Origin of the sequence: Snodgrassella sp. ESL0253, assembly GCF_013344965.1 — a bacterium.
Lineage (GTDB): Bacteria > Pseudomonadota > Gammaproteobacteria > Burkholderiales > Neisseriaceae > Snodgrassella > Snodgrassella alvi_B.
Map to the genome: position 1 here is coordinate 230,686 of NZ_JAAEDQ010000001.1, position 57,671 is coordinate 288,356.

Consider the following 57,671-nt stretch of genomic DNA (forward strand, 5'->3'; position numbering starts at 1 on the left):
CCTGAATAGCTGATGATTCAGCTATATAAATAATTACAGCAGAATTAAATATCAATTTTTTCGGATTTACTCAGGAACAATCATAATGTATCTACAAAGCTTCACGATTAAAAATTTCCGCAAGTTCGGGGAACATGACAATGAAGTCATGTTTGCTGATTCTGTGTAAATCAAATTGTACCTACACTCTAAAATAGCATTGCCTCAAAGTAAAAAATTATTTTAATTATTTAGCATAAAATTGTGTATATTTTAGGTGGTAACTACACATATTATAGCTGACATAAATAAGTAAAAAATGTTCTAAAAATTATAAAATATAATTGCAAATAATTTATATTGTTTGATTATTAAGGAGGAGCTATTTTTAAGAATAATTGCTGAAACTTTCTCCATCGAACGATGTCTACATCTTTAACAAAAGCCAATAATCCTGAAAGATGATTATATAATCCATAAGGTGTATCAAATTTTTCATGTTTTGCTACCTCCAACAGAGTATACTTGTTAATAGCGTATAAAAGACGTTCAATTCTCTTATATGTTTCTTTCGGAATCCGTGGGACAGCTCCATCAACGAGTAATCCTAATACAAGCTTTCTTGCTCCGGGACCGGCGATCCTAGTTTTCTTAGCATTCTCATAAAAATCGTTTTTTCGGATAGCTTTAATTATCGCTTTGTGTATATCTGTAATAATTTTTCCTCTAGGAAGACTAGAAAGTGAGGAAAATGTAATATCATCAGCATACCTTGTATAAATCAGTCCATATTTATCGGCTAACTCAGTGAGAGAATTATCTAATTTAAATGCAGCCAAATTACTTAACATTGGGCTACTCGGTGCACCTTGTGGTAATACCCCGATTAGCCCACTGTGATCAGTGTAAAATTTATAATTTGACATGTAGCATAAATTTCTACTTTTATAATTTAGTAGTTTGAAAAAATCTTTAGGTAATGCAGTTGTTGTACATATTCTAGCTAATTCAAAAGCTAAAAGTGGACGATACCCATTATCTTTGAAAATATTATATATATCAATTTCATCTATAGAGTAAAAAAAATCTTTTAAATCATATTGAAATAACCAACGAGCTCCACAATGAGATAAAGCACAAGCATGTATTCCACCTTTAGAATGAAACGCAAAAGATGCATGATGAGGAGTAATTTTTTGCAAAATTTCAGTATTAATAAATTGTTGAACTTTAAATAATTCTTTAGAAACCCGATGAATATGTCGTCGTCCGCCAGATCTCTTTTTTATAGTAAATATTCGATAGTTAGCCATCTCACGATAACGCATTACTGTTTTTCTTAATAACAAATAATTAACATTAGTGATTTTTGACAAATGGCGTAAGGTAAAAATTACCGGAAGCTGCCTACGTTGCAAAGATATTGCGTAGTTTGTAAGTTCTTGAGAGGATCTGTTACCTAATATAGGTATTGATTCCTGAAGAAGATGGTGTGCTGACCAAGTTTCCATTCACTTTCCCTTTTGAGGTCCCTATAGGGAACCATTAGTATCAAGTTCCACCTAAGGCTGCGAGGTAAGCGTTGGGACTTGATAGTAAAGGGCAGCATAACTGCCCTAACGTCAGATCTTTCCAGAGATGCCTATCCGGTATCCCCATCTATATCACTTAAAGCTTCAATAGATTCTGTTGATATCTGTGATATCAACGGCTGAACAGTTTATTGCTCAACACACCATGAACTAGGAATATACATACTATAGTCCCATAATTGCAAGCTAATATTTTTTGATGATTGATGAAAAATATCTAAACCTCTTGGAGTCAACCGACGAGAACCTGATGTTACTAAATTTGTATCAATTGCATGTTGAAGTAATTTTTTAGCATACCTTGAATCAACACCAAGTCTTTGAGCAATACTATCAACATTTCGAACTCCCTTTTTAATTAATAATAAAAGATCTAAAATTTCGTTACTAATCTTAGTATTTTTTTTAACTTGATCCTTGGGTATTTCTAATAAATCCATGAGCCAAGAAGGTATAGCCCGACCAGGCATAAGAGCTTTCCATTTCTTTTTCTTATCAACAAACCATATTAATCCGGGAATATTATTTGGTACACTATGGTAAAAAATAATATTTGAAAAGATTTTTCCATATCCTAAACGAGCCCAAGCTGGAATTTTAGTTTGATTTTTACATAATTCTATTAGTTGATAGTAATTTTCCCCCCAACGTTTTTGATATAAGGTTTGTTGGTAAACTGTATTGCTTATAAATTCAATTTTTGAAGATTTTCTAAATTTACGCTTGCCATGATCCGACCCCCTAATTTTTGTAATAATATTTTTTTCAGATTCTTGCGGACGAGCAAAACTAATCACATAAATTTTAATCCAACCTAAACTCCACCAACTCAAAAATGTTGGATGATTTAACATTGCATTAATAAAATCAGAGACTCGATCTCCACTTCCTATTGCATCATCAATTAAAATATAATTACGAACACGATTTTTCTTTAATTTTAATAGTGAAGGATGATCTAGCAATTTATTTTCATTAGCACGAGTTAAATTCGAAATTAGAGAATATACAAGATCTTCACTACCTAAAGATTTACCAGGGCGAATAATAGGTTCTCCATCTTGACCCCACCAATAAACAGGTGGTGATTCCTCAGCCTTATCGTTATTCTTATCCTGTTTTAATTTCCTCACTGAATATAAAGCGAAAGCACTTGCGCTATCTATTATTTCTGAAATAGCTTGCTCAAGCCATGTCGCATAAACATCACGTGAAACAAATTGTAAACGACTTAACAAAAGTTTGGCTAGGTGTCTTTGGTCCTCTGAAAATTGAGATAACCATTCTTCTATTTCAGCTGAATTATCTATCTTTTCTGGAGATAAGCTTTGTAAAAATAATGTTTTTTTGGTCATAGTAAATCATGCTTAGTTTTCATAAGTATTATCTATGATTTGAAGATTGAATTTTCAATAAAGATTTTATAACTTTACCATACCAATTCATATATCTATTTGTATGCTTGAAAGGTTTATTCTCAATTTAATATCTACTTAGTTTTTCTGTAAACACCCCATTAGTACACAACATTCGTAAAGAATTTCGCAGCATATTTTAGTATTCTATATTTGATAAGCTTACGGTTTCAGCTTTCTGTTCCTTTAGGAATTGAATATCGGATATTTACATATTACAGTATTTATTTCGCCACCTAATAAAGCTGAATCGTTTATACCATATTATCGGAAATGCTTCTTAACTGGAATATCGGCATCTGTTTCCTTAAAAATAGATATGATTTAATGCTCCGTTATTTTTCATATTTAAACCCTCTTTCAGTTAATAAAAGAATTTTCTACGTGGTAATTACAGTAATGGTTAACTCAATAAAATAAATTATTGGTACCAAATACCAGTTGCTAAAAAAATTCTGGATATTGTGCTTAATTGAAAAGCTGATATCCAGAATCATTCTTTAAACTAATCAAATACTTTACGACAGGCGTTGCTGACATTGCTGGCAGATACCGGTAAGTACGATATGTTCATCATTGAGCATAAAGCCGTTATCGGCCGCGCGCTGGCGCAATGCTGCCCATTCGGAACTCAGGCTTTGTTCATCTACGGCGCCACACTGGTTGCACACCAGTACAAAATCGCTGTGATGTATGTTGTCTTGCTGACAATGGCTGTCACATTCATGCTGAACATGACGGCAAAGAATATAGCCGTTAACCGCCGGTATTTTATGCAATACGCCCTGCTCTGCCCAGAAATCCAGTGCCCGATAGGCGGTGGGCGGGGCAACGGTATTGCTGCTGTGCTGTTGCATATGTGCCAGTACCTGATAGGCTTTAATCACGCCGTCCATGTTTAATACAATATCCAGTACCTGAGCACGTAGCTGGGTAACGGTAACGCCCTGCTCTGCGCACTGTGCCATGATACGTGCTTTATCTTCGGCTTTGGATTGCCATGCTGTATTGCTAGTCATGCCTGCCAGCCTTATGCCAGATCGCGGGTAACGCTCAGGCCGGCAAAGGTTTGTGATACTGGCATGATTTCGATGTGGTTGACATTCATATGGGCAGGAGTTTGATAGAGCCATAACACGGTGTTGGCGATATCTGCCGGTTGCAGATAGCTGATATTTTCATACACGGCCGCGGCCTGTTTGTCGTCGCCGCGAAAGCGTACATTGGAAAATTCGGTATCACCACACAGGCCGGGAGCAATATTGGTAACGCGAATACGAGTGCCGGCCAGATCAGTACGCAAATTCAGGCTAAACTGGCGTACAAAGGCTTTGGTTGCACCATAAACATTGCCTCCTTTATACGGCCATGCGCCGGCAGTGGAGCCCAGATTGATGATATAACCGGCATTTTTGGCTATCATGCGCGGCAGTATCTGCCGTGTTACATAGGTTAAGCCAAGGATATTGGTGTGTATCATGGTTTCCCAGTCGGCATAGTTTGCTTCCTGAGCTGGCTCCATGCCCAGCGCCAGCCCGGCATTATTCACCAGTAAATCAATATCAGCCCAGGTGCCTTGCAGGGAAGCCAATGCGCTATCGACGCTGCTTTTATCGGCCACATCCATTTGTAACGGTAAAAAGGCTGTGCCCAGCTCGGCCTGTAAATGGTGCAGCTTATCCAGCCGCCGTGCTGCGCCGATAACTTTATAGCCGGCATGAACCAGTACCCGACACATTTCTGCACCAAAACCGGCAGAAGCGCCTGTAATCAATATTGCCATATCAGCATCCTTCCCTGTTATTCGTTCCAGACTGTATTTGTCTTTCAAGTGCTAATGTTAGCACGTTCCGGTATATTTCAAAGTAAATAGCTGGCTCAATCAGCCAGATAATAAAAACCCCGTTAACGCTAACGGGGTGGTTAATTACAGGCCTGTGCTTACAGAGACTGCTGCATGGCCCATGAGCGCAGTGCGCGGGCATCACTAACCCGGGTGGTGGAGCTGGGGGAATTCAGCAGGACAATGGTTACCGGCTGATTCTGTACGCTGGTCAGCAAAACCATGGAGCGGCCTGCTTCGCGGATATAACCGGTTTTTTGCAGGGCAATTGGCCATGCGCCTTCGCGTATCAGCGCATTGGAATTGTGGTACTGCTCTATGCGGCCATTGCTGGTGTATACCGCCCCAGAATTATCGGTTGAGAACTGTCGGATAAGCGGATACTGGCTGGCGCCGCGTACCAGTAAAGCCAGATCGCGTGCTGTGGCCTGATTGCGCGGATCCAGCCCGGTTGGCTCGTAAAAGCGTGCATTGGTCATACCCAGCTCGGCCACCTTGTGGTTCATGGCTTCTACAAATGCCGGCATACCCCCCGGATACGTACGTGCCAATGCATGGATTGCCCGGTTTTCACTACTCATTAAGCCGATATGCAACAGTTCACGCCGGGTCATTACGGTGCCAACCGACAGGCGGCTGGTTGAGTTTTTCAGCCGGTCAATTTCCGCATCGGTGATGGTAATGAGCTCATTCATATTCTGGTTGGCATCCAGCACTACCATTGCTGAAACCAGCTTGGAAATGGATGCAATAGAACGTACCTGATTGATGTTTTTCTGGTACAGGATTTCGCCGGTTTGATTGTTCATAATCAGTGCGGATTGCGAGCTTAATAAAGGGCCGGCAATCTGGGCACGGGTTTCCAGATTGGCATCTGGGTGATTGGTGATAAATGAGCTGAGGGTATCAGGCTGACTATCCACCTGCTTTTGTTCGATAAATTTACCGAGGACGTCCAAATCGTTAGCAAAAGTGGGTACTGCAAAAAACAGGGTACTACTTAACAGGCTTACCCACTGCCAGCGACGCAGACAAGATAAACGTGACATGATAACTTCCTTTTTGCCCTTGATTCAGGGTAATTTAATTCTCAATTAAGATGCTCATACTGAACGTGAGAGAGGAACAGATTGTTCTGTTACCTGTGATTAATAGAAGTTTCAGCGTCCAAATATTCAATACAAAAATCTGATTATATTGCCAATTATAAGACAATTTTAATCGCAGCCGAAACTTTCGTCAGTTGTTTAGGTAGATAAAAGCTGTTTATAAACGATATTTTAACTAGATTTTCATTGCTACACCGATTGCTGCAACGGCTAAAACTACATTAGCATTCAGTTTGATATCGGACTAATAACACTATATACTTATTTTTTGGCTGATTTCGGCTATGGTGGTTAACTCTGTATCCGGTCAGGCTCTCTCTATATAAGCTCTATTTTCTTGATGAAATCCTGTTTATGAGTAAAGAAATTCGTTATTGTTCGTTTTGCGGGAAACCTGAAAACGATGTTAAAAATTTGATTGAGGGTGAAAACGCATTAATCTGTAATGAGTGCGTGGATACATGCAATGACATGCTACATAATCCGGGTAGTTCTTCTGAAGAAAAAGCCGCGTCGGCAGCTACTGCTTCTGCCGGCTCAGATGCTGGTACCAGTCAGGATAAACTGCCTACGCCGGCAGAAATTGTTGCCAATCTTGATCAATATGTGATCGGACAGGAAACGGCAAAAAAATCGCTGGCTGTGGCGGTATACAATCATTACAAGCGCTTGCGTCTGGGCAAGGAAGAAGGTCAGGTAGAGCTGTCCAAATCCAATATTCTGCTGATTGGGCCTACTGGCTCAGGCAAAACGCTGCTGGCTCAGACTCTGGCACGCAAACTGGATGTGCCGTTTGTAATGGCTGATGCCACTACTCTCACTGAAGCAGGTTATGTAGGTGAGGATGTGGAACAGATTATCACTAAATTATTGGGCAAATGTGATTTTGATGTACAGAAAGCGCAAAGAGGCATTGTGTACATTGATGAAATCGATAAGATTTCCCGCAAGAGCGATAATCCTTCGATTACGCGCGATGTTTCGGGTGAAGGTGTGCAACAGGCTTTGCTGAAACTAGTAGAAGGTACTGTTGCTTCTGTACCGCCTCAGGGTGGTCGTAAGCATCCTAATCAGGAATTTATTAATGTAGATACCACTAATATTCTGTTTATCTGTGGTGGCGCCTTTGCCGGCCTGGAAAAAGTTATCCGCCAGCGTACTGAAAAGGGTGGTATTGGTTTTGGTGCAGCGGTACACAGTAAAGATGAAAATACCAATATAAGCGAGCTGTTTCAAACGGTAGAACCGGAAGACCTGATTAAATTCGGTTTGATTCCTGAGCTGATTGGCCGTCTGCCGGTAATTGCCACGCTGACGGAGCTGGATGAAGATGCTTTGATTAATATTCTTACTGAACCTAAAAATGCATTAATCAAGCAGTTTCAGGCGCTGTTTGCAATGGAAGGTGTGGAGCTACAGGTGCAGCCCTCGGCATTACGCGCTATTGCCAAGCTGGCTATGGCACGCAAAACCGGAGCGCGTGGCTTGCGCTCAATTGTGGAAAAAGCCTTGCTGAATACTATGTATGCCTTGCCTGATTTAACTGATGTGAAAAAAGTTGTGGTTAATCAGGATGTGATTGAAAAAGGTGCAGAACCGGAATGGTTACTGGCTGATGGCAGTGCCTATAAAGGTTAAAGCGATAAGCTGAAATTTTGTGTAGGTATGAATAAAAAACCGCCTGAAATTTTAAAATTCGGGCGGTTTTTTTATTTGTTTGGGTAAATCAGGCTTGCAGCAGACGCATGCAGCATAAAGTGCCAGCCTCTAAGCTAATCATGCTGGATTGGTGTATTTCTTTATCTAATAGCTTTTTCAGGCCAGAACAGAGAGCTATGGATATTACAGGTATCGGCCAAACCACAAGACCTTGCCGATAATCTGCACATCATCGCTTTCGCTATCCAGCCGAATTTCAAAACTCGGGTAGGCATCGTTGGCAGAAATCACATTGACTACATTACCCGGCATAAGCTGTAGACGTTTTACCAGTAAATTGTCGTTGATGCGTAATACATATAAACCATCACGACGGATGTAATTCATTTGCTGTACCAGAATGGTATCCCCATCATTGAGCACACCTTCCATTGAATCGCCTTTAACCGAAATAACAGACAAGCCGCTAACTTCCGGGCTAATCATTGAATTAATCCAGTCTTTACGAAATGCCATGGTGAACATAGGCGTCTCATTGGTAACCAGACTACCATGTCCGGCCGCAGCCTCAATCGCGTACCGCGGTACATAAACAAAATCATCGGCATTAACCGGATTGCCCAGCGTATCATGTGCGGCCTGAGCAGGCTGTTCAGGAAAAGGCTCTCCTTCTCCGGTTAGCAGCCAGTCGATACTGCATCCTTTTAGTTCTTTGATACGCTTTAAGGTTTCCGCCTTAGGCAAACCGCCTTCATGCCAGATACGGCTGAATCCGGCCATAGTCATATCAATATCTGTGGCAATTTTGGATTGGCGCTCACCCGGCCATAGTGATGCTAGACGGTCTTTGAATGTTTGCATACACAAACTCCAGCAATTTATTAGAAATATCGTCAGTAAATTTATTTTATTATACTTCATTTTTGAAAAAATGAATAGTAATTAAATGTTTAAGAAATTTACCTCTTGAATATTTATTTTTTTCTAATTATTATAGTAAAAATTAAACAATTAATTAGATTTATCTAAATATAGAGTGGATTATGAAATTATTGAAGATATCTGGGTTGATGGTTTTACTATCGCTGCTGGGAAATTTTCATGCTGCACCAGCCAGTGCCACTACACCCTCAACTTTGATTGCTGAGGCTCTGGATTGTCATCATCTGGCACAATTAACCTATACTGAGATGAACTCAGCCCAGATACAAATAGCCAAAAGCTGTGACCAGCATGAAGCGGCGCAGGGCTGGCTCAATATATATGGAAAAATGAACCATACCGAGCTGGCAAGGGCAATGGTATATGAAGCTTCCTGAAACGGGGTATTACTCTTCTGCTGTGGCAACTTTATTTGCATCAATTTAATTGTTTTTTTGTGCACAGGCATACTGATATGGTTTTAAACCGAATGTGTAATATTGGAATAAAAGCCTGATTGATCGAAATAATAAATCAATCAGGCTTGTGGAGAGCCTGAATCAGCGTCTGGATATTCTTTGCGCCAAAAGTCAGGCATACTGCAATTAATCTGCTGCTCGATGTTCTAGCTGTGTCAGTAGTTGTTGATGGATACCACCGAAGCTGCCATTACTCATCACCAGAATATGATCGCCCTGTTGCGCCTCGCCAGTAATGGCAGCAATCAATGACTGCATATCCTGAAAAACCGCTACTTTATCCTGTAACGGACTCAGGGCAGCAGCGACATCCCAGTCAACACCACCAGCATAACAATACACTTTATCGGCTTCTGCCAGACTGGCTGGTAAGGCTGCTTTCATGGTACCTAGCTTCATGGTGTTGGAGCGTGGCTCAAGTACAGCCAGAATACGTGCATCACCTACTTTCTGGCGCAAACCGGCAATGGTGGTGGCAATGGCGGTAGGATGATGAGCAAAATCATCATAAACAGTAATATCATTGACGGTACCCTTGATTTCCATGCGCCGTTTGACATTTTCAAAGCGAGCCAGTGCAGCACATGACTGCTGTACGGAAACACCGGCATGGCGGGCGGCCGCAATAACGGCCAGCGCATTCATGCGGTTGTGCTGCCCTAATAGTTGCCATTCGATATGGCCTACTTTTTGGTGCTGGTACAACACATCAAAGCCACCTGTGTCAGAAACTTCGCCTACCTGCCAGTCCTTGCTCAAACCAAAACCTTCTACCTCAGACCAGCAGCCCTGTTGTAAAACCTCGGCCAGCGCAGCAGACTCTTCATTGACAACAATCAGGCCATCACCCGGGATGGTACGAATCAGATGGTGAAACTGAGTCTGGATTGCAGCAAGATTGGGAAAAATATCCGCATGGTCATATTCCAGATTGTTCAGAATTGCAGTACGGGGGCGATAATGTACAAATTTACTGCGTTTATCAAAAAAGGCTGTGTCGTATTCATCGGCCTCAATAACAAAAAACGGGCTGCATTCGGCTGTGCCTGTGGATTGTGCTGCTGGGGGTATTTGTGGCAAGCGGGCTGATACGGCAAAATTCTGCGGCACGCCGCCAATCAGAAACCCGGGTGCCAAGCCGGCATCTTCCAGTACCCATGCCAGCATGCTTGCCGTAGTGGTTTTGCCATGAGTACCGGCCACGGCCAGTACCCAGTGTTGTTGCAGTATATTTTCAGCCAGCCATTGCGGCCCGGAAGTATACGGCAGATTACGATTGAGAATGGCCTCAACTACAGGCATCCCGCGGCGGGCAACATTGCCAATTACATAGACATCGGCAGGATAGCTATCCAACTGTGCTGCCTCAAATCCTTCCACCACATCAATGCCCAAATCAGCTAGCTGGGTACTCATGGGCGGATACATTCTGGCATCACAACCGGTGACACGGTAGCCGGCCTGCTTGGCAATAGCGGCAATTCCTCCCATAAATGTTCCGCCGATACCGATGATGTGGATATGCTGCATTTTTCTGTCTCTATGCGGTAAAAAGCAGCATTATAGACTGTCCTTATGGTTACTACATGTATGTTTTTTATTTTCTGTAATTGTACGCCTGAGGAAGTGAATTTCACTGTGGGCAGGCAAGTTTTGTATGCAGGTTAATTGATTACTGTCACTATTTAATGATGGCATGCATTTGGTAATTAGAATTATCCATATTGTGAATAATTGCTGCCATAAAACTGATTACGCCAGATATCATTATCATGAATATCTGATGATGTAGCGCTCCAGGATATTTTTCAGATTACCTTTGTGCCATTTTGCTGCAATAATAAAGCTGGGTACTTTAATATGATATTTCTTTTGCTCAAATATAAATGTTATTTCCCCTCTGAAAATGCCTCTCTTAAAGCTTAAAGCAGAAATTTTAGTCATTGGGATAATGGTTATGGATTCGGTTAAATCTGCACTTAGCGATAAACCAATCAGAATCATTTTTTCTGCATTGAAATAAATAAGCAAATGCTTAATACATAATGTTGCCAGTCCGGAAAATAGTGCATATTGCCACGCTTTGGCATTAATCATGCCATAGATTATTGATGAGCTGTCAAAAGCTGGTAATTGATGCTGTTCAAAATAGGCTTTGATTTGTTCTAGTTTTAAGCCACTGTTCATATGAGTCTCCTGTGTTATTAAGTTTGTATTCTGGATAAATATTCTAATCATGTAGACATGACTTGTATAGCTGATAAGCGCTGAATCAAAAAATATAATTATCATATTGGTTGATATGATTAAGCACAGTATTAAAGTTTTGAGTAATGCGTTATTTATGCTGTATACATCTGGCTTTATGGTTTTATGATTATCTATGAATTGGGTGTGAATAGAACAGGTTTAGCATAAATTTTAATAGGATAAAAAGCTACCCGCTGTAGGTGTTGTGTATCAATGAGTATTGAGGATTTAGTTTATCCACAAAGAAAGATGATTTATGCCGCATTTTCCCTGTTCTTTCGCCAGCCCGGTTATTAACAGGCGTGATGTGCTGGGATAAATACACATTATTCATGCTATTACTGGGATGTTATTGCATATAAACTGTGGATAAGTAATTTAGATTATTGTTACTTATGAATTAAATTTAACTGATTAAATTTTAGGCAATAGCATGGAACAAGACTGGATTTCCTGCTTTCAGCAGGCTAATCAACCTATACATATGGGTATCCGGGGTGTATAAATGCCTGTAGCCAGCATTTGAATTCTCTGGCAATACCGGCTCGAACCAATTAAGTTTATAGGTGTGTAGCTTTGGCTTTGCTGCGGGAAAGTGAACAATAGCTGCCAAACAAAAGAAAAAGCTGCCTTGCATGCAAGGCAGCCTGAAAGATTGAATACTGAATATCAGTTTTCAGCTGGTTTGTATTCCTGTGGTGCTTTTTCCAGCAAAGCTTTGATGGATAAACGCACGCGGCCGCGATCGTCGATTTCCAGCGCTTTAACTTTTACTTGCTGGCCTATCTGTAGATAATCGCTGACATTTTTCACTCGCTCGTGTGAAATCTGGCTAATGTGTACCAAGCCGTCTTTACCCGGCATTACTGATACAATCGCACCAACATTATTATCCAGAATCTTGATCACTGTACCTTCGTACACTTTGCCAACTTCCACTTCGGCAGTAATCTCTTCAATACGGCGTTTGGCGGCCTCACCTGCTTCGCTGGTGCTGGCAGCAATGGTGATGGTACCATCTTCGGCAATATTGATTTCGGTGCCGGTTTCTGCGGTTAATGCACGGATGGTTTCGCCACCTTTACCAATGACATCGCGAATTTTATCCTGATGAATTTTCATGCTGAATAAACGCGGTGCATGGGCAGATAATTCCTGCGGGCCTTCTACGGCTTCCTGCATCTGGCTAAGGATTTTCAGGCGTGCTTCTTTGGCCTGAGCCAGAGCAATCTGCATGATTTCTTTGGTAATGCCTTGAATTTTGATATCCATTTGCAGGGCAGTCACACCGGTAGTGGTACCGGCTACTTTGAAGTCCATATCACCAAGGTGGTCTTCATCACCCAGAATATCGGTTAAAACGGCAAATTTATTGCCATCCAGTATCAAGCCCATGGCGATACCGGCAACATGGCTTTTCAAAGGTACACCGGCATTGAGCAAACTCAGGCAACCGGCACACACGCTAGCCATGGAAGAAGAACCATTAGATTCGGTAATTTCTGATACTACGCGCATGGTGTAGCTGAAATCTTCCACTTCAGGCAGTACAGCCAGTAATGCACGTTTTGCCAGTCGGCCATGACCGATTTCGCGTCGTTTAGGTGCACCCATGCGGCCTACTTCACCAGTTGAATAAGGCGGGAAGTTGTAGTGCAGCATAAAGCGGTCGGTATATTCGCCGCTCAGGGCATCAATAATCTGCTCGTCACGCTGGGTACCCAAGGTAGCTGTGGCCAATGACTGGGTTTCACCGCGAGTAAATAAAGCGGAACCATGGGTACGTGGCAATACGCCAGTCTGGATATCAATCGGGCGCACGGTACGGGTATCGCGACCATCAATACGTGGCTGACCTTCGAGAATCTGGCCACGAACCACTTCTTTTTCCAAATCCTTGAAAATACCGCGAATCTGGTTGGCGAGTAAGGTATCGGTTTCTTCGGTAATCAGGGCTGCCTCTACCGCTGCCCATGCTTCATCCAGCTTGGCTGTGCGTGCCTGTTTCTGTTTGATTTTGAACGCTGCATCGATGGTTGCACCAGCCAGCTCGCGCACTTGCGCCACCAAATTTTCATCTGTAGCCGGTGCCTGCCAGTCCCAGACTTCCGGATTCACTTCGTCAGCAAATTCATTAATGGCACGGATAGCGGCCTGCATTTGTTCATGTCCGAATACCACTGCGCCGAGCATGGTTTCTTCAGACAAAACATCTGCTTCAGATTCCACCATCAGTACTGCTTTTTCAGTACCGGCCACTACTAAATCCAGTTGTGACTGGGCTAGTTGGGTTTTAGTAGGATTAAGTACATATTCGCCATTTACATAGCCAACGCGGGCAGCACCAATCGGGCCGGCAAAAGGTACACCTGTTAGCAATAGTGCGGCTGAGGCGCCTAGCATGGCCGGAATGTCTGAATCTATTTCCGGGTCAACTGATACCACCATAGCCACGATCTGGATATCGTTAAAGAAGCCTTCTGGAAATAAAGGACGAATCGGACGGTCAATCAGGCGGCTGGTAAGAATTTCTTTTTCGCTCTGTTTGCCTTCACGTTTGAAGAAGCCACCCGGGATTTTACCAGCGGCATAGGTACGTTCGAGATAGTCTACGGTAAGCGGGAAAAAATCCTGACCGGGTTTTACTTCTTTAGCAGCAGTAACTGCTACCAGTACTACGGTGTCACCCATGGAAATTTTTACGGCACCGGCCGCCTGACGGGCGATTTCACCGGTTTCTAGGGTAACAGTCTGGTTACCGTACTGGAATGTTTTAATGTGTTTATTAAACATGCTGAACTTTCTGTTCTGAATTTCACAAAAGCCGCACCTGCTAAAAAACCTAACGATGTATACGTAACTACACATCTACATGGGTAGGGTTTCTGGCTGGGCGAAATTTGCAAAATGATTACTAAATTAGGTTTATACGGGGCTGTAGCAGCCACAAATACATTTTGTATTATGGACAAATTCTAACATATATTTTTTACCTTATCGCAAGCGCGATGACAGTCTGCTGGTATATGTCTATTTAATTTATGTGTTTTTAGTCTTTTTATGGCTGAAATGATAATTTTCATTCAAAGGTTGATTTTTTTTACAATTATTTGGTACATATTAAACTATCTATTTGTATGTTAGAATAAATTTTATTTATGTCAATCTAAATGGTTCAACCGGATGTGGCTGTACCTATATTAATGTGGAACAATATATGTCTGATCTTTTATATAAAAAACCAACTGACAGTGATGTTTTGTTATCAGTGGTGATGCATCCGGAAGACACCAATGCCAATAATACTATTTTTGGCGGGCGTATTCTGGCCTTGATGGATCAGGCAGCCTATGCATGTGCCAGCAAGCATGCGCGCGCTGTAACTGTAACTGCGGCTATCAATACAGTTAATTTCCGTACACCGATTTATGTTGGTGATCTGGTATCCATTAAAGCGCGGGTAAATTATGTGGGTACATCATCCATGATGATTGGTATTCGTGTGGAAGCGGAAAATCTGCTTACCGGAGAAATACGCCACAGTAATTCCAGCTATTTCACTATGGTGGCAATTGATTCTGCTACCAGCAAGCCGCAAACTGTGCCCGGCCTGATTCTGGAAACGCCCAATGAAGTACGCCGCTTTGTACGCTCGTATACACGTAAGATGGAACAACAGGAAAGTCTGAAAGAATTTCAGGCTAAAGCTTTCCATTTGAATAAAGAGCATCTGGACTGGTGTCAGACGCAGAATGCGCGGCTAAATGCTGATTTGTATAATGAAATAGAATAATACAGATTTATTTGCATTTCTCTTCTGCCGGTGTGTAGTATTGATTTTTCAGCCTTGATTCAAGGATATTTGCTCTACTTATCACCATCTCCCTGTCTGGCGTTATTGCACAATCGCCAGTATAGATTTGAAATTAATGACTTTAGAGAATTTTTTAGCTATTGGCGACAAATACAAAGAAATTAGTAGCCTTAAAAGATTCGTAATTGCTCCAGCAGTTGAACAAATCAATACCAATACTGATTTTAATATTGATATTTCATTTAGAAAATGTAAGCGCGAAATACGCTGGATACAGCTAAGATTTAACCAAAAACAGGAAGCTAAAGTATTTAGCTTGCAAGGTATTAGTTATAGTGCTTATGCTGCTGCCTGCTCTTCCTGGCAGAAGATAAAACGTGGCTTGAAACAGGGACGCTAGAACAATTACAAGCTGTCTGTATCATAAGCGAGCTGTTAAATTTTATGGTATATGCTGAAGCGCGATTAAGTCATAGACTGTGAGCTACACAACAAAAAAGCCCCGTTTGGGACTTTATTTAATTTCACAAAGATTTTGCAGCTTGTTTCTGTTTATATCGCGCTATCTCATTATCAAACTCTTGTTTTTCTTGTTTGATCCTTTCAACAACAACGGAATAATCAGTACCTTGTAAATAAGGTGGTGCTAATTCAGGACACAGATTATAGACAAGCATATTTATGTTAATCATATTACCTAAAGCTATTCCACATGCATGAACAGTTAGATCAGGGTAAAAATGATATTTATGTCGTAGATCAAGAGCAAATTGATCAAGAGCCTTACCTAATTCATTAGCTCTCTGGTTAATCTCAACTAGTTGCTCATGAGAAAATTCTGATTTGTCCATATACATTACCAATTACGTATAGGCCGCATAACACTGATGAAACCCTATATTAGGAATAAGGACTTCAGTACAGCGATTATATTGCTGGTTGCACCGGTTAAGCTGACTTACTGATAAACGCAGCAATCCTTCACTATCTTGTTTTTGATTCTGTTTCTTACTACTCAACATACTAGCCTACACTAGAATGCTTTTGGTCAGCAGCGGTAGCAGTTACTGCTGATATACTTACAAGCTACCAGTATTGATAAAGAAATTAAACGCTTTAGCATCAAAATTCCCCATATTTGCTGGCAAATAAGTAAATTTATAGTAAATTAAATTAAAATATAAATACGTTAAAATTTATTTTATTTGAATTTTATCACATACTTGGTCCGTCATAATCCCTATCATTACTCGGCGCAATCTCAACTCTTTTAGTTCTCTCCTGATCAGTAACCTGCCGCACGCTCAACCTGTTCTCTACCGTTGTTTTAAGCTTGTTATAGACATCCCGAAGGCTGTCCATGCCTTGGCCAATTGCCTTTGTTGCTCGCTCAAAGTAGAAAGGTACGATAAGGTATAAAAAAGCCGTCTTTTTAAAGACGGCTTTTTGTCACACGGGAAATGCTTATTTACGCAGACCCAGACGACCAATCAGTTCGCGATAGGTATCCGGTTTGGTGCGACGAATGTACGCCAGCAAGCGACGACGGGCACTTACCATTTTCAACAGACCACGACGGCTGTGGTGATCTTTTGGATTGGCTTTGAAGTGGCCAGTCAGGTCATTAATACGGAAAGTCAACAACGCGATTTGTACTTCAGAAGAACCAGTGTCTCCTTCGGTACGCTGATAATCTTTAACGATTTGTGCTTTTTGTTCAACAGATAACATGTAATTCACTCTTAAAAAAAGCCTTGCGGCAGACAAGTTGGCCAAGCTAACCATGGTGTGATTAACAACTACCAACTCCATATACGTATTTAATCAGCAGAAGCGGTATTCATCAGGCGCAGTACTTTCAAACGCCTGCTGGCAGCCTGATATTGCACCAGCCCGATAAAGCGCCCATTGGCAGCATAAATACGCAAGGGGCACATTGTGCCATAATTTTGCTCGGAATGCACGGCCACACCGTGCTGTAACTGCAAAATATCCTTATCTGTCAAGGTTACAGCCGGAAAATGTTGCACCAGTACATCACACGGTAACAGCCAGTTATCGCGCGCTGTTTCATCCATGCTGCCGATGGCGGCCAGTGAATGTGTCTCTTCAATCGCAAAGCCGGCCGTTGCGGTACGCCGCAGTGCGGTCAGATGCGCTACTGTGCCCATGTGTTTGGCCATATCTTCGGCAAGGGTACGGATATAGGTACCCTTGCTGCAACGCACACTTATTATCAGTCTGGGAAAGGCAAATTCCAGAATATCTATCTGGTAAATAGTTACCTGCCGGCTTTTACGTTCGATGGTGATGCCAGCACGGGCATATTCATACAGGGGTTTACCCTGATGTTTGATGGCAGAGTACATGGGCGGGGTTTGGGTAATTTCACCGCTAAAGGCTGCGATTGCTGCCTGTACCTGCGCCAGCGTGATACTGGTATCAGCAGTGGCCACAATTTCACCCTCAGTATCGCCGGTACTGGTGGCTACTCCAAGCTGCAAAGTGGCTATATAAGCTTTGTCGGCATCCAGTAAATACTGGGCAAATTTGGTGGCTTCGCCAAAACATACGGGCAACAGGCCAGTAGCCAGCGGGTCGAGTACGCCGGTGTGCCCGGCCTTGGCGGCACCATATAGAAATCGCGCCCGCTGTAAAGCGCTATTACTACTCATACCGCTGTCTTTATCCAGCAGCAGCACTCCATTAAGGGCGCGTTTGCGCCGACTAATCTGAGTATTCATGATGATTCTGATGTAATCCGGTTTCAGAGTAATTAAGCGTGCGCATCATAACATGCTTTATATGGCTGTTTGTGCAGACGGGGATGATAGACGCTTCTTGTGCTTAGATTGGGTTAATTTTGCATATTGCCTTATTTTCTTAATTTTGGTGTAGCTCTCGTTATGCTGGTTCTAAACCATATTGGCTGATTTTTTACTTTGATGCGAATCAATTGGAAATGAATAATTGAAATTTATCATAAATTCGTGTGCACAAATTGGTTCCGGTAGTAATTAACTCTTACGTAAATGCTTTGTTAGCGTTACAATTATTTAAGTTTTACTGCTGGTATTGCACTAATACATCTGTCAGAATAACTGCCGGTGTATGACTGCACTCAATCCTGACTTAAACGACAATTAGCCTGTGTGATGGGAAGATTCACACTATTAAATAATCTATTTGTCATTTTTATTCGGGATGATGTTAACACTGGCATTGATTCTGTCCAGTGATTGATTTTTTGTTGTACCGGTCTGACTGTCTGATAACAGAAATAAACAGACCAAACACTTCTATCTTTACTGATGAAAAGGGTTCATTATGAAAGCAGCCGTAGTAACAAAAGATAAAAAAGTTGCCATTCAGGACAAAGCTGTACGTCCGCTGAAAGCCAATGAAGCGTTACTGAAAATGGAATGTTGCGGGGTTTGCCACACTGATTTGCATGTTAAAAATGCAGATTTTGGTGACGTTACCGGTGTCACTCTAGGGCATGAAGGTATCGGGGTGGTTACTGCTGTAGGTGAAGATGTTACTTCTTTAAAAGTAGGCGACCGTGCCAGTGTTGCCTGGTTCTTTGAAGGCTGCGGACATTGTGAATATTGTAATAGCGGCCGTGAAACGTTCTGCCGTGAGGTTAAAAATGCCGGTTATACCGTAGATGGTGGCATGGCAGAAGAATGTATTGTGGTTGCAGACTATGCAGTTAAGGTACCGGATGGTTTGAGTTCTGAGGCAGCCAGCAGTATTACCTGTGCCGGTGTAACTACATATAAGGCAATTAAGGTATCTCATATTCAGCCTGGCCAGTGGATTGCGATTTATGGCTTGGGCGGTTTGGGTAATCTGGCTTTGCAATATGCCAAGAATGTTTTCAATGCCAAAGTGATTGCCATTGATGTAAACGATAAACAGCTAGAGCTGGCACGGGAAATGGGTGCAGATATGACTCTGAATCCGGCCAAAGAAAAAGTTGAAGAAATTATTCAGGAAAAAGTGGGCGGTGCTTATGCTGCTGTGGTTACTGCGGTAGCCAAATCAGCTTTTAATTCTGCTGTAGCCGCTGTACGCGCAGGCGGCCGTATTGTTGCTGTGGCTCTGCCGGTAGACACTATGGACCTGAATATTCCACGTCTGGTACTGGACGGTATTGAGGTGGTAGGTTCTCTGGTAGGTACACGTGAAGATTTGCGTGAAGCATTCCAGTTTGGTGCTGAAGGTAAAGTGGTACCGAAAGTAACCTTACGCCCTCTGGAAGACATCAATGATATTTTTGATGAAATGACTGCCGGTAAATTCACCGGCCGTATGGTGATTGATTTCAAAAATGCCTGATTTAAGCTAATCAGCAAAAAAGCCATAGTTTTACTATGGCTTTTTTGTTAACAATAATTCAAATGAGATTAACAGGCTTCTCCTACCTGTACGCCGTTGAAGGTATCCTGCGCAGAGGCGAGACTGGCTACCAGCTGCTGTGCTGCCTGAAATTCGGGGGTTTGCATAGTGGCACAGTATTGTGCTGCTGTACCGCAGCCTGCAATCATTTGCCAGCGTTGTGCCAGCCGGCTGGTATCCGGCCAGACAAAACCGTCCAGCAGGTTATCTACCCAGTCTGGCCTGTTACATACCAACGCAATATCACAACCAGCAGCAAAGGCATGTGCTGTGCGCTGTTGAATATTACCAGCACTACTGGCACCTTCCATGGTAAGGTCATCAGAAAAAATTACGCCATCAAACTGCATTTTGTCGCGCAGAATTTCTTCTAGCCAGACAGTGGAGAATCCGGCCGGTTCGGTTGGGTCAATTCTCGGATACACCACATGTGCCGGCATCAGTGCCGGCATGCCATGATGAATCAAATCATTGAATGGCTGAATATCATCAGCCCATAATTCTTCCCAGCTGCGGCTATCCTCAGGCATAGTCAGATGGCTATCACCACTGGCCGCTCCATGGCCGGGAAAATGCTTACCACAGCAAGCCATGCCACCACGTGCCAGTCCGCGCTGCAAGGCAATCGCCAGAGCGCTGACCACGGCAGGCTGCTGATGAAAACTGCGATTACCGATAACGGGACACTCGCCCCAGTCAAGGTCCAGCACCGGGGTAAATGACAAATCTATACCACATGCACGTAATTCAGTGGCCAGTACCCAGCCCACTGTTTCAGCCATTTTATCGGCCATTGCTGCGCCATGCTGTTCCCAGCACTGTCCTAGAGTACGCATTGCCGGTAATCGGGTAAATTCCGGAATAAAGCGTTGTACCCGCCCGCCCTCATGATCAACAGCTACAATTAGTTCTGGGGTTCGTAAGGCCTTGATTTCTGCAACCAGTCTGGTTAGTTGTGCACGGGACTGATAATTGCGCCGGAATAAAATGACTCCGCCGATTGCCGGGTGGGATAAACGTTCACGTTCTGCGGCACTGAGCTGAAACGCTGCTACATCAGCCATAATCGGGCCACGTGCTAATGCTTTGGGTGGTGCTGACAACATAAATTTATTCCAGAAAAATATATAAATGAATTAACTGTCCAGCCAGATTAGGTGTTAATTTTTCACCATGATTGAATCATTTGAATACAGAAAGACCTGTATATTGATGTGAATTGACCGCCTGATTAAACCTGTAGCCAGACAGGCAATAAGACATTGTAACCAGATATCCATTTTATACCGCATATCAGGGTAGCATCAGGGCAACAAACAGGGTGTTACTGGCACGTCTGATTAACAGTGGTACACTTTTACCACTAGCTGCTACCGCCTGTTCGAAATCATTTTCGTCATGCACCAGTTTTTGTCCGACTGCCACGATGATATCGCCACGGCGTAAATCTACCTGTGCAGCCAGTCCACTGACTTCTTCTATCACCAGCCCTTTGGTTGTTGCCTGTAAGGTCAGGCCTAGGTTCCGCTCGGTAAAATTGATGCCGTCGGTGGGCGTAACGGCACTGGCGGGGGTGGATGGATTAGTGATGACCGGAGACATATTATCCAGTACGACTTTGATTTCTTCTTTTTTGCCTTTACGCCAGATACCCAGAACAATCTGTTTACCCGGTTGCAGCAAACCAACTCTAACTGGTAAATCACTGGAATTATCTAGCTTTTCACCATTCACGCTTTCCACAATATCGCCTATTAACAAACCGGCTTTGGCTGCCGGTCCGCCGGCAACAACCTGAGTAATCAGTGCTCCGTTGGCTTTATCCAAACCAAAAGATTTCGCTAGATTGTAGTTAACTTCCTGAATGACTACGCCCAGACGGCCGCGCTGTACTTTACCTGTTGTTTTCAACTGTTCAGCCACATTCATGGCTACATCAATCGGAATGGCAAAGGAAATGCCCATAAATCCGCCGCTGCGACTGTATATCTGTGAATTAATCCCGACTACCTGCCCTTTCAGATTAAACAGTGGCCCACCCGAATTGCCCGGATTGATGGCCACATCAGTCTGGATAAACGGGGTGTAATTTTCTTCTGGCAGGCTGCGCCCTTTAGCAGAAACGATACCGGCAGTCACGCTGTTATCAAAACCAAACGGTGCCCCGATTGCAGCCACCCATTCCCCTACTTTCAGGTCTTTGGGATTACCCGGCTGCACTACGGGTAATCCATTGGCACTGATTTTTAATAATGCAACATCAGACTGGGTATCAGCACCAATCAGTTTGGCCTGAAATTCACGTTTATCATTCAGTAATACCTTGATGTTGTTCATGCCATTGACGACATGGGTATTGGTGAGGATATAACCGTCTTTGCTGATGATGAAACCGGAACCAAAATTGAATTCATCATCATTTGCCTGCGGTGTTTGCGGCACCTTGGGTAAAAGATATTTGAAGTATTCGTAAAATGGGTCGTTATCAGGCAAAGCATCCGAGCTAATTTCGCTGTCACCATCAATATTGCGATTGTCACGCGTTGCCTGAATATTCACTACTGCCGGCCCCTGCTGATCAACCAGCTGGGTAAAATCAGGCAATAACATGGCTACCTGATTACTGTTGCCATCAGCGCCAGCAGGTATTTCTTTCACAAAACCCTGATTAGTATTTTCTTTACCAAACCAGTGTTTGAGTCTGTCACAACCAGCTACCGCCAACGATACCAACATAATTGCGGTCAACATATATTTGCGATTTATCCGCATCAACTTCCCTATCTTGTTTGTTTTCTTACACAAGCGGTTATCAATAATATTGTAGCGAAAAGAGCCGTTAAATTACACAATTAGACAGTTAAAGTTGTCTTTGCCGGATATTCGCACAAATCGTTAATCAAACAGCACTCGCACATAGGTTTACGCGCTTTACATATGTAACGTCCATGTAAAATCAACCAGTGGTGCGCATCTACCCTAAATTGTTTGGGTACTACCTGCATTAATTTATCCTCAACTTCACGCACGGTTTTGCCCGGTGCAAGGGCTGTGCGGTTACATACTCGGAAAATATGGGTATCAACTGCAATCGTTGGCTGGCCAAAAGCTGTATTGAGCACCACATTAGCGGTTTTGCGCCCCACACCGGGCAAGGCCTCCAGTTGTTCCCGGGTTTGCGGCACTTTACCATCATACTGCTGCACCAAAATCTGGCAGGTTTCCAGCACATGCTTGGCTTTGGTTTTGTATAAACCAATAGTGCGAATGCAATCCATGATTTTATCTATACCTAAGGACAGCATGGCTTCTGCCGTTGGTGCCAGCTGAAACAGATGCACAGTGCATTTATTCACAGACACATCCGTGGCCTGAGCTGAGAGCATCACTGCAATTAATAATTCAAAGGGCGAGTGGTATATCAGCTCTGTGGTCGGATGCGGACAGGCGGCCTGCAAACGGGTAAAAATTTCCTTGCGTTTATGTGCATTCATGAGATTCGACTATGATCTGTTTTTTTGTTGCTGACGAAACTGCCAGGGTGCAATTGCTCGCGCATTGTGCCACAAACCAAGCCGTTTTTGGCGTGCCTGAAGCTGGGCATCCTGATAACGGCTAAAACCTAAGCGATCCTGCTGTTTTTTGGCAATCGAGGTGTAATGCCAGGCATACCCCTGTTGCACCATCCATAAATTAATATCCACATTATTCAGCATAATCTGGCCAACTTCACGCTGATACTGGTCGACGGCAACAACATTAACAACCACAGGCTGGCCTTCAATACGTGCCTTTAAGGCATCACGACTGGCTATCCCGTAGGCCTGTTTGATTTCCGGTGCATCTATATTAGCCAGACGTACCTTATGCATGTGTCCATCCTTATCTCTGATATGTACTGTATCTCCATCATGCACGCTATCAACGCTACCAGAATATTGTCCTTTACTGGCTGCTGCCCATTTTGTACCTCTGTTACCTGCTGGTCTGCCATTGAAAATGTCCTGCACAGAATGCACTATGCTATCGGCTTTATGGATCCAGTTTTCTAATGGCGCAATCATGCTGTCCGGTAACCAGACTTTAGCTATCGTCAGACTAACTGCTATCCACAATAGAATTTTACGCCATTTGGTCAAAATTTTTTGCCTTTTATGCATTTATCAGAAAACCGTATCTTGAATATGTTTGGCCAGATTAACAGGCTGCCACCAGTTGTTGCCGACTATGCTGCCAACAGGACAGGTGCTTGAAACAACAGCAGCCAGTCACCCTTTTTAAGGCAACTGGCTGCGCAGATATTAATCCAAACTATTATTACACCTTCTGCCGCAGCAAATTCAGACTTTGGCCGTTAATACCTGAACGCCACTGCTGCAACCAAGCACCAGCAAATCAGCTGCGTGATGGGTAAACAAACCATTGTCTACCACGCCAGGTATACCGTTAATCGCATCTTCCATTTTAATCGGTTCGTTCAGATTCAGATGAGCCACATCCAGAATCTGATTGCCATTATCGGTGGTAAAACCCAAACGCAACTCCGGCTCGCCGCCCAGTTTCAACAGTTTGCGTGCTACCAGTGAACGTGCATTTGGCCTGACCTCTACCGGCAGCGGAACATGACCAAGGCGGCTAGTGTACTTGCTTTCATCGGCAATACAAATGAATTTTTCAGCAGCGCTGGCCACAATTTTTTCATTTAACAATGCGCCACCGCCGCCTTTAATCATCTGCAATAAATGATTAATTTCGTCTGCGCCATCAACATACAAGGGCAAACCATTGACTTCATTCAGAGTTACTTCAGGAATGCCAAAGCTTTTCAGCGCTTCACTGGTCTGGACAGAAGTGGAAACCGCACCTTTGATTCTTTTTCTGCTTTGCGCCAGCGCTTCAATAAAGAAACGTACAGTCGAACCAGTACCCACCCCCAAATATTCGTTTTCCTGTACATATTCCACTGCTTTTTCAGCGGCCTGACGCTTCAGCTCATCTTGTGCTGTCATACTTACTGCTCCTTCTTTACTCTGTTCAATACTCAGACAATATTTATCTGCATAAAAAATTATAGCTCAAGCGCATACCAGATTAAACTGCTGTCAGTAAGACAATGGCCTGAGCTTCAATAGCTTCTTCCCGTCCCAGATAACCCAATTTCTCATTGGTTTTCCCCTTAATATTCACCGCTTCAAGGGGCAAATTCAGGTCAGAAGCAATGTGCATTCGCATCTGGTCTATATAAGGACGTAATTTTGGCTGCTGAGCAATCACCGTACTGTCGACATTGACCACCCGCCAGCCAGCAGCCTGCACAGCGGCATAAGCTCCACGCAACAGCACGCGGCTGTCTGCGTCTTTATTCGCAGCAGCGGTATCCGGATAAAGTTTACCGATATCACCTAACGCCGCTGCACCCAGCAGCGCATCGGTAATGGCATGCAATAGCGCATCGGCATCAGAATGACCAAGCAAGCCTTTATCAAAGGGAATATTTACCCCGCCCAGTAACAGCGGCCTGCCAGCTACGAGCTGATGCACATCATAGCCTTGTCCGATTCTTATCGAATTCATTCAACGGTTTCCTGCTGTAAAAAATAGGTGGCTAATAAAGCATCCTGTGCGCTGGTTAATTTCAGGTTACAGACATCGCCTGGTACCAGCAGCGGCGCCAGACCAAGTGCTTCCACAGCGGAAGATTCATCTGTTATCACATCCAGATCCGCCTGTGCCAGTGCTCTGGCCAGAATACCGGCACGGAACATTTGTGGTGTTTGTGCCTGCCACAAACCCGCTCTACTCACCGTACGGCATACATGCTGCGCTGTATCAGCCTGCTTCAAGGTATCGGCTACTGGCAGCGCCAGCAACCCGCCTACGGTATGATTGTGTACGGCTGCAAGCAGACGCTGTACCGAATCAGCACTCACACAACAACGTGCAGCATCATGTACCAGTAGCCAGTCATTATCCTGTAAGCCAAACTGCTGCTGTGCATGCGTAATACCATTGCGCACAGTCTGCGCACGCGTAGCACCGCCACAACGCAGAATATGGACATTCGGCGGTAACGCTGCTGCTGGATAAATGGCATCGATATAAGCATCCTGTTCGGAAACCACAATCAGCAGTAAATCAATTGCACTGATTTGTGCCAGTCGCGACACGGTATGTTCTAAAACAGTTTTACCAGCCAGATTGACATACTGTTTCGGACACGCAGCACCAAAGCGTGCACCGATACCGGCGGCTGGAATCAGCACCACATGGCGAGTCATGCAGGTTTATCCTCAGTATCCTGCTGCCACTGCCGCCAGACACAGGGCGCGCCAGCAATTTTGTCCAATTCCTGCAAATAGGCTTCATGCTCTGCCAGCTCTTCGCTGCTGGGTGTGACTACTGGTAGCGCTGCGTGTTTAATCTGATACTGGCTGCCGGCTGCCGGATTATTGCTGGCAGTGGTTGTAGCCATCAGTTCATCCACCAGACTGAACTGGCTACGCGTCATGGCCAGATAAACTTCACCCAGTAATTCGCAGTCAATCAATGCGCCATGCAGTACACGCTTGCTGCGGTCAACTTCCAGACGCGTACACAATGCATCCAGCGAATTCTTCTGCCCCGGATATCTGTCCCGTGCCATTTTGAGGGTATCAGTGATACCGCTGGTAATGGTTCTAGTTTTGGGCATTCCCAGACGGCTAAACTCCATATCCAGAAAACCCTCATCAAACGTGGCATTATGAATAATCAGCTCGGCACCACGTATATAATCGGCAATCTGCTGTGCCACTTCAGCAAATACCGGTGCATTCATTTCGTGCAGCTTTTCCAGCGTAATCCCGTGCACAGCCACAGCCTCCTCCGGGATATCACGCTCAGGATTAACATACAGATGCAAGTTGTTACCAGTAAGACGCCGGTCTATCATTTCCACGCCGGCAAACTCAATCAGACGATCGCCATTGCTTGCCGACAGGCCAGTGGTTTCAGTATCGAGAATAATTTGACGCATATTGATGCTATAAGCGGTTGAATACCGCAGACCTAAAACAACGATAATACTAAAAATCTATTACTACGCATACCTGCCAGTAACAGCCAGCAGCAGATTTACTTTTCGACCCAGCCAGACTTATCGCAGTAACAGGCTGCATAATCACGAAAGTGCAATTTTAGCAGCATACGCAGGCAAAACCAGCGCATTTTCCAGATCAACGTCATATTAGCGACTAACCAACAACCATAACCCCATTTTTATTACCATTAAAATCAAATATATAAATATAAATCGGTGTAATTTTCAGAAATAATAATAACTATCATTTGCAATTAGAAACCAATTTGTTTATGATGCACTTATGTTCACGCAACAACACAAATATTGACAGATAACGTGTTGAAGTAGCTGAACATGTAAACCGATTTTAAAATGAATTGTTGCCATCGCAACGATTTATTATGGCAGTTAATTATTGGTAGTGGTTTGTGTTCCTTTTGCGCCCCTTTTTTTCAGGGGCGATTTTTTTCTGACTATTTAATCAAATACAGAGCCCGATTAATCAGTAGCTGCGCAATCATAGGCCAGCTTTCACAGCCAGCGCATAAACAGATAAATCAGCACCGGTATTACTGCGGCTGATAACGCCCGGCCATGGCTTGATAAATCAGATTTTCATTCTGCAAAACATTATAACGGTTATTCAATACATTCTGTGCCGAAGAATATTGCGTATTCAATGCATCCAGCCAGTCACTGAGCGGATTGGTACCGTACTGATAGCGCGCATGGTAATAGCGGCTGTTTTTCAAATCGTACTGATATTTCTGCTCAGTATTGGCCAGAGTGGCGCGGCTAAGCGTGTATTGCTGGTAATAGCGCGCCACTTCATTAAGCGCCGTAGTTAACGATTGTTCGAAAGTTAATTTCGCACTTTCAAAATCAGCCTTGGCCTGTTTATTTTGCCAGTAGAGGGTTTGCCAATCCAGAAAAGGCAGATTCACATTAACACTTGCTGTACCGACAGGAAAATGCAAAGCTGAAGTAGCCGTATCAGAACGCGAATTAACTACAGTACTCAGGCTGACACCCGGATACCAGCTTCGCCGCGTAGCCTGTTGACTGGCATAGGCAGACTGTAAACGATACTCGGCCGCACGTAAATCAGGGCGATTGGCCAGTACAGACAACGGCACATCCAGATTCACCTCACTAAAATGAATCTGATTTAATGGTGTCGGCCGGATATCTGTTACTTCATTCGGGCGCTGATTCAGTAAATTATGCAAATTTTGCACGACTTCTACCCGGTTCTGTTGCAGTGAAGTCAGGCTGTTTTCGGCATTGAGTAACGATTGTTTGGCATTGGTGGCATTAATACTGCTCACCTTGCCCACTTGATACTGTGCCTGAGCAATACGCGCAATCTGCCGGTACTGCTCAATAGTGTCTTTAGTGAGGCTGATGGCACCATCGATATAAGCCAGATGAAAATAGTTATCCACCACACTGTTAATCAGCGACAGCCGGCTGGCGGCCATATCCTGCTCACTGGCGTGATAACGCCAGATGGCCGCATTGGTATTGGCTCGCATTTTCTGCCACACATCCAGTTCATAGCTCAAGCCAAGCTGTCCGCTGAAGTTACGGCTGGACTCACCGCCATGTTTCAGGTCTTTAGAGCTGCTGGCACCAAGTGAACCATTGGCTTTGGGAAATAAATCCACGCCAGTCAGCCGGGCACTGTAGCGCGCTTTTTCTGCGGTTAATGCCGCCTGACGTAAATCAGTATTATTGGCCAGCGCCGTGCTGATTAACTGATTCAATGTGGCATCCTGATAGATTTCCCACCAGTTTGCATTAACCTGATATTGCGCAGCAATTTCTGCACTGCTTAGCATTCCGGCTTTACGCAGGCTTTGCTGCGGATAGGAAGTATGCGTAGCACAGCCTGCCAACAGTACGCTTAAACTGAGCACCAATACAGCGGTGCTGCTTTTCACAGAAATATTTTTCATCATGGTTACTTTAAATTCTAGCGGCCACCGAACCCGACCCGATAACTCCAGCTACCGCAAACATCCACCTACAACTGCTACTGTCGGAAAAAGCAGACTTAATCACGAGACAATGCATCAATCGGATTCAGTTGCGAAGCCCGTTTGGCCGGCATAAAACCAAACAATACCCCAATCACAGTGGAACACAGTACCGCCATTACAATAGAAAGCGTTGAAAACGACATGGCAAAATCGGTGGCCACAAGATTAAACAGCATACTGATGGCAAAAGAAAACAATACGCCTACCACCCCGCCAATCAGACAAATCAGCACCGCCTCAATCAGAAACTGCTCAAGAATATTGTGCTGACGCGCCCCGATGGCCATACGGATACCAATTTCCTTTACCCGCTCAGTTACCGACACCAGCATGATATTCATCACCCCGATACCGCCCACCACCAGTGAAATCAGGGCTATACTGGAAATCAGCAGAGTCATGGTACCGGTGGTGCTTTCAATGGTTTGCTTAATGGTATCGCTGTTACGGGTAAAAAAGTCTTCCGTACCATGACGGGCTTTCAGCAACTCAATAATACCTTTTTCGGCCGTTTGCGAATTAACATTATCTTTTACCTTTACCGTTACCGAAGTAATGTATTTCGAGCCGGAAATCCGGTTCATCAGCGTAGTATAGGGGGTATAGAGTTGCAAACTGTCACTATCCATAAAGCTATTATTGTTTGGTGCCGTCACCCCTATCACCCGTAATGGCCGTTTATTAAACAAAATCACCTGCCCCAGTGGATTAGTGCCATCAGCAAACAGCTTGTTTTTGGTGTTGTTATCAATCACCACCACCTGACCATTCTGATTAACATCATCTTCATTAAACAGGCTGCCAACAGCAATTTTAATACCGCGTACATCGAAATACTGGTCACCCACCCCATATAGCTGCGCAGAAAGTGACTGATTATCATATGTTAACGTGCCACTGGTACTTACTCCCGGAGTAACACTGTCAACATAATCCTGCTGTTTCAATGTTTCCGCATCGCCCACAGTCAGGGTTTTAATCCGGGATGAACGGCGATCGCCAAATCCATAGCCCGGATAAACCGTAACCGTATTTGTGCCCATAGCATTAATGTTTTCCAGAATTTTTGCCTGCGAGCCTCGTCCCAGCGCCACCACTGAAACCACCGAAGCAATACCGATGATAATCCCGAGCATGGTGAGAAAGGAACGCATCTTATGCGCCATAATTGCCTGAATGGACATGCGAAACGACTCAAATAGCTGGTCGCGGTAAAAATGCCAGGAGTTATGCTCTGCAATACTTTCAATGTTGCTGGGGGGAATGCTTGTATTTTTGCTGTGGTCGGCAATAATGCGCCCATCGCGTATTTCAATCACCCGATTAGCATTGGCAGCGATAGTTGGATCATGGGTTACCATTACAATAGTATGACCTGCATCATGCAGTTTATGCAGAATTTCCATCACATTTTGCCCGCTGCCGGTATCCAGTGCACCGGTAGGTTCATCCGCCAGGATGATTTCACCACCATTCATCAGCGCCCGGGCAATACTGACCCGCTGCTGCTGACCACCAGAAAGTTCGCTGGGGCGATTTTCTTCCTTACCGGCCAGCCCGAGCTGCGCCAGCAATTCATCTGCCCGTTTCAGCCGTTCGCCATGTTCCATACCCGCATACACAGCCGGCAAGGCTACATTTTCGCGGGCAGTTAACGAACTGAGCAGGTTATAACGCTGAAAAATAAAACCAAAGCTACGACGGCGCAAAGCGGCCTGCTCGTCCGCAGTCATGGTCGCGGTTTCCACGCCATCAATCCTGTATGAACCGCTGGATGGCACATCCAGACAACCAATGATATTCATCAGGGTAGATTTACCGGAGCCAGACTGGCCGATAATGGCCACAAAATCGCCTTTTTCGATACTCAGGTTGATATCCTTAAGCACCTGTACCCGGTTTTCACCATGGCCAAACCAGCGATTGATGGCCTTAATTTCCAATAAACTCATGACTTACATTCTCGAGCCGCGCATTTTCGGGTCTTTGCTAACGCCATTTCTGGCTTCAGCACTGCTTAGTGCCGATAACACCACCTGATCACCTGCGTTCAAACCTGATTTCACTTCTGTACGCATCCCATCAGTAATACCGGTCTGAATCTGTTTTTCCTGTACCTGCTGGTCATTGCCCAATACCTGCACTACTTTTTTGCCTCGTCGATGCTTGATAGCCTGATTGGATACTGTGAGCACATTAGTGGCAGATTTCACCAGTATATTATTCTGAGTAGTCATACCAATATGCAGGGAACCGTCATCATTCGGAACCAGTGCGCGGGCATAGTAATAAATAGCCGTATCGGTGGTGTCAGTACTGGTGTTGTAACCGCCTTGCGACATTTTGGTTAAGCCCGGGTCTACTGCTTCGAGCGTAGCATTACGCACCTTACTGTTATCCGCCAGCGTAGTGAAAGTTAAATGCATGCCCGCTTTAACCTTGTTCATGTCTCCCTCTGCAATCTGCATTTTATTCAGCATTTTGCTCAAATCGGCCAGCTGAACAATAGTCGGCGTATTCTGGCTGGAATTTACTGTTTGCCCTTCTTCTACCGGAATGGAAACCACTGTGCCATCCATCGGCGCAGTAATACGCGTATAGCCCAAATCTGCTTCGGAGGTATTAATCGCAATCTGGGTTTGCCGAATCTGAGACTTCAGCTCAGCTACATTGGCGCGTGCCGCGGCCAGATTGTCCTGCGCATTATCAAAATCTGCTTTAGATGTGGCATCCTGAGCCATTAGAGCCTGTTCGCGGTTAAATGCTCGCTGCTTCATCTTCAAAGCGATTTCAGCCGATACCAGCTGTGCCCGGTAAGTATCCAGCTTGGCTTTATTGGTGTTGAGCGTGTTTAACTGAGTGGTTGAATCGATATCCGCAATCAAATCACCCTTTTTCACCTGCTGACCCAGTTTGACATACAATTTTTTAATCTGGCCTGACGCCTGTGCACCCACGTCAACTAGCTGAGCTGCGGCAATTTCACCGGTAGCATTGACTGTCTGGCTTATATCACTGCGGCGCACCTCATCAGTAACAAAATTCATCTGGTTTTTAGGTTTGAAAAACAGACTCCACAATACTGCGGCCAGCAGCACCAAAACCAGTAACCACACTACTCTTTTAACCCATTTTTTTTTCATCTGCTTCATTATCCGTATAACACTCAAGCATTTTTGCCCTAATTAATACATGGTGGCAAAAGATTAAAATTGTAAAGGATGCAAACCATTCTCATCAACATATCTTTCAGATATAGCCATAAGTCTGCTATAAGACAGATAAAATACAGTGTTTATTAACCATTATTTACCTTAGCCGAAATTTTTCTCATTCTGCACAGAATTAAAACCTATTATGCTTTGACAAAGCCAGCACAACTGATTAAGCTGCGCAGCTTTGTGTTCACAGTATTGAAAAAAAGCACTAACGGTTTACAATCAAAACAATAATGTGAGCATCAGCGTGCCGATAAATCATTCTGGCACCCACAAGAAAGCAGTTTGGAACATACCATAATGACTAATTCAACCATTCGCCGGGCAGTGTATGCTGGCAGTTTCGACCCGCCCACCAATGGCCATTTATGGATGATTCGTGAAGCCCAGCCATTGTTTGATGAACTGACTGTTGCTATCGGGGTTAATCCGGAAAAAACCACGACGTATTCAATCGAAGAACGCAAGCAAATGCTGCGGGCAATTACCGCCAATTTTCCCAATGTGAAAATTTCCTGCTTTGAGAATCAATATCTGGTTAACTATGCACGCAGTATAGGGGCGGATTTCATCGTGCGCGGCATTCGTACCGCCTCAGACTATGAATATGAGCGCTCTATGCGCCACATCAATCATGATTTACAGCCGGATATATCTACTATTTTTCTGATGCCGCCACGTGAATATGCCGAGGTTTCCTCAACCATGGTTAAAGGCATGGTAGGCCCGCAAAACTGGCAAGCAATGATACGCCGCTATGTACCTGATGCTGTTTATGAAAAAATCATGCAGGATCATATGTACCATGAGCGTTGAACATTGCCCTACCATCAAAATTCATAACCATCAGAGCCACAAAACCATAGCTTAAATGCTGGTTTAGCATTTGGTTCCTATAATATACAGAGCTTTAATAATGGCTTCCAATCCAGAGAAGAAGCCATTATTCGCAGACAGGATTTTTCATAACATTGCTTTCTGCCCATCTATTTTCCCTGTAAGTGGGGCAATCGTGCTGTACGCACTAGCTGAAAAATGCTATCGTGCCAAATCCACATTCTGTTGTTACCTTTAGTGTATTAATATAGCTGTAATGCAGTGGCTTAACACCAACTATGCGGAATATCATCAATACACGTACTATATTTTCCTCCCGTTCGGCTCATAGTCGGGTTATAAAATCAGTGCGCCACTTTACAAAATCTTTACCGCTACCGTACAATCATTTTAGTATCTGATTCTATTCCTTATTTCGTTACAGTCGTACAAACCTGAATCGTATGACAAGTTTCTTCTGTCTTACGTATTAGCAGATAAATATTCTTACCATCACATCTATAAGGAGTAGCAGCACATGGCTTACCAATCTATTAATCCGTTTAACAACGAACTCATTAAAACCTTCACCAATCACACTGATGCTGAAGTAGAAAGCGCACTGACTCAGGCCTATGCCTTGTATCAGTCTGCATGGGCACAACCAGAAAACATTGCCGACAGACAGGCCTTACTGCGCCGTCTGGCTGATGTCATGACCATGCATCAGGACAAAATTGCCCGTACCATCACACTGGATATGGGTAAACGTCTGGCTGAAAGCCGCAATGAAGTTGCCTGTTGCATTGACATAGTACAGTACTATGCCAAACAGGCTGCCGAACTACTTAAACCAGTAGCCTATCCTAGCAAACTGGGCAAGGGCTGGGTAGAACATCATCCTATTGGCATTATTCTGGCTATCGAGCCGTGGAACTTTCCGATTTATCAGCTGATTCGCGTGATTGCACCGGCAATAGCAGTGGGTAATCCGGTAATGGCCAAACATGCCAGCAATGTACCGCAGTGTGCGCAGCTGGTAGAAGATTTACTGCGCGAAGCCAATGCACCGGCTGGCGCCTATACCAATCTGTTTGTCAGCCCAGACCAGATTGCCACCATCATCAGCGACAAACGGGTACAGGGTGTTGCTCTTACCGGTTCCGAAGGTGCCGGCAGCGTTGTGGCCGGACAGGCTGGCAGCAAGCTGAAAAAAGCCACCATGGAACTGGGCGGCAATGATGTATTCGTGGTTACAGATGATGCAGATGTGGTAGCTGCTGCACATACCGCAGTAGGTGGCCGACTGTATAACGCCGGACAGGTATGCACTGCGGCAAAACGTTATATCGTGCACGAAAAAGTGGCGCAGCAGTTTATTCAAATTATTCAGGACGACTTTGCCAAAGTGATAATGGGCGATCCACTGGATGAAAATACTACTCTGGCTCCGCTTTCCTCACGTAAAAGCAAAGAAAATTTGCAGAAACAGCTTGATGCAGCCATTGCCCATGGTGCTAAAGTATTGTGTGGTAATCAGCCAGCCGATGGCAACTTCTTCACTCCTACCCTGATTACCGATATCAGCCGTGATAATCCAGCCTATTTTGAAGAATTTTTTGGCCCGGTAGCTCAGTTATATGTGGTTAAAAATGACGATGAAGCCATTGCACTGGCTAATGATTCCAACTTTGGCCTGGGTGGCACCGTTTACTCAAAAGATATTGAACGGGCGAAAAAAATAGCTTCCCGAATTGAAACCGGGATGGTATTTATCAACCGCTTTGGCGATTCAGTAGCTGAATTACCATTTGGCGGAGTAAAGCGCTCCGGTTTTGGGCGTGAGCTGAGTGATTTAGGTATAAAAGAGTTTGTTAATCACAAGCTGATCGTTATTGGTCAGGAATAATTTTTCCTGTTTGCCTGTTAAAAAAGCAGTCTGAAATCTCAGACTGCTTTTTAGCAAATGAAAATACTGCTTTATCATAACCAGCAGCAACAGCCATTCCGGCTAATCACTTCTGTATATTGAATTCCACCTGATCAGGCAAACCTTTCGGCACAATCAATAATACAAACGGGCGCATCTGATAGCCCAGTGCCGCACCAGAGCGGATACGCAGATTCAATACCAACCTGTCCTGCACACGATTTAGCGCCAATGGCATAATATCCAGTTGCTGCTGCATTATTCCTGCATCAAATACCAATACATCCTGAGTGGTAAAATCGATTGGTGTTGGATTTCCGGCTTTACCCATGGTAGCAGCCATAGCAAAATAACGGGCAAACTCTTCTGCGGAGGTAATATGCCGTGGTACTGACTTGGTTACCGTATTTTTAATAAAGTAATTTCTGGCCTGCTGGTAAGAAACCGGTATGGCTAATTGATTCCGTACCTGAGCAGAAGCATTGGCTGCCATGGCCGTTGAATAACTACAACCACTCAGCGAGCCAGCCAGCAACAGACCAAACAACATAGAGTAAACATAACAACGCACGGCATACCTCCTGTCAGGTTCAGTAAGAACTACTGCTGCTTAAAAGCCAGCCATGTCAGAATCAGCCAGCCAATAATCATTAACACCCCGCCCACCGGCGTAATTGCACCCAGCCAGCGTGGCAAGCCCAAAGCCATCAGATACAGCGAGCCACAAAAAATAATCAGCCCCAACTGTAACAGGCAAAACGGTATTTTTACCGCAAAAGACGGCACAGCTTTTGCCAGCACACCCAGCGCCAGCAAACCCAGTGCATGCCAGAAAAAATATTGTGTGGCCGTATGCCACCATTGCATTTGCTGCTCACTAGCCATATGTTTTAACCCATGTGCACCAAATGCACCCAGCATTACCGCCACAGCCAGATTAAACGCTGCCGTACCTAACCACATAAATATCCCCCATCATTAACATAACCAGTAAGTCTGTTCAGCTTAATGCTGTTCAGTTGTCCGGCCACATCATTTAACCAGACAATCACAGTATAAAGACACAATCTCGGATAACAAACCACTTTACTAGCCAGCTCTTAAATCATTCAGCAACGGCCATTGCAAATCAGTATTTATCATAGCGGTTGTCAGATTGCCCTAACAAACAATAAAAAACTGACCAATCTACCAGATTAGTCAGTTTTCGGCATTCAAACGTATATTAACTTTTTATCATATTATTTACAGCTGATACCAGCAATTTGCGGCGCTTTCGCTGTACCTACCTTAATGACACAGCTCGTACTGCTGCTGCCGGATACAGTCAGATTACCGGCAGCCAGATTCATATTCAAGGGTTCTTTCACACCCATTTTCACCGCAGTGCTGGCCAGCTTCTGCACCTCTTCCGGCTCATAAGCAGTATTATTGGCCGCTATCTTGATATCCTTGGCACCAGCACTTACCGCTACCAGCAGCCCTAAAGAAAGCATCAGGCCATTACGTATCAATTTATTCATCGGACTCCTTTCCGAAGAGAAAATCCACTAAACATACTAAAACAAAAGCGTAAGATTTTCCAGTAAAATTATTGTAACTTACCTCAAGAAAACAGCAATTAGCTTACTGCGACAATAAATGTTCTGGTTAATATCAGTATTATCACCCCAGCTACAAATAAAAAGGCTGTATACCCAACTTGCAGTATACAGCTAACTAAAGAAACTTTTAAATCAAATAAATAGTGTGTATTGGCGCAAACCAAATCAGCATACTATTCTCTGTTAGTGTGATTGATGGTCTAGTGCATCTCTGTCCTGCTGATATTCACCCCACAAAGCATTTACCACCCCCAACAGTATGGCAAAACCAATTCCTAAACACCAGGCAAAATACCACATAAATACTCCTTGCTTTGTGCTTTTCCTGCCAGCCACAGCGCCGGCAGGAAAAGCCATTTTTAATATGCACTGTGATCGTTGTTGCGAATCAGCTCACTAGTTACCTTGCCGCGCATTACCCGATAACACCAGCTGGTATAAAACAATACAACCGGCATAAAAATAATTACCGCCACCAGCATCACAGTTAAAGTAAACTCACTGGAACTGGCATCCCATACCGTCAGGCTGGAACGCAGGTCAGTACTGGACGGCATGATAAAGGGAAACATCGCCACACCGGCTGTACCGATTACCCCGGCCAGCCCCAGCGCAGACGACCAGAAAGCCACAAAATTTTTGCCATTCTTGGCCAGCAACCACGCCAGAATAAAGCCCACATACGCCAGCACCGGAATCAGTAATAACAGCGGATATTGCTGAAAATTATGCATCCATGCACCCGCAGCAGTCACCACCTGCTTATGCAGCGGATCGGGAGAAGCAGCCGGTAAATAGCTTCCGGCCACAAGACTATAGCCATCGATGCCCAAATCAATCCAGATACCGGCCAGCGAAAACGTTACCACCACCACAATCAATGCAATTGTACTGGCATTCAGCGCACGTTCTCTCACCATATCTTCGGTACGCAAAGCCAGATAAATTGCACCATGGAAAATAATCATTGCAGCCGATACCACACCACACAACAGACTGAATGGATTGAGCAACGCCCAGAATGTACCAGTATAGAAAGAACGCAAATCATCATCAAAATGAAACGGCACTCCCAGCAGCAGATTACCAAACGCCACACCAAAAATCAGCGGTGGCACAAAACTGCCGACAAACAGTAACCAGTCCCAGCTGGAACGCCACAGAGGATTATTGATTTTACTGCGATAATCAAAACCTACCGGACGGAAAAACAAAGCCCACAACACGGCCATCATTGCCCAGTAGAAACCGGAAAAAGCCGTTGCATAAGCATACGGCCAGGCTGCAAAAATAGCGCCGCCGCCGGTAATAAACCATACCTGATTTCCATCCCAGTGCGGGCCTACCGTATTAATAATCACACGGCGTTCATTATCACTTCTGCCTACAAACGGAAGCAGAGCACCTACGCCCATATCCTGCCCGTCCATAATGGCAAAACCAATCAGCAAAACACCCAGCAACAGCCACCAAATGAACTTCAATACCGGATAATCTAAGAATTCCATGGTCTACTCCTAATGCTCTGCTTCATTGGCGTAACGTCCCGTGCCCAGCGAGCCTGGCCCCTGACGCGAAAACCGTACCATCAGATACACTTCCACAATCAGCAATATCGTGTACAGCGTCACAAACCCGAAAATAGATCCCCAGATACTGGCTGCGGTTAACGAAGAAACAGACAGATTGGTTGGCAGTACCCCATATACCGTCCATGGCTGGCGGCCATATTCGGCCACAAACCACCCAGCTTCACAGGCCAGCCATGGCAATGGCAAACTCCAGAAAGCCCACCTGAGCAGCCAGCGTTTTTCAGCAAAATTATTTTTAACCGAAGCATAAAAGGCCACAGCTATCAGCAACAGCATCAGAAAACCACACAAGACCATGATGCGGAAACTCCAGAACATCGGCGTCACACGCGGAATAGTTTCCCGCGCAGCATGCGCAATATCGGATTCAGTAGCCTGACGAACATCCGGCACATAAGATTTCAGCAGCAGACCAAAGCCCAGATCATCGCCGTATTTCTTCAAACTGGCCTGTGCCTGCTCATCTGTACGGTTTTTCCGCAACGTTTCCAACGCAATCACCGCTTCACGACCATTGCGGATACGCTCAATATTTTCGGCAATAATTTCTTTAATCCCCGGAATCTGCGTATCCAGCGACCGGGTACCAATCAGCCCCATTGCCCACGGAATCTTTACCGCAAAATCGTTTTTCATTGCCTGCTCATTTGGTATGGCAATCAGATTAAACGAAGCCGGAGCCGGTTCTGTTTCCCACATCGCTTCCAGCGTAGCCATTTTGGTTTGCTGCGATCTACCAACCGTATAGCCAGACTCATCACCAAGCACAATTACCGACAGAATTGAAGACATACCAAAAGCAACGGCAATACGGAAACTTTTCTTGGCAAATTCCACATCCTGACCTTTTAACAGATACCAGGCAGAAATAGCCATCACAAAAATCGCACCAGTTACATAACCTGCGGAAACTGTATGCACAAACTTGTTCTGCGCCACCTCATTGAGGAAAATATCCGCAAAACTGGTCATTTCCATGCGCATGGATTCAAAGTTAAAATGTGCGCCTACAGGGTCTTGCATCCAGCCATTGGCCACCAGAATCCACAATGCAGACAGATTGGTACCCAAAGCCATCAGCACGGTAACCATAAGATGGCCGGGACGACTTAACCTCTCCCAGCCAAAAAAGAACAAACCTACAAAAGTGGACTCAAGAAAAAAAGCCATCAGCCCTTCAATCGCCAGCGGTGCACCAAATATATCGCCTACATAATGTGAGTAATATGACCAGTTAGTGCCAAACTGGAATTCCATCGTAATCCCAGTGGTTACCCCCAGAGCAAAATTGATACCGAATAACTTACCCCAGAAGCGCGTCATATCCTTGTAAATCTGCTTGCCGGTTAACACATAAACCGATTCCATAATTACCAGAATCCAGGTCATTCCCAGCGTCAGCGGCACAAACAAAAAATGATAAAGCGCAACCAGCGCAAACTGCAGCCTCGACAGTTCTACCAAATCCATAGCTTTGTTCCCTGTTTTATATTAAAAACTTTTATTCAGTTATTACACTTGCAGTGGCAGTTACCAAACCATCCTAGTTTAATATAACAAAATGTTCTATCTAAATCGGGAAGATTAAACTTGGAATCAAAATTTCATGATACAAATCTATATTCAAGCTTACAGCAAAAAAGCAAAAATCAAAATAAACACAACATCTATTGCCTATAAATAACTTATTTTTTACATTAACAATACAAATACCACATTCATATAAGTATAAATTATAAAACAACAAGTTCCTTAATATTTATCCATACAGAATTAACTTGATTTAAATCAACCTACATTTTCATTTCCAAAAAAGAAACAGCCACAATGTGGCTGTCAGGAAGATTACATCAGCTAAACAGTCTATCCGGGTTAACTTCAACCCACATGCAGTACCTGCGCATCCGGCCATGGATTCACCTGATGGCTGGCCACAATCAGAATCCCATGCTGCTGATGTCGTTTCAGCATCGCCGCCAGCGCCGTTTGAGCCTCTTCATCGATACCGGCAAAAGGTTCATCCAGAATCATCAGCGCATAAGGTCGCAGCAGCAGACGCGCCAGTGCAATCCGCCGCGCTTGCCCGCCAGACACCGCCGCACCATATTCACCTAAGGGCGTATCCAGCTTTTCAGGCTGATTTTCAGCCCATGCTGCCAGCCCGACACTGGCTAATACCGCCCATAACTCAGCCTCAGTGGCCTCAGCCTTACCCAAACGCAGATTTTCAGCCAGAGTCAAATCAAATATATCAAGCTGCTGCGCCAGATAGGCTACCTGTCCCTGCCATTGCCAAGCCGCAAATGGCTGCTGATTACAGTAAAGCTCACCACTTTCAGGTTGCAGCTCATCTGCCAAAACCGCCAATAGCGTTGATTTCCCCGCACCCGATGCTCCCTGTAACAGCAGAATATCGCCATTAATCACCTCAAAACTGATATTTTCGGCACCATTCAACGCACCCGGCCAGCGCGCGCATATTCCCCGCGCCTGCAAATGTAATGCTACCGGCAAGGCTGGTTTGGCAAATTCCTGTAATCCCTGTGCTGGCACAAGAGCATTCAGACGCGCACAGGCTGCCCGACACAAGCCATATGTCATCATATTCATACCCAATAGCAGCACCAGTTCCGCAAACCCAAACACAGCCAGCAACAAAGCCAATAACATCGCTACTGATAAGCTGCCATTACCCAGCTGCAAGCTTCCCTGCCACAACAGAATTGCCGCCGCTACAGCCAGACATACTTGCTGTAACAGCACTACCTTACCTGCCAGCCGCTGCTGGCGTAACTGACCACTGACATAAATCCCATCTTCAGCAAAAAAAGCAGTAGCAAAACGCGGCCATTGCTGCCACTGCAAAAGTGCGGTTAACACTTCCAGTGGTTGCAGCAAAGCTGCACGTCGCTGCTCAGCCTGTGCAGCCTGCTGCCTGCCCCAGTTTTGTCCGCACCAAGCTGCCACAGCGGGAATAACGACTGTGGCCACTAATAAAGGAACGCCCAGATACAATGCCAACAACCCATTAGCCACAATCGCGGTCAGGCCAAGAATGCACAGCAGCATAATTAGTGCCCATAGCCATGGCAGTACCACATTCAGCGGCCAGTTATTAAGAAGCTCAATATCACTGAGTAAACGATGCATCTGGCGAACAGATGCCGATTGCTGCTTACCTGCTGCCAGACGGGCAAACAGGCCACTGCGCAAATCAGCCAGCAAACCCAGTACCGCATCATGCGACCCCAGACGCTCCCCATAGCGGCCGGCAGTACGCACAATGGCCAGCAAACGGATAATCCCTGCCGGCGTAAAATAATTAAATGTATAGGCTGTAGCCAGACTCAGCAGCCCGGCCAGTCCGGCAGCAGTAATAAACCAGCCGGATAAAGCCAGCAAAGCAATACTGGCAATAGCCGTTGCCTGCCCCAACAGCCACGCCAGTATCCAGGTGCCCTTGCGGCTCAATAAAAGATTCGATAGTTTTAACTGCTGACCCGCCCACAACAAATGGTAACGCTTCATCATAATTGCTCCTGCTGGCCAGACAATATAATCTTCCGGTCTACCCACCCAGCATAACTGACATCATGACTCACCAGCAGCACCGTTTTGCCGATACTCAAGCGCGCCAGCAACTGCATAATATCTGCCGCAGTCTGCGCATCCAGATGGGCTGTTGGTTCGTCCAGCAGCCACAGTGGCGCATTGCGCAACAGCATTTGTGCCAGTGCCAACCGCTGTAATTGCCCGCCAGACAAGCCCCGGCCGCGCTCCCCCAGTAATGTAGCCATTTGTTTGGGTAAACGCTGTACCAGCTCCCACAGCCCTACCTGCTGCAATACCTGCTGCAACTGCTCATCAGTAGCATCAGCACAGGCCAGACGCAGATTTTCCGCAATCGATAACGGCAGAATCGGCGGCGTCTGCGCCAGATAAGCTACTGACTGCCGCAACAGCGGCAGATTCAGATCAGTATAATTATGCTGATTAATCCACAAAATACCCAAGTAAGGCGCAAACCCCAGCAAAGCCTGCAACAGACTGGACTTACCACTGCCACTTGCTCCGCTAAGCAAAACACGTTCACCGGCTTGCACACTGAAACTGAATTGTGGCACACGAATACGCTTATCCCGCCCGTACACCACCAGACATTCTGCCCGCAAGCACGGTGGAGCCTGTAACACAAAATCCACCTCAGCAGAAACAGCAGCCACATTATTTGCTACCTCATACAACGGAATTAATGCTTCTGCTGCCGCCTCAGCTTTGGCCTTATCATGATAATCTGCCCCAAGCTGGCGCAGCGGGGCATAAAATTCAGGTGCAAGCAATAGAATAAACAGTGCGCCCTGATAAGGTACCGGTATCTGGCCATTAGCCCACGGCAACACCCCCAGCAGCCCCAGCCCCAGATAAACCGCCACCAGCGCAATCGCCAGCGCTGCAAACAATTCCAGCACCGCAGTAGACAGAAAAGCCAGACGTAACACCGCCATAGTGCGCACCCGATAAGACTCAGCAGCCGAATCAATGGCCTGCTGAGCCTGTCGCTGCGCCCCTAAACGGCGTAATGTCGGCAAACCGCGTAACAAATCCAGAAAACGCCCGCTTAAAGCCGCTAGAGCAGACAACTGCGCCCGGTTTTTACGTGCCGCAGCCTGCCCCAGCAAAATCATGAAAACCGGCACCAGCGGCGCAGTCAGCAGCAACAGAGCAGCAGCAAACGGACTATAAAAACATGTTACCGCTGCAATCAGTAACGGCATCAATGCCGCCAGCCGCTGTTGCAGCACATAACGGCTGAAATAGCCATCCAGAGCATCCACCTGTTCCAGCACCAGCGTTGACAGCGCACCATCACTACCATACTGGCTGCGTTCCGGCCCCAGAAAAGCCAGTGCTTTTAATAACTGGCTGCGCAACTGCAACTGTATTGCTACACTGGCACGCAACAGCAGCCGCTCCCGGACATAACTCAACAACGGCCGCAACAGCCAGCAAACAAGCAGATAGGGTAAAAACTGCCGTAATGCCGCAGCCACCTGCTCACCATTGAGCCACAAAGCAAACAGATTGGCCAGAAGTGCACTTTGCACAATAATCAGTATCGCCACAGTAATCATCAGCACCCATGCCAGCCGGAACGAACGACGTTGCTGCTTTCGCCATAAACGCAAATAAAACTGTGGCGTGGATGCGTATAAATTCTGTCTAGCCAATCTGCTTTCCCCTTTGCACAAAACCGTCAAAACATTTTGCCCAAAACTATACTGTCACAATCGCCTGCGGCAAAACCCGCCCAAGCTGCCAGTGCTGCACTGCCCAGCCAAGCAAATCAGCCAGACTATCCACTTGCGGAGCCTGCGGCAGCCCCAGATAAACCAGAACCTGCCGCAATAAAGCCTCGCGCCTGCGCAGGTCCAACGCTGGCGCCTGCGTCTGCTTCGACCATTTCTGCCCCAGCGCATTAGTTAACAATGGCAAATGGGCATAGTTGGGCTGAGGCAAACCCAGTAACTGCTGTAAATAAATCTGGCGCGGTGTAGACACCAGCAAATCCTGCCCGCGTACCACATGATTAATGCCCTGCGCAGCATCATCCACCACCACAGCCAACTGATAGGCCCAGAAACCATCAGCCCGCAACAACACAAAATCACCCACATCACCAGCCAGACACTGCTGCTGCCAGCCCTGTACCGCGTCCTGAAAACTGATTAACTCTGCCCCAACCCGCAAGCGCCAAGCCGGTGTCTTATTAGTACACAAACATGTATCTGCACCCAGTGAGGCACAACGCCCACTGTAAATAACACCATCCACGCCCATACCCTGCGCTTCTGCCTGCACTGTTTTACGGCTGCAATAACACGGATAGACCAGCTCATGTGCACGCAACTGTGCCAGAGCCGCCGCATACAAATGATGACGTTTGCTCTGATATACCACCTCACCATCCCAGTGCAGGGCAAAAGCTTCCAGCGTGGCCAGAATGGCAGTAGCCGCGCCGGGCATTTCCCGTGGCGGATCCAAATCTTCCATACGCACCAGCCAGCGGCCATGCCGGCTGCGCGCATCCAGATACGAAGCTACCGCTGTTAACAGCGAACCAATATGCAATAAACCCGTAGGACTGGGAGCAAAACGCCCTACATACAACTCAGCCACAGACAACATCCATCCTTATACAGCCAGCACAGCAAATAACTTAACACTACCCCCGCAAAAGTACAAACTGACATGTACCATCAGCGACCACCTTAACAATAAAAATTATTTATCAAAAATTTACCCCAAATCAGCTTCTATCATTTTCACCTTTGCCATTAAACCGGCACCAGACTAAAAAAGAGGAACCATAAAAAGGTATAATTAAACCTATCTGAACACATTGGCACACCATGATTAGTACCAAATCGCGCCTGCTTGTTATCGACACAAGCACCAACTACCTGTCACTGGGAATCTATCAGAATGGACATACCCACAGCATTTACGAAGCAGTGGGCGCAAAACAGTCCGAACTGATATTACCGCGTATCCAGCAATTACTAGATACAGCCAGCCTGACACTGGCGCAGCTAGATGCCATAGTATACGCACAAGGGCCGGGCGCCTTTACCGGATTACGTATCGGGCTGGGTGTGGCTACCGGTCTGGCACTGCCGAACAACCTGCCCCTGATTGGCATTCCCTGTCTAGATGCCGTCGCTGCGCTGGCACCCAACCAACCATGTGTACTGGCCGCAACCGATGCGCGCATGAACGAGCTGTTCTTTGCCTGGTATGACACCCAGAATCACAAACGTTTGAGCGATTATCTGGTTGGTTCTGCCAATAGCATCGAGCTTCCGGCCAGCCAGCATAGCGCTATCGGCGTTGGCAACGCCTACGCTCTGGATATCACCTTACCAGTTTCAGGACAGAATCTTATGCCCGGCGCACAGGAATATGCCCAACTGGCCTTATCCGGCCGTTATACCCCTACCGATGCCGCCCATGCCAGTTTGCACTACGTACGCAACAAAATTGCGCTAACCGCTGCCGAGCAGGCAGCCAGACGTGCTGCGGGTCAGACAGCATGAATATCCGTGCCGCTACCCTTGCCGACATCCCCGCTTTGCAAGCTATGGAACAACAGTGCAATCCCTCGCCATGGTCAGCAGCGCAACTCACCGGCAGCATCAATGCACCACAGCCTGTGTGGGTAATCGACTTGCCCGAACACGGAGTAGTCGCCATGCTGGTCTGGCAAAAACTGCCGGACGAGGCAGAAATCCATCTGCTCAATACCCATCCGGCACACAGACGACAAGGGTATGCACAACAATTACTTGAACATTTATTTCAGTGGGCACAGCTGCAACACATCAGCCGTATACTGCTCGAAGTCCGTGCCAGTAATTGCGGCGCATTACAGTTGTATGAACACAATGGTTTCAAACGCTGCGGCCTGCGCAGAAACTATTATCAAAATGGCGACGATGCCGTGCTAATGGAAAAACTATGCTAGACAGCCGCTACCTCTACTTACACGAAGCAATGGGCTTGGGCCCTATGTGGTTATCACAGGCTGCACATCTAATCGTTCCAGATTCAGCCGAAAAAAATACCGCAGTAGACAACAGCACTGCACCCACTCGCCAGCCTGCCCCCTCCAGCATTGGCAAGCAGCAGCCCATAGCCGCCGCCAAAACTGCGCCAGCGCACAAATCGTTCCCGCAGCCAGCCAACCGTCATCGCGCTGCCTTGCAGCAAATCATCAGTCAGCCTCCGGCTGCTGCCTTACCAGCGGCACAAACAACAATAAACAACAGCCTCGACAGCAGCAGCCACCAATCCATAGCGGGCGAATTAAATATCAGCTTTGAGGCCATACCTACCGCACTGATAGCCTGCACCCGCTGCAACCTGCATCAGGAACGCTGCACCCCTCTGCCCGGCTACGGTGCAGTCAACGCACGCCTGCTGGTAGTCAGCTCCAATCCGGCACCACCAGACGACAGCAGCCAGCAACTTTTCAGCGGTGAAGTCGGCAAACTGCTCAACAACATGCTGGCAGCCATCAATATCAGTACCGAAGAAGTTTTCTATACCAGTCAGGTAAAGTGTGCGCCCAACATCAGCCTGCGCATCACCGCCGAACACCTGCATGCCTGTCTGCCCTACCTGAGTGCACAAATCGAGCACATCAGGCCACAGGCTGTCCTGCTACTTGGTCAAATATTCAGCCAGCTCGACCAGAATACACTGGCACAGAACCTGCACAACACCCCATATGTCATATCACCTCATCCGGCACGATTATTGCGTCAAAGCCACTTAAAGGCCACAGCATGGGCGGCATTGAAACAATTGCGTAACTATTTACAGTAATCTGCCTCAAAAAAACAGTCTTAAATAAGGATAAGTCCGCACAAGCCAAAATATCTATGTTAAAATATGATAATAAAATTTTAAATAAATAAAATCAACATATTATGCATATTTCTCTTGGTCCTGTCGTGATGATCCTATTGGTGGCTGTTTTGGCCGCCATCATCTGTCGCCGTCTGCACATTCCCGCCATGCTAGGCTACCTTGTGGTTGGCTTTATTGCCGGCCCGGGCTGGCTGCATTTAATCAACCAGAATCATGCCACCGAATTTATCGGCGAAATCGGCATTACCTTCCTCATGTTCAGCATCGGGCTGGAGTTTTCCATTGGCAAACTTAAAGCCATGCGCCGGCTGGTGCTCGGGCTGGGCGGATTACAGGTGGCACTTACCCTGACTGCTCTCTTTATCATACTTGCCGTCATGGGCATCCAGCTCACCTGGGCATTTACCCTCGCCGCCGCCATGACCATGTCGTCTACCGCCATCGTCAGCCGCATCATGGTAGAGAAAAACGAACTGGGCCAACACTACGGCCACATGATTATGGGCGTATTGCTGATGCAGGACATTGCCGTCGTACCGCTGATGATCCTGTTTCCCGCACTGGCACATAGCAGTGACGGCCTGATACTGCAAATGGGCAAAGCCCTGCTCACCATGGCAGTGGCACTTGGCCTGTTGCTGGTAGTCGGCAGCAAAATCATGCCGATATGGTTTCGCCTGATTGCACGCACCAAATCCAGCGAACTGTTCATGATAAACGTATTGCTGGTTACACTGGGCGTTGCCTACCTCACCCAGCTGGCCGGCCTGTCGCTGGCACTGGGCGCATTCGTGGCTGGCATGCTGATTTCAGAAACAGAATACCGCTATCAGGTAGAAGACGACATCCGCCCTTTCCGCGATATCCTGCTCGGCTTTTTCTTCATTACCATCGGCATGAAACTCAACATACAGGTATTGCAGTCAAGCTGGTTATTGATACTGGCACTATGTGCACTACTTATCATCCTCAAAGCACTGGTATTGTATGGCATTAGCCGCTACATGAAAGAAAATACCGGCGACAGCATCAAAACTGCACTATATTTAGCACAAGGCGGTGAATTCGGCTTCGTCATACTGGCCATCAGCGGTGCACTCAAACTCATCTCACTCGAATTGCAACAGGCAGCCATCGCAGCCATCCTGCTTTCCATGATACTGGCGCCCTTTATCATGAAAAGTGCCGACAAAATTGCCAAACTGCTGGTTAAACGCAGCTGGGATGAACAGGCAGTCGACTTGCAGAGCATACTGGTTGACACCATGAACAAATCCGATCATATCCTCATTATCGGCTTTGGTCGCTGTGGCCAGAGTATCGCCCGCGTCCTGCAACAGGAAGACACCCCCTACTACGCCATCGATCTGGATGCCGAACGCGTGGCTACCGCCAAGGCAGCCGGTGAACCAGTTACCTTCGGAGACGCCAAAAGGCAGGAAGTATTACAGGCAGCCGGATTAAAACGTGCCAATACCGTACTCATCACCATCAACAACATGACCGAGGCTAAACATATCCTCAGCAACATCATGCTGATTGCCCCCACCATGCCAGTAATCGTGCGCGTCACCAGCGACGACAACATCCCCGTCCTCACCAATATAGGCGCCGACGACATCGTTTCCGATGAAAAAGAATCCAGCCTTACACTAGCCAGCCAGGCACTATTAAGCTCAGGCAAACCATTTGATGAAGTCTATCAAATCATGCAGCGTATCCGTCAAGACCGCTATCAGGCACTCGAAGGCCTGTTTGCCGGCAGTGATGACGAAATTTCCGATGAAAGCGTTCATTACTTCCGTCAGGCTTTCACCCTGCCACCGGATGCCTTTCTGGTAGGCAAAAGCATCAACGACTTGCCACTAGACAAACTAAATATAAAACTGCTCTCCGTACGCCGCAATGCTCACCAGCTACGCGAATTTGATCCAGACTTCCGCTTCAAAGCCTCAGACACACTGGTGGTACTCGGCCTCAGAGACAAAGTAATTCTCTTTGAAAACTGGTCACTACAGGGAACAAGCTAATTTTTTCACAATCAGCACTTGCCATCAGGCAGCATATCTGGTTTAATACTGACTTTCCCAAACACGGGTGATTAGCTCAGTTGGTAGAGCGTCTGCCTTACAAGCAGAATGTCGGCGGTTCGACTCCGTCATCACCCACCAGTTTTCTGTTTTATGCATAGCATAAAACATGAGCGGTGGTAGCTCAGTTGGTTAGAGTACCGGCCTGTCACGCCGGGGGTCGCGGGTTCGAGCCCCGTCCGCCGCGCCAAAAAATATAAAAAAGCACAGCTTCTGCTGTGCTTTTTTATTATCAGCCCAAACCAAGCATTTCAAATCAGCTATTGCAGCTAAAGCACTCAAATCTGCCAATAACAAAAACCCGCCTTAAATATTTATCTTCCCTGTTCAGCTACAGCACAGTTACACAGACAATACACATACCTATCATAATAGAATTATCTATTCAAAATGCTCAACCTGAACCAACCAATACCATCATCACCCCATACACAAGATTATGCTGCATAAACAATTACTCTGCATAATTGTTAAATTTTGTTTAATGTACTATTATTCATCGTATTATTAATAGAAAAAACATACTTCCTTTTTTTCTATTCAGAGGTAGGCATGCATTCAATCACACAACAACTGAACGATTTACATCAAACCACAAAATGAGAAAGGTTTATCGTGGGAAATACCGATTATCTGATTGAAGTAAAAAATGTTTCCAAAAAGATCAAAGGCCGGCAAATTTTGGATAACATTTCATTCAAAATTGCACCCGGCCGAATTATGGGTTTCATCGGCCCCAATGGTGCCGGCAAAACCACCATGCTGAAAATGCTCACAGGTTTAATGTTTCCCACTTCAGGAGAGATTAAAATCTGTGGCCATGATATTCAGCAAGACTACGAGCAAGCTGCACTCAATCTGGGTACCATAATTGAAAACCCTGAATTTTATAATTATATGTCTGGTTTTAATAATCTACAGGTATTTGCTGATATGAGCCGCCAGTCAATCAGCAAAAACGAAATAAGGCAAACCTTAGCCACTACCGGCCTCAAAGGGGCTGAGCAGCAAAAAGTTAAAGGTTATTCCTTGGGCATGCGGCAAAGATTGGGCGTAGCAAACGCTACCATCCATCAGCCCAAAGTATTAATTCTGGATGAGCCCATGAATGGCCTCGACCCTGAGGGAATGAAAGACTTTCGCAACTTGATGAAAAATTTTGTCCGCAACGGAAACAGCATCATTATTTCCAGCCATCTTCTCGCCGAGCTACAGGAAATTGTTAACGATATCTTTATTGTTAACCATGGCAGACAAATATACGCAGGCACAATGACTGATTTCCTCGGTAAATCCAATAATATTGTTCACGTAGAAGTGGGCGGAAATGTATTAGTGGCAGAAAAAATACTACAAGAAAAAGGATATCAGGTTACCAACCAGCTCAATAGCCTTGAAATCACAATTAACCAGAATGATCACGACCCACGTGCGGAAATTGCCAAACTGCTGGTTGAAAACAATATACCCTTAATCGGCTTAAAACTAACACATTACTCTCTGGAAGACTCATTCCTCAATACCATTAACAGCGATAATCAAAAAAGAGGTTAACCAATGAAATTACTGATTAATGAATGGCGTAAATACTTATTCAACGTCCGCAGCGTAATTATCATACCACTGATATTACTGATTATATTAATTATTTATTTTAGCACAATGCATTTTGTGGTAGCGGCAATAAAGCCCTCACCCTCAGCGGAAGACTATAGTAAGGTATTTTTGTTTGGTATAACCATTTGTTACAATTTTGTTAATTTTATCACCATTATTTATGCCTCTAATATCCTGAGCTCGGAAATATCCAGGGGGACAATTAAATTCATCCTTACACGTCCCTATCAACGCTACAAAATATTACTCGCAAAAATCGGAGCAATTACCTTACTAATGCCAATATTCATGATTATAGCGGTAATCATTTCCTTATTATTGCAGTTGCTAACAATTCACCATATGCCAGAACTTGGAGCAACGATAAAATATACCGGAATATATATTTTATACATATTGGCAGTGACCGTATTTTTTACTGCATTTGCCCTAATGCTTTCTTCCATGACCAGCAGTCCTGCCTTTGTTACCGGTTGCAGTATCGTGTATTATTTCTGTGCCTCTAAACTATGGGCGACAATTAATTTTCTCTATTTTCATTTGCCAACAGACGGATGGTTATATAAATTATGTCCTTTAAATGTAAATGGCTATTTAATTGATTTAATGACAGATGCTGCCAAAAATCCTGTACAGAATGAATTCTATATCGCCTTACTAGCCAACATTACTTATGCGTGCATTTTCGTCCTGACCGCTGTGCTGATATTCAGACGGCGTGATATTTCATTGGCTAATTAACAGTGACTTTACTCACCCCACACAACAGGCCGGATTGCAAGAAATCATTTGGGAATAATTAACACCCAAATCACCTTTTTCCAATCTGGCCTTATCATTTCCAGTCTGGAATACTTTTAGTTAAACCAGCAAATATAAAACACCACCAATCAAGCATATTTAACACTAAAAACCGGTAATGGTCATACTGATTAAGATATTTCCGGTTTCAATGTAAACTGTTTAACTACAATTTATCAAACTGCCTAATCAAAAAAAGAGGCCTGCTAATTAAGACCTCTTATCCATAAATACCCAAAACTAAATATCCAGCTTAAGCAAATTATTGACTATTTTCAGCGTTTCCAGACTCACCGTGATTACTCTCTGGAATAATTTCAACGGATATCTGGCATTATGCATAGTCTCCATTGCCCAGCCATCAGCATCATTCACCATCCCACTACTCTTATGCGCACCTACCCTTTCCCACCAATTCCAGCACATGCTTACCATTAACCATAAACACAATCAAAGCCTGATTGGTCAGCCAAAAATTGTTCAAGGCTTTGTCAAAAACAATAACCGTATTCTGGATTATATTTACCAACACAGTAAGGTAGTCGATTAACAAAAAACACTTATAGACTACTTCAATAATGATATTTTATTTAATTGCAATAATATTACCATTTTTGGGAAGATTTACTTAGAAAATACTATTCAATTGCGATAGCCAATAATCAATTTTAGGTAATTACTTTCTATTGATATTTATAAAATTATTTATATAAATCAACACATCATATACTTGCAGCGGATGAAAATTAACGTTATATTACAGTTAAACACTGTTAATTTATGCTATTAAAGCACTTAGGCAATTTAATTTGCTCAAACTCAATTAGCAAAGGTAGCAAGATGAAACGATGGCTGTGTATTTTGATTTTGTGCTTAACCGGCTGCATTGATGGCCGTAGTGAGCAGGAAAAAAACAAGCAATTACAGGATAAATTAGCAATGAAAGATACCACTGAAATTACGGTTTTGATTCCTTCCAACGTTTCAAACAAAAGACTGGCGATTACTTTACCACGCTGCTTTTTTGGGCCTAACTTGAAAAATAAACTTGTTGATGGAAAAGTTGAAGAGAAAGCGGTTAGCATTATGTATCAACTACCTACTTTCTCCGGCTTTCCCAATGATGAAGAGGCGCTTCATCGATGTCCTGATTTCTCCAAGCCAATTTCCGGTATAGGTATACGACCATTATTTACTCAAACAAGCAAAAGCGAATTGGAATATGGCAATTACTGGTTAAAACAACAATATTACCGATTTTCAGTAAAAGAAAAACGAAATAATCAGGAACTGTACCGTGCTGATATTGCGGGAAAACTGGCTATATTCGCTAATCAATCTGATAAAAATCAGCAAGATATCAGCATTGAATTCTGGCCTTTTGATGCAAAGGATGAAAGCGATTCTTATCCTCATCAAACTGATATTCATTCCGTACTGGATAAGGAATTTGCCTTAGCTTATACAGTGTATTCCTCAAGATATCTACATGGGAAGCATAAACCATTGCCGAATCAATGGTATTTTGCTGATGCCTTGATTGATATCTATAAACATAATGAAAGCCTGCTGGATCATCCGGAAATTCTCCAAGGCTTTATCGCAAACAATAATCGCATTCTGGATTATATTCACCAACATAGTAAGGTAGTTAATTAGCCAGCAACGCTTATCATCTGTCTTTAAAATGACAGTGTAGTTAATTAAAATAATATTGCTAATTCTGTACATAATTATCCAGAAAATAACTATTCAATTGTGACAGCCAATAATCAATTTTAAACAATTATCTTCTATTGATATATATATCAAATTTATTTATATAAATCAACACATAATATACTTGCAACATTTAAAAATTAACGCTATATTACGGTTAAACACTGTTAATTTATGCTATTAAAACACTCAGGCTATTTAATCCGCTGAAATTTAATTTGCAAAGGTAGCAAGATGAAACGATGGTTGTGTATTTTAATTCTGTGCTTAGCTGGCTGTATTGATGGGCGCAGTGAAGAAGAAAAAAACAAGCAATTACAGGATAAATTAGCAATGAAAGATACCACTGAAATTACGGTTTTGATTCCATCTAAGGTTTCAAGCAAAAAACTGGCGATTACTCTACCGCGCTGCTTTTTTGGGCCTAACTTGAAAAATAAAGTTGTTGATGGAAAAGTTGAAGAAAAGGCGGTTAGTATTATGTACCAACTACCTACTTTCTCCGGTTTTCCCAATGATGAAGAAGCACTTTATCAATGCCCTGATTTTTCCAAGCCAATCTCCGGTATAGGTATACGACCGTTATTTCCTAATCTTAAAAAAACTGAATTGGAATATGGCAATTACTGGTTCAAACAGCAAAGCTATCAATACGCTGTGAAAGAACAGAAAAATAATCAGACACTGTACCGTGTTGGTATTGCTGGAAAGTTAACCATTTTTGCTAATCAATCTGATAAAAATCAGCAAGATATCAGCATTGAATTCTGGCCTTTTGATGCAAAGGATGAAAGCGATTCTTACCCTCACCAGACTGATATTCATTCTGTATTGGATAAGGAGTTTGGCTTAGGGTATACCGTGTATTCCTCAAGATATCTACATGGGAAGCATAAACCATTACCGAATCAGTGGTATTTTGCTGATGCCTTGATTGATATCTATAAACATAATGAAAGCCTGCTGGATCATCCCGAAATTGTCCAAGGCTTTATTGAAAACAATAATCGTATTCTTAATTATATTCACCAACACAGTAAAGTCGTTAATTAACCAGCAAGGCTTATTAACTGCTTTAATAATGACATTGGTCTAATTACCATAATATTGCTAATTTCAGGCATTTTTATTTGTAAAATAGCCATTAGATGACAATAGCCGGTTATAAAATTTTAAGGATGACTTTCTGTTGTTTTTTATCAGTTTAGTTATATAAATCAAAACATCTTATACTTGTCAGATTTGATAATTAACGCTATATTTATGTTAAATACTGTTAGTTTATGCTATTAAAGCACTTAGGCAATTTAATTTGCTCAAATTCAATTAGCAAAGGTAGCAAGATGAAACGATGGCTGTGTATTTTGATTTTGTGCTTAGCTGGCTGTATTGATGGGCGCAGTGAAGAAGAAAAAAACAAGCAATTACAGGATAAATTAGCAATGAAAGATACTACTGAAATTACGGTTTTAATTCCTTCCAAGGTTTCGAACAAAAGACTGGCAATTACTCTGCCACGCTGTTTTTTTGAGCCAAACTTAAAAAATAAAGTTATTGATGGAAAAGTTGAAGAAATAACCGTCGGCATTATATTTGCCTTACCCACTTTCTCCGGCTTTCCCAATGACAAAGAAGCACTTCATCAATGCCCTGATTATTCCAGACCAGTGGCTGGCTTAAGTATAGCACCGCTGTATCCGAAAATAAGAACTAAAAAACTGGAATATGGAAATTTCTGGTTAAAGCAACAAAGTTATCAATTCGCATTGAAAGAGCAAAGAAATAATCAAAATTTATACATTTCTGGTGGCAGACGGGTCATATTTGCCGATCAATCTGATAAAAATCAGGAGGATATAAGCATTTTTTTCTGGCCATATGATTCGAATAATGCAGACAGCCCCTTTCCTCACCAGATTGATATTTATTCTGTGCTGGATAAAGAATTCAGCGTTGCTTATACCGTGTATTCCTCAAGATATCTACATGGTAAGCATAAACCATTGCCAAATCAGTGGTATTTTGCCGATGCTTTAATTGATATCTATAAACATAATGAAAGCCTGCTGGATCATCCGGAAATTGTCCAAGGCTTTATTGAAAACAATAATCGCATTCTGGATTATCTTCACCAACATAGTAAGGTAGTTAATTAACCAGCAACGCTTATCATCTGTCTTTGTAATGACACTATAGTTAATTAAAATAATATTGCCAACTCTGAACAGAATTATCCAGAAAATAGCTATTAAATTGCGACAGACAATAATCAATAAAGATTTAAAGGGATACTTAATCTGCTGCAATTCAATTAGCAAAGGTAGCTATATGAAACGATGGCTGTATATTTTGATTTTCTGCTTAACTGGCTGCATTGATGGCCGTAGCGAGGAGGAGAAGCAACAGCAATTACAGGATAAACTGATAATGACAGATACTACTGAAATTACGGTTCTGATTCCGTCACTGGTTTCAAGTAAAAAACTGGCGATTACTTTGCCACGCTGCTTTTTTGGGCACAATTTGAAAAATAAAATTGTTGATGGAAAGGTTGAAGAGAAAGCTGTTACTATTTTGTATCCATTACCTACTTTTTCTGATTTTCCCAATGATGCAGAAGCACTAAAGCACTGCCCTGATCCGTCCAGACCAATATCTGGAATTGGTGTAAGGCCATTGTTCCCTAAAAAAAGAGGAACAACTGAGCTATTATATGGAAATCATTGGTTAAAACATCTAAGCTTTCAATATTCATTGAAAGAAAAAAGAAACAATCAGGCTTTATATAACAGTGGTATTGGTGGAAAACTGGCCATATTTGCTAATCAGTCCAAAGAAAATAAAGCAGATATATCAATTGATTTCTGGCCTTATGATGCAGGTAATGCAGACAGTCCTTTCCCCGACCAGATTGATGTGCATTCTGTTCTGGAGAAGGAATTTGGCTTTGGTTATGTAGTTTATACGTCCAAATTCTTACATGGCAAAAATAAACCATTGCCAAATCAATGGTATTTTGCCGATGCTTTAATTGATATTTATAAACATAATGAAAGCCTGCTGGATCATCCGGAAATTGTCCAAGGCTTTATCGAAAACAATAACCGCATTCTGGATTATATTCACCAGCATAGCAAGGTCGTTAACTAAGGAGCAGTTACATACCGCTTTAATAATATTATGCTTGTTTAGAATAATATTGCTAATTTTTAGCAGATTTCTTGAGAAAATCGCTACTCAATTGCGACAGCCAATAATCAATTTTAAACAATTATCTTCTATTGATATATATATATCAAATTTATTTATATAAATCAACACATCATATACTTGCAGCGGTTGAAAATTAACGCTATATTATGGTTAAACACTGTTAATTTATGCTATTAAAGCACAGAAGGGGCTATTTAATCAGCTGAGATTTAATTGACAAAGGTAGCAAGATGAAACGATGGCTGTGTATTTTGATTTTGTGCTTAGCTGGCTGTATTGATGGACGCAGTGAAGAAGAAAAAAACAAGCAATTACAGGATAAATTAGCAATGAAAGATACCACTGAAATTACGGTTTTGATTCCTTCCAAGGTTTCAAGCAAAAAACTGGCGATTACTTTACCACGCTGCTTTTTTGGCACTAACCTGAAAAATAAAGTTGTTGATGGTCAGGTAGAAGAAATTGCCTCTAGTATCATATTTCCATTACCTACCTTCTCCGGTTTTCCCAATGATGAAGAGGCATTGCATCAGTGCCCTGATTTTTCCAGACCAGTTGCTGGCTTAAGTATAGCACCTTTATTTCCCAAAAAAAGAGGAACGACTGAAATAGAATATGGCAATTACTGGTTCAAACAGCAAAACTATCAATATACAGAAAAGGAACAAAGAAACAATCAGACACTGTATCGCGTTGGTATTGCCGGAAAGCTAACTGTGTTTGCTAATCAGTCTGATAAAAATCAGCAAGATATCAGCATTGAATTCTGGCCATTTGATGCAAAAGATGCAAGTGACTCCTACCCTCACCAGACTGATATTTATTCTGTACTAGATAAAGAATTCAGTGTTGCTTATACCGTCTATTCCTCAAGATATCTGCATGGTAAGCATAAACCATTGCCAAATCAGTGGTATTTTGCTGATGCTTTGATTGATATCTATAAACATAATGAAAGCCTGCTGGATCATCCGGAAATTGTCCAAGGCTTTATTGAAAACAATAATCGTATTCTGGATTATATTCATCAACATAGTAAGGTAGTTAATTAACCAACAACGCTTATCATCTGTCTTTAAAATGACAGTGTAGTTAATTAAAATAATATTGCTAATTCTGTACATAATTATCCAGAAAATAACTATTCAATTGTGACAGCCAATAATCAATTATAAACAACTATCTTCTATTGATATCGAAAAAATTATTTATATAAATCAACACAACATATACTTGCAGCATTTAAAAATTAACGCTATATTACGGTTAAAAACTGTTAATTTATGCTATTAAAGCACAGAGGGGCTATTTAATCCACTGAAATTTAATTTGCAAAGGTAGCAAGATGAAACGATGGTTGTGTATTTTGATTCTGTGCTTAACCAGCTGTATTGATGGGCGCAGTGAAGAAGAAAAAAACAAACAATTACAGGATAAATTAGCAATGAAAGATACCACTGAAATTACGGTTTTAATTCCTTCCAACGTTTCGAACAAAAGACTGGCAATTACTCTGCCACGCTGTTTTTTTGAGCCAAACTTAAAAAATAAAGTTATTGATGGAAAAGTTGAAGAAATAACCGTCGGCATTATATTTGCCTTACCCACTTTCTCCGGCTTTCCCAATGACGAAGATGCACTTCATCAATGCCCTGATTATTCCAGACCAGTGGCTGGCTTAAGTATAGCACCGCTGTATCCGAAAATAAGAACTAAAAAACTGGAATATGGAAATTTCTGGTTAAAGCAACAAAGTTATCAATTCGCATTGAAAGAGCAAAGAAATAATCAAAATTTATACATTTCTGGTGGCAGACGGGTCATATTTGCCGATCAATCTGATAAAAATCAGGAGGATATAAGCATTTTTTTCTGGCCATATGATTCGAATAATGCAGACAGCCCCTTTCCTCACCAGATTGATATTTATTCTGTGCTGGATAAAGAATTCAGCGTTGCTTATACTGTGTATTCCTCAAGATATCTACATGGTAAGCATAAACCATTGCCAAATCAATGGTATTTTGCCGATGCTTTAATTGATATCTATAAACATAATGAAAGCCTGCTGGATCAT

At 43.9% G+C, this 57,671-nt stretch carries 53 protein-coding genes and 2 tRNA genes (1 of these 55 running past the window's edge); 22 read left to right on the forward strand and 33 right to left on the reverse strand.

From position 1 onward, the window contains the following. Positions 1 to 350 precede the first annotated feature (350 nt). The 5 genes from GYX26_RS00960 to GYX26_RS00980 form a co-directional block, all read right to left on the reverse strand. Positions 351 to 1,490 carry a reverse transcriptase family protein gene (locus GYX26_RS00960; RefSeq protein ID WP_174827681.1) on the reverse strand — a complete coding sequence of 380 codons (1,140 nt, stop codon included), beginning with the start codon at positions 1,488 to 1,490 and terminating at the stop codon, positions 351 to 353. A 209-nt stretch (positions 1,491 to 1,699) separates the two neighbouring features. After that, positions 1,700 to 2,926, reverse strand: a complete 1,227-nt coding sequence (locus tag GYX26_RS00965) for a hypothetical protein (RefSeq protein WP_174827682.1) — start codon at positions 2,924 to 2,926, stop codon at positions 1,700 to 1,702. A 578-nt stretch (positions 2,927 to 3,504) separates the two neighbouring features. Next, positions 3,505 to 4,005, reverse strand: a complete 501-nt coding sequence (locus tag GYX26_RS00970; RefSeq protein ID WP_174827683.1) for a Fur family transcriptional regulator — start codon at positions 4,003 to 4,005, stop codon at positions 3,505 to 3,507. A gap of 11 nt (positions 4,006 to 4,016) precedes the next feature. Beyond that, positions 4,017 to 4,769, reverse strand: coding sequence for an SDR family oxidoreductase (locus tag GYX26_RS00975; protein ID WP_100090091.1), 753 nt, complete (start codon positions 4,767 to 4,769; stop codon positions 4,017 to 4,019). Between the two features lie 158 nt (positions 4,770 to 4,927). After that, positions 4,928 to 5,878, reverse strand: a complete 951-nt coding sequence (locus GYX26_RS00980; protein ID WP_174827684.1) for a serine hydrolase — start codon at positions 5,876 to 5,878, stop codon at positions 4,928 to 4,930. A 414-nt stretch (positions 5,879 to 6,292) separates the two neighbouring features. Between GYX26_RS00980 and clpX the strand changes: the two genes are divergently transcribed. Further along, positions 6,293 to 7,576, forward strand: a complete 1,284-nt coding sequence (gene clpX, locus GYX26_RS00985; RefSeq protein WP_100090089.1) for an ATP-dependent Clp protease ATP-binding subunit ClpX — start codon at positions 6,293 to 6,295, stop codon at positions 7,574 to 7,576. 204 nt (positions 7,577 to 7,780) lie between these two features. On the opposite strand, the gene GYX26_RS00990 is transcribed toward clpX, so the two are convergent. Then, a complete protein-coding gene (locus GYX26_RS00990) occupies positions 7,781 to 8,458 on the reverse strand; it encodes a helix-turn-helix transcriptional regulator (RefSeq protein WP_100090088.1) in 678 nt (225 codons plus the stop codon). A gap of 182 nt (positions 8,459 to 8,640) precedes the next feature. Between GYX26_RS00990 and GYX26_RS00995 the strand changes: the two genes are divergently transcribed. After that, the gene (locus GYX26_RS00995) at positions 8,641 to 8,916 is read left to right on the forward strand and encodes a hypothetical protein (RefSeq protein ID WP_174827685.1); all 276 of its coding nucleotides are present in this window, start codon (positions 8,641 to 8,643) and stop codon (positions 8,914 to 8,916) included. Positions 8,917 to 9,123: 207 nt separating this feature from the next. On the opposite strand, the gene mpl is transcribed toward GYX26_RS00995, so the two are convergent. From mpl to pnp, 4 genes are all read right to left on the reverse strand, one after another. After that, positions 9,124 to 10,527, reverse strand: a complete 1,404-nt coding sequence (gene mpl, locus GYX26_RS01000) for a UDP-N-acetylmuramate:L-alanyl-gamma-D-glutamyl-meso-diaminopimelate ligase (RefSeq protein ID WP_174827686.1) — start codon at positions 10,525 to 10,527, stop codon at positions 9,124 to 9,126. A 240-nt stretch (positions 10,528 to 10,767) separates the two neighbouring features. Continuing rightward, positions 10,768 to 11,235, reverse strand: a complete 468-nt coding sequence (locus GYX26_RS01005) for a hypothetical protein (RefSeq protein WP_174827687.1) — start codon at positions 11,233 to 11,235, stop codon at positions 10,768 to 10,770. A 433-nt stretch (positions 11,236 to 11,668) separates the two neighbouring features. Next, positions 11,669 to 11,884: a hypothetical protein gene (locus GYX26_RS01010; protein WP_100114244.1), complete on the reverse strand. Its 216-nt coding sequence runs from the start codon at positions 11,882 to 11,884 to the stop codon at positions 11,669 to 11,671. A 32-nt stretch (positions 11,885 to 11,916) separates the two neighbouring features. Beyond that, positions 11,917 to 14,040, reverse strand: a complete 2,124-nt coding sequence (gene pnp / locus GYX26_RS01015; protein WP_100114243.1) for a polyribonucleotide nucleotidyltransferase — start codon at positions 14,038 to 14,040, stop codon at positions 11,917 to 11,919. Between the two features lie 424 nt (positions 14,041 to 14,464). On the opposite strand from pnp, the gene GYX26_RS01020 reads away from it, so the two are divergent. Continuing rightward, the gene (locus GYX26_RS01020) at positions 14,465 to 15,040 is read left to right on the forward strand and encodes an acyl-CoA thioesterase (RefSeq protein WP_100090082.1); all 576 of its coding nucleotides are present in this window, start codon (positions 14,465 to 14,467) and stop codon (positions 15,038 to 15,040) included. Positions 15,041 to 15,176: 136 nt separating this feature from the next. Next, the gene (locus GYX26_RS01025) at positions 15,177 to 15,461 is read left to right on the forward strand and encodes a replication initiation protein (RefSeq protein WP_174827688.1); all 285 of its coding nucleotides are present in this window, start codon (positions 15,177 to 15,179) and stop codon (positions 15,459 to 15,461) included. 124 nt (positions 15,462 to 15,585) lie between these two features. Here GYX26_RS01025 and GYX26_RS01030 read toward each other — a convergent pair whose 3' ends face one another. From GYX26_RS01030 to truB, 3 genes are all read right to left on the reverse strand, one after another. After that, positions 15,586 to 15,912, reverse strand: a complete 327-nt coding sequence (locus GYX26_RS01030) for a hypothetical protein (protein WP_174827689.1) — start codon at positions 15,910 to 15,912, stop codon at positions 15,586 to 15,588. 613 nt (positions 15,913 to 16,525) lie between these two features. Continuing rightward, positions 16,526 to 16,792: a 30S ribosomal protein S15 gene (gene rpsO / locus GYX26_RS01035; protein ID WP_100090079.1), complete on the reverse strand. Its 267-nt coding sequence runs from the start codon at positions 16,790 to 16,792 to the stop codon at positions 16,526 to 16,528. An 89-nt stretch (positions 16,793 to 16,881) separates the two neighbouring features. Further along, positions 16,882 to 17,805: a tRNA pseudouridine(55) synthase TruB gene (gene truB / locus GYX26_RS01040; RefSeq protein WP_174827690.1), complete on the reverse strand. Its 924-nt coding sequence runs from the start codon at positions 17,803 to 17,805 to the stop codon at positions 16,882 to 16,884. 583 nt (positions 17,806 to 18,388) lie between these two features. Between truB and adhP the strand changes: the two genes are divergently transcribed. Continuing rightward, complete coding sequence (gene adhP / locus GYX26_RS01045) at positions 18,389 to 19,402, forward strand: alcohol dehydrogenase AdhP (RefSeq protein WP_100090077.1); 1,014 nt, start codon at positions 18,389 to 18,391, stop codon at positions 19,400 to 19,402. 68 nt (positions 19,403 to 19,470) lie between these two features. On the opposite strand, the gene nagZ is transcribed toward adhP, so the two are convergent. The 11 genes from nagZ to GYX26_RS01100 all read right to left on the reverse strand — a co-directional run bounded on the left by nagZ (position 19,471) and on the right by GYX26_RS01100 (position 31,716). Next, complete coding sequence (nagZ, locus tag GYX26_RS01050) at positions 19,471 to 20,568, reverse strand: beta-N-acetylhexosaminidase (RefSeq protein ID WP_238791195.1); 1,098 nt, start codon at positions 20,566 to 20,568, stop codon at positions 19,471 to 19,473. Between the two features lie 187 nt (positions 20,569 to 20,755). Next, positions 20,756 to 22,228 carry a Do family serine endopeptidase gene (locus GYX26_RS01055; protein ID WP_174827821.1) on the reverse strand — a complete coding sequence of 491 codons (1,473 nt, stop codon included), beginning with the start codon at positions 22,226 to 22,228 and terminating at the stop codon, positions 20,756 to 20,758. An 86-nt stretch (positions 22,229 to 22,314) separates the two neighbouring features. Then, entirely contained in the window at positions 22,315 to 22,956 is a 642-nt protein-coding gene (gene nth / locus GYX26_RS01060; RefSeq protein WP_174827691.1) for an endonuclease III, read from the reverse strand. 9 nt (positions 22,957 to 22,965) lie between these two features. After that, positions 22,966 to 23,601: a thermonuclease family protein gene (locus GYX26_RS01065; protein ID WP_174827692.1), complete on the reverse strand. Its 636-nt coding sequence runs from the start codon at positions 23,599 to 23,601 to the stop codon at positions 22,966 to 22,968. Between the two features lie 201 nt (positions 23,602 to 23,802). After that, a complete protein-coding gene (rpiA, locus tag GYX26_RS01070) occupies positions 23,803 to 24,471 on the reverse strand; it encodes a ribose-5-phosphate isomerase RpiA (RefSeq protein WP_174827693.1) in 669 nt (222 codons plus the stop codon). Between the two features lie 82 nt (positions 24,472 to 24,553). Continuing rightward, entirely contained in the window at positions 24,554 to 25,036 is a 483-nt protein-coding gene (ispF, locus tag GYX26_RS01075; protein WP_174827694.1) for a 2-C-methyl-D-erythritol 2,4-cyclodiphosphate synthase, read from the reverse strand. Beyond that, positions 25,033 to 25,740 carry a 2-C-methyl-D-erythritol 4-phosphate cytidylyltransferase gene (gene ispD / locus GYX26_RS01080; protein ID WP_174827695.1) on the reverse strand — a complete coding sequence of 236 codons (708 nt, stop codon included), beginning with the start codon at positions 25,738 to 25,740 and terminating at the stop codon, positions 25,033 to 25,035. Before ispD ends, ispF begins: the two co-directional genes overlap by 4 nt. Next, positions 25,737 to 26,483 carry a DNA polymerase III subunit epsilon gene (dnaQ, locus tag GYX26_RS01085; protein ID WP_370520827.1) on the reverse strand — a complete coding sequence of 249 codons (747 nt, stop codon included), beginning with the start codon at positions 26,481 to 26,483 and terminating at the stop codon, positions 25,737 to 25,739. The genes ispD and dnaQ overlap by 4 nt, the downstream gene beginning before the upstream one ends. A 608-nt stretch (positions 26,484 to 27,091) precedes the next feature. Further along, the gene (locus tag GYX26_RS01090) at positions 27,092 to 28,480 is read right to left on the reverse strand and encodes a TolC family protein (protein ID WP_174827697.1); all 1,389 of its coding nucleotides are present in this window, start codon (positions 28,478 to 28,480) and stop codon (positions 27,092 to 27,094) included. 98 nt (positions 28,481 to 28,578) lie between these two features. Continuing rightward, entirely contained in the window at positions 28,579 to 30,516 is a 1,938-nt protein-coding gene (locus tag GYX26_RS01095) for a MacB family efflux pump subunit (RefSeq protein ID WP_174827698.1), read from the reverse strand. Between the two features lie 3 nt (positions 30,517 to 30,519). Next, complete coding sequence (locus GYX26_RS01100) at positions 30,520 to 31,716, reverse strand: efflux RND transporter periplasmic adaptor subunit (protein WP_370520822.1); 1,197 nt, start codon at positions 31,714 to 31,716, stop codon at positions 30,520 to 30,522. Between the two features lie 366 nt (positions 31,717 to 32,082). On the opposite strand from GYX26_RS01100, the gene coaD reads away from it, so the two are divergent. Together coaD and GYX26_RS01110 are read left to right on the forward strand one after the other, a co-directional pair. Further along, positions 32,083 to 32,598, forward strand: a complete 516-nt coding sequence (gene coaD, locus GYX26_RS01105) for a pantetheine-phosphate adenylyltransferase (RefSeq protein WP_100090069.1) — start codon at positions 32,083 to 32,085, stop codon at positions 32,596 to 32,598. Between the two features lie 538 nt (positions 32,599 to 33,136). Next, entirely contained in the window at positions 33,137 to 34,507 is a 1,371-nt protein-coding gene (locus tag GYX26_RS01110) for an NAD-dependent succinate-semialdehyde dehydrogenase (RefSeq protein WP_174827700.1), read from the forward strand. Positions 34,508 to 34,613: 106 nt separating this feature from the next. On the opposite strand, the gene GYX26_RS01115 is transcribed toward GYX26_RS01110, so the two are convergent. From GYX26_RS01115 to gluQRS, 9 genes are all read right to left on the reverse strand, one after another. Next, a complete protein-coding gene (locus GYX26_RS01115; RefSeq protein ID WP_174827701.1) occupies positions 34,614 to 35,099 on the reverse strand; it encodes a hypothetical protein in 486 nt (161 codons plus the stop codon). 29 nt (positions 35,100 to 35,128) lie between these two features. Next, positions 35,129 to 35,491: a DUF423 domain-containing protein gene (locus tag GYX26_RS01120; RefSeq protein ID WP_174827702.1), complete on the reverse strand. Its 363-nt coding sequence runs from the start codon at positions 35,489 to 35,491 to the stop codon at positions 35,129 to 35,131. A gap of 278 nt (positions 35,492 to 35,769) precedes the next feature. Beyond that, a complete protein-coding gene (locus GYX26_RS01125) occupies positions 35,770 to 36,051 on the reverse strand; it encodes a hypothetical protein (protein WP_174827703.1) in 282 nt (93 codons plus the stop codon). 264 nt (positions 36,052 to 36,315) lie between these two features. Beyond that, positions 36,316 to 36,432 (reverse strand): cytochrome bd-I oxidase subunit CydX, encoded by a 117-nt coding sequence (gene cydX, locus GYX26_RS01130; protein ID WP_100090112.1) that lies wholly within the window; start codon positions 36,430 to 36,432, stop codon positions 36,316 to 36,318. A 59-nt stretch (positions 36,433 to 36,491) separates the two neighbouring features. Then, on the reverse strand, positions 36,492 to 37,640 hold the full coding sequence (gene cydB, locus GYX26_RS01135) for a cytochrome d ubiquinol oxidase subunit II (protein WP_174827704.1): 1,149 nt from the start codon (positions 37,638 to 37,640) through the stop codon (positions 36,492 to 36,494). A 9-nt stretch (positions 37,641 to 37,649) separates the two neighbouring features. Beyond that, entirely contained in the window at positions 37,650 to 39,194 is a 1,545-nt protein-coding gene (locus GYX26_RS01140) for a cytochrome ubiquinol oxidase subunit I (protein ID WP_174827705.1), read from the reverse strand. Between the two features lie 408 nt (positions 39,195 to 39,602). Continuing rightward, positions 39,603 to 41,255, reverse strand: a complete 1,653-nt coding sequence (locus tag GYX26_RS01145; protein WP_174827706.1) for an amino acid ABC transporter ATP-binding/permease protein — start codon at positions 41,253 to 41,255, stop codon at positions 39,603 to 39,605. Further along, positions 41,252 to 42,952 (reverse strand): thiol reductant ABC exporter subunit CydD, encoded by a 1,701-nt coding sequence (gene cydD, locus GYX26_RS01150; RefSeq protein ID WP_174827707.1) that lies wholly within the window; start codon positions 42,950 to 42,952, stop codon positions 41,252 to 41,254. Before cydD ends, GYX26_RS01145 begins: the two co-directional genes overlap by 4 nt. Before the next feature lie 46 nt (positions 42,953 to 42,998). After that, the gene (gluQRS, locus tag GYX26_RS01155) at positions 42,999 to 43,892 is read right to left on the reverse strand and encodes a tRNA glutamyl-Q(34) synthetase GluQRS (RefSeq protein WP_174827822.1); all 894 of its coding nucleotides are present in this window, start codon (positions 43,890 to 43,892) and stop codon (positions 42,999 to 43,001) included. A gap of 242 nt (positions 43,893 to 44,134) precedes the next feature. Between gluQRS and tsaB the strand changes: the two genes are divergently transcribed. The 15 genes from tsaB to GYX26_RS01230 form a co-directional block, all read left to right on the forward strand. Next, positions 44,135 to 44,818, forward strand: coding sequence for a tRNA (adenosine(37)-N6)-threonylcarbamoyltransferase complex dimerization subunit type 1 TsaB (gene tsaB, locus GYX26_RS01160; RefSeq protein WP_174827708.1), 684 nt, complete (start codon positions 44,135 to 44,137; stop codon positions 44,816 to 44,818). Further along, positions 44,815 to 45,246 (forward strand): ribosomal protein S18-alanine N-acetyltransferase, encoded by a 432-nt coding sequence (gene rimI, locus GYX26_RS01165; protein ID WP_174827709.1) that lies wholly within the window; start codon positions 44,815 to 44,817, stop codon positions 45,244 to 45,246. Before tsaB ends, rimI begins: the two co-directional genes overlap by 4 nt. Further along, on the forward strand, positions 45,240 to 46,109 hold the full coding sequence (locus GYX26_RS11330; protein WP_238791196.1) for a uracil-DNA glycosylase family protein: 870 nt from the start codon (positions 45,240 to 45,242) through the stop codon (positions 46,107 to 46,109). The genes rimI and GYX26_RS11330 overlap by 7 nt, the downstream gene beginning before the upstream one ends. 101 nt (positions 46,110 to 46,210) lie before the next feature. Beyond that, on the forward strand, positions 46,211 to 48,184 hold the full coding sequence (locus GYX26_RS01175; protein WP_174827823.1) for a cation:proton antiporter: 1,974 nt from the start codon (positions 46,211 to 46,213) through the stop codon (positions 48,182 to 48,184). A gap of 65 nt (positions 48,185 to 48,249) precedes the next feature. Further along, positions 48,250 to 48,325 (forward strand) — tRNA-Val (locus tag GYX26_RS01180). Between the two features lie 32 nt (positions 48,326 to 48,357). Further along, positions 48,358 to 48,434 (forward strand) — tRNA-Asp (locus GYX26_RS01185). Positions 48,435 to 48,859: 425 nt separating this feature from the next. Next, positions 48,860 to 49,798 (forward strand): ABC transporter ATP-binding protein, encoded by a 939-nt coding sequence (locus tag GYX26_RS01190; RefSeq protein ID WP_174827710.1) that lies wholly within the window; start codon positions 48,860 to 48,862, stop codon positions 49,796 to 49,798. A gap of 3 nt (positions 49,799 to 49,801) precedes the next feature. Continuing rightward, positions 49,802 to 50,602 carry an ABC transporter permease gene (locus tag GYX26_RS01195; protein ID WP_174827711.1) on the forward strand — a complete coding sequence of 267 codons (801 nt, stop codon included), beginning with the start codon at positions 49,802 to 49,804 and terminating at the stop codon, positions 50,600 to 50,602. 325 nt (positions 50,603 to 50,927) lie between these two features. Further along, a complete protein-coding gene (locus tag GYX26_RS01200) occupies positions 50,928 to 51,212 on the forward strand; it encodes a hypothetical protein (RefSeq protein ID WP_174827712.1) in 285 nt (94 codons plus the stop codon). Between the two features lie 389 nt (positions 51,213 to 51,601). Continuing rightward, the gene (locus tag GYX26_RS01205; protein ID WP_174827713.1) at positions 51,602 to 52,321 is read left to right on the forward strand and encodes a hypothetical protein; all 720 of its coding nucleotides are present in this window, start codon (positions 51,602 to 51,604) and stop codon (positions 52,319 to 52,321) included. Positions 52,322 to 52,615: 294 nt separating this feature from the next. Beyond that, a complete protein-coding gene (locus GYX26_RS01210) occupies positions 52,616 to 53,434 on the forward strand; it encodes a hypothetical protein (protein WP_174827714.1) in 819 nt (272 codons plus the stop codon). A 290-nt stretch (positions 53,435 to 53,724) separates the two neighbouring features. After that, a complete protein-coding gene (locus tag GYX26_RS01215; protein WP_174827715.1) occupies positions 53,725 to 54,537 on the forward strand; it encodes a hypothetical protein in 813 nt (270 codons plus the stop codon). A 172-nt stretch (positions 54,538 to 54,709) separates the two neighbouring features. Beyond that, positions 54,710 to 55,531 (forward strand): hypothetical protein, encoded by an 822-nt coding sequence (locus GYX26_RS01220; protein WP_174827716.1) that lies wholly within the window; start codon positions 54,710 to 54,712, stop codon positions 55,529 to 55,531. 293 nt (positions 55,532 to 55,824) lie between these two features. Then, positions 55,825 to 56,646, forward strand: coding sequence for a hypothetical protein (locus GYX26_RS01225; protein WP_174827717.1), 822 nt, complete (start codon positions 55,825 to 55,827; stop codon positions 56,644 to 56,646). Positions 56,647 to 56,939: 293 nt separating this feature from the next. Then, positions 56,940 to 57,671, forward strand: partial view of a hypothetical protein gene (locus GYX26_RS01230; protein ID WP_174827718.1) — the 5' portion only. 81 nt of this gene lie beyond the right edge of the window; 732 of the gene's 813 nt are visible here — the first part of the coding sequence; the start codon lies at positions 56,940 to 56,942; its stop codon lies beyond the right edge, outside the window.

Bases quoted from the DNA above. Each gene is read 5' to 3' on its own strand.
- GYX26_RS00960 (WP_174827681.1), bottom strand. From the start codon at position 1,490: ATGGAAACTTGGTCAGCACACCATCTTCTTCAGGAATCAATACCTATA.
- GYX26_RS00965 (WP_174827682.1), bottom strand. From the start codon at position 2,926: ATGACCAAAAAAACATTATTTTTACAAAGCTTATCTCCAGAAAAGATA.
- GYX26_RS00970 (WP_174827683.1), bottom strand. From the start codon at position 4,005: ATGACTAGCAATACAGCATGGCAATCCAAAGCCGAAGATAAAGCACGT.
- GYX26_RS00975 (WP_100090091.1), bottom strand. From the start codon at position 4,769: ATGGCAATATTGATTACAGGCGCTTCTGCCGGTTTTGGTGCAGAAATG.
- GYX26_RS00980 (WP_174827684.1), bottom strand. From the start codon at position 5,878: ATGTCACGTTTATCTTGTCTGCGTCGCTGGCAGTGGGTAAGCCTGTTA.
- clpX (WP_100090089.1), top strand. From the start codon at position 6,293: ATGAGTAAAGAAATTCGTTATTGTTCGTTTTGCGGGAAACCTGAAAAC.
- GYX26_RS00990 (WP_100090088.1), bottom strand. From the start codon at position 8,458: ATGCAAACATTCAAAGACCGTCTAGCATCACTATGGCCGGGTGAGCGC.
- GYX26_RS00995 (WP_174827685.1), top strand. From the start codon at position 8,641: ATGAAATTATTGAAGATATCTGGGTTGATGGTTTTACTATCGCTGCTG.
- mpl (WP_174827686.1), bottom strand. From the start codon at position 10,527: ATGCAGCATATCCACATCATCGGTATCGGCGGAACATTTATGGGAGGA.
- GYX26_RS01005 (WP_174827687.1), bottom strand. From the start codon at position 11,235: ATGATTAGAATATTTATCCAGAATACAAACTTAATAACACAGGAGACT.
- GYX26_RS01010 (WP_100114244.1), bottom strand. From the start codon at position 11,884: ATGCAAGGCAGCTTTTTCTTTTGTTTGGCAGCTATTGTTCACTTTCCC.
- pnp (WP_100114243.1), bottom strand. From the start codon at position 14,040: ATGTTTAATAAACACATTAAAACATTCCAGTACGGTAACCAGACTGTT.
- GYX26_RS01020 (WP_100090082.1), top strand. From the start codon at position 14,465: ATGTCTGATCTTTTATATAAAAAACCAACTGACAGTGATGTTTTGTTA.
- GYX26_RS01025 (WP_174827688.1), top strand. From the start codon at position 15,177: ATGACTTTAGAGAATTTTTTAGCTATTGGCGACAAATACAAAGAAATT.
- GYX26_RS01030 (WP_174827689.1), bottom strand. From the start codon at position 15,912: ATGGACAAATCAGAATTTTCTCATGAGCAACTAGTTGAGATTAACCAG.
- rpsO (WP_100090079.1), bottom strand. From the start codon at position 16,792: ATGTTATCTGTTGAACAAAAAGCACAAATCGTTAAAGATTATCAGCGT.
- truB (WP_174827690.1), bottom strand. From the start codon at position 17,805: ATGAATACTCAGATTAGTCGGCGCAAACGCGCCCTTAATGGAGTGCTG.
- adhP (WP_100090077.1), top strand. From the start codon at position 18,389: ATGAAAGCAGCCGTAGTAACAAAAGATAAAAAAGTTGCCATTCAGGAC.
- nagZ (WP_238791195.1), bottom strand. From the start codon at position 20,568: ATGTTGTCAGCACCACCCAAAGCATTAGCACGTGGCCCGATTATGGCT.
- nth (WP_174827691.1), bottom strand. From the start codon at position 22,956: ATGAATGCACATAAACGCAAGGAAATTTTTACCCGTTTGCAGGCCGCC.
- rpiA (WP_174827693.1), bottom strand. From the start codon at position 24,471: ATGACAGCACAAGATGAGCTGAAGCGTCAGGCCGCTGAAAAAGCAGTG.
- ispF (WP_174827694.1), bottom strand. From the start codon at position 25,036: ATGAATTCGATAAGAATCGGACAAGGCTATGATGTGCATCAGCTCGTA.
- ispD (WP_174827695.1), bottom strand. From the start codon at position 25,740: ATGACTCGCCATGTGGTGCTGATTCCAGCCGCCGGTATCGGTGCACGC.
- GYX26_RS01090 (WP_174827697.1), bottom strand. From the start codon at position 28,480: ATGAAAAATATTTCTGTGAAAAGCAGCACCGCTGTATTGGTGCTCAGT.
- GYX26_RS01095 (WP_174827698.1), bottom strand. From the start codon at position 30,516: ATGAGTTTATTGGAAATTAAGGCCATCAATCGCTGGTTTGGCCATGGT.
- GYX26_RS01100 (WP_370520822.1), bottom strand. From the start codon at position 31,716: ATGAAGCAGATGAAAAAAAAATGGGTTAAAAGAGTAGTGTGGTTACTG.
- coaD (WP_100090069.1), top strand. From the start codon at position 32,083: ATGACTAATTCAACCATTCGCCGGGCAGTGTATGCTGGCAGTTTCGAC.
- GYX26_RS01110 (WP_174827700.1), top strand. From the start codon at position 33,137: ATGGCTTACCAATCTATTAATCCGTTTAACAACGAACTCATTAAAACC.
- GYX26_RS01120 (WP_174827702.1), bottom strand. From the start codon at position 35,491: ATGTGGTTAGGTACGGCAGCGTTTAATCTGGCTGTGGCGGTAATGCTG.
- GYX26_RS01125 (WP_174827703.1), bottom strand. From the start codon at position 36,051: ATGAATAAATTGATACGTAATGGCCTGATGCTTTCTTTAGGGCTGCTG.
- cydX (WP_100090112.1), bottom strand. From the start codon at position 36,432: ATGTGGTATTTTGCCTGGTGTTTAGGAATTGGTTTTGCCATACTGTTG.
- cydB (WP_174827704.1), bottom strand. From the start codon at position 37,640: ATGGAATTCTTAGATTATCCGGTATTGAAGTTCATTTGGTGGCTGTTG.
- GYX26_RS01140 (WP_174827705.1), bottom strand. From the start codon at position 39,194: ATGGATTTGGTAGAACTGTCGAGGCTGCAGTTTGCGCTGGTTGCGCTT.
- GYX26_RS01145 (WP_174827706.1), bottom strand. From the start codon at position 41,255: ATGATGAAGCGTTACCATTTGTTGTGGGCGGGTCAGCAGTTAAAACTA.
- tsaB (WP_174827708.1), top strand. From the start codon at position 44,135: ATGATTAGTACCAAATCGCGCCTGCTTGTTATCGACACAAGCACCAAC.
- rimI (WP_174827709.1), top strand. From the start codon at position 44,815: ATGAATATCCGTGCCGCTACCCTTGCCGACATCCCCGCTTTGCAAGCT.
- GYX26_RS11330 (WP_238791196.1), top strand. From the start codon at position 45,240: ATGCTAGACAGCCGCTACCTCTACTTACACGAAGCAATGGGCTTGGGC.
- GYX26_RS01195 (WP_174827711.1), top strand. From the start codon at position 49,802: ATGAAATTACTGATTAATGAATGGCGTAAATACTTATTCAACGTCCGC.
- GYX26_RS01205 (WP_174827713.1), top strand. From the start codon at position 51,602: ATGAAAGATACCACTGAAATTACGGTTTTGATTCCTTCCAACGTTTCA.
- GYX26_RS01210 (WP_174827714.1), top strand. From the start codon at position 52,616: ATGAAACGATGGTTGTGTATTTTAATTCTGTGCTTAGCTGGCTGTATT.
- GYX26_RS01215 (WP_174827715.1), top strand. From the start codon at position 53,725: ATGAAACGATGGCTGTGTATTTTGATTTTGTGCTTAGCTGGCTGTATT.
- GYX26_RS01220 (WP_174827716.1), top strand. From the start codon at position 54,710: ATGAAACGATGGCTGTATATTTTGATTTTCTGCTTAACTGGCTGCATT.
- GYX26_RS01225 (WP_174827717.1), top strand. From the start codon at position 55,825: ATGAAACGATGGCTGTGTATTTTGATTTTGTGCTTAGCTGGCTGTATT.